This window comes from Pseudomonas sp. 22490 (genome assembly GCF_052044465.1).
GTDB classification, from domain to species: Bacteria; Pseudomonadota; Gammaproteobacteria; order Pseudomonadales; family Pseudomonadaceae; genus Pseudomonas; species Pseudomonas aeruginosa.
In genome coordinates, this window is sequence record NZ_JBQENS010000002.1 from 163223 (window position 1) to 217883 (window position 54661).

The window sequence follows — 54661 nt, forward strand, 5'->3', positions numbered from 1 at the left end:
AGAGCCACTTCTCGATCACCTCGCGGTCGACCCCGGTGATCTTCACCAGCACGAAGGCGAGGATCGCACCCATGATCAGTTCCCACACGCCTTCCACCCACAGGTGCACCACCCACCACCAGTAGAACTTGTCGCGGGTGAGGTTTTCCGGGTTGTAGAAGGAGAACAGGAACAGCAGGGCGAGGCCGATCAGGCCGGTCATCAGGACCATGCTGATGGCGGTCTTGCGCCCGCGCAGCACGGTCATGCCGACGTTGAACAGGAAGCCCAGGGCGACGATCACGATGCCCGCCTTGCTGATGGTCGGCTGTTCGAGGAACTCGCGGCCCATGGTCGGCCACAGTTCGTTGCCGGTGAGCCTGGCCAGGCCGGCGTAGGGCACCAGCAGGTAGCCGAGGATGGTCAGCACGCCGGCGGCGGCGAATACCCAGAACAGGATCCAGGCCAGCTTCGGGCTGTACAGCTCGCAGTCGCTCTCCTCCGGCACCAGGTAGTAGGCAGCGCCCATGAAGCCGAACAGCAGCCAGACGATCAGCAGGTTGGTGTGCACCATGCGCGCGACGTTGAAGGGGATCGCCGGGAACAGGAAGTCGCCGACCACGTACTGCAGGCCCATGATCAGGCCGAACAGGATCTGCCCGACGAAGAGGATCAGGGCGAACACGAAGTAGGGTTTGGCGACCGCCTGCGAGGCGAATTTCAGGGAGCCATTGGGCGACATCATCAACCCTCCTTGTTCGGCGGCCATTGGTTGGTATCGATCTTCGAGCTCCACTTGAGGAACTCGGCCAGGTCGTCGACCTGGCCCTCGCTGAGATGGAACTGCGGCATGGCGCGGCGGCCCGGCACGTTCAGCGGCTGGATCTTCATCCAGGCCTGGAGGAAGGTGTTGAAGCCCTCCTCGCCGCCACGGCGTCCGACCACGTTGCCCAGCTCCGGCGCGAAGTAGGCGCCCTCGCCGAGCAGGGTGTGGCAGCCGACGCAGTTGTTCTGTTCCCAGACCAGCTTGCCGCGCACCACCGCGGCGCTCATCGCGGCCTCGTTGGTGCGCTCGGGCAGGGTCTTCTCGGTGTGGTAGGTCAGGGCCAGGAACAGCAGGATGAAGAACACACTCCCGCCGAAATAGATGTTCCTGGCCATGCCTTTGGTAAAGGTCTCGGACATGCGGCCTCCTGGAATGGGTGGTGCGGCGATTCTAGGAAGCGGCGGCGGCGAACCCGCTTGATGGCAATCAAGATTCCCGAACGATTTACTCAGTTATTCATCCGCGCCAGGTACAGCGCAGCGCCCACCGCCAGGGCCATCAGCAGCGGCCAGGCCAGCAGCAGGCGGCGCCATAGCGCCGGGGCATGGGCCAGCTCCATGAAGCGCTCGCCGATCAGCCAACCCTTGGCCACCGCGCAGGCCAGCACCGCCGCCAGCAGCCAGGGAGAGTCGCCGGCGCCGCCCAGCAGCACACCGGTCACGGCCAGCGCCAGCAACGCCAGCCAGCAGAGGGTCAGGGTTCGCATCGGCACCTCATTGCAGGACGTAGACCAGCGGGAACAGCAGCACCCAGACCAGGTCGACCATGTGCCAGTAGAGCACTCCCGACTCCAGTCCCGAGCAAGCCTGCGGCGTATAACACCGGCGCCAGCAGGCCTGCGCCAGCCAGCCGAGGATCAGCAGGCCGAGCAGGACGTGGAGGAAATGGAAGCCGGTCAGGCACCAGTAGAGGGTGAAGAAAGTGTCGTGCTCGATGTCCAGGCCGAGATCGGCGAGCCGCCCGTACTCGTGCAGCTTCAGGCCGACGTAGACCAGCGCCAGCAGCAGCGCCGCCAGCAACCAGCCGCTCGCCTGGCGCGGCCGTCCGCGGCGCACCGCATGCACCGCCAGCGCGGCGAGCCAGCCGGAGCTGAGCAGGGCCACGGTCAGCAACAGGCCCCAGCGGCTATCCAGTTGCTCCCGGCCGGCACGGAACAGCTCCGGCTGCCAGGCCTGGGCGCCGGCGAACGCCAGCAGCAGCAGGCTGAACACGCTGAGTTCGGCGAGGATGAAGAACCACATCGCCAGGTCGCCGGGCAGGCGCCGCTCGACGGTATCAGGCGACATGGAGATCGACGATGTCCATCAGCGCCGCCACCGTCGCCGGGTCGTCCGAGAGCGGTTCGGCCAGCGCCACCCGGCACGCCTCGCGCGGGTCCATGCCGTCGCCGATGAGGCGCGCGGCGAAGATCAGCAGGCGGGTCGAGGCGACTTCCTCCAGGTCGTGCTGCTCCAGCCGCCGCAGCGCCTGGCCCAACTGCACCAGGCGCTGCGCCAGGGTCTCGGCACAACCGCTCTCGCCGACCAGGATGCGTGCCTCCTGCTGCGCCGCCGGGTAGTCGAAGCGCAACGCGACGAAACGCTGCCGGGTGCTGGGCTTCAGGCCCTTGAGCAGGTTCTGGTAGCCGGGGTTGTAGGACACCACCAGCATGAACGAAGGCGGCGCCTGCAACGTCTCGCCGGTGCGCTCCAGGTACAGCTCGCGGCGGTCGTCGGCCAGCGGGTGGATGGCGACCGTGGTGTCCTGGCGCGCCTCCACCACTTCGTCCAGGTAGCAGATACCGCCTTCGCGCACCGCGCGGGTCAGCGGGCCGTCCTGCCACCAGGTGCCGTCGGCGCCGATCAGATGGCGGCCGAGCAGGTCGGCGGCGCCCAGGTCGTCGTGGCAGGCGACGCTGTACAGCGGCAGTTCCAGGCGCCGCGCCATGTACTGGACGAAGCGGGTCTTGCCGCAACCGGTGGGGCCCTTGAGCAATACCGGCAGGCCGTGCCGCCAGGCGCGCTCGAAGACTTCGATCTCATGGCCGGTGGCCTCGTAGAAGGGTGTCGCGTCCCGCATGTCCTACTCCTGCGCTAGGGATTAGGACCGCACGCTATTCACAGTTGGAAGGTGCCACAAGCGCAAAGCAACGCAATCTTGATTCCGGTCAAGCAAGGGTAAAGACCCTGCTTTCTATGATCCTTTCGCGCCATGAATTCCCGGGAGTTCCCGACGCAGCCACCCCCAAAACACTGCTAAGGGAGCGCCTCGCAGAGCTCCTGAGGAGATAGACCATGCCATTTGGCAAGCCACTGGTGGGCACCTTGCTCGCCTCGCTGACGCTGCTGGGCCTGGCCACCGCTCACGCCAAGGACGACATGAAAGCCGCCGAGCAATACCAGGGTGCCGCTTCCGCCGTCGATCCCGCTCACGTGGTGCGCACCAACGGTGCCCCCGACATGAGTGAAAGCGAGTTCAACGAGGCCAAGCAGATCTACTTCCAACGCTGCGCCGGTTGCCACGGCGTCCTGCGCAAGGGCGCCACCGGCAAGCCGCTGACCCCGGACATCACCCAGCAACGCGGCCAGCAATACCTGGAAGCGCTGATCACCTACGGCACCCCGCTGGGCATGCCGAACTGGGGCAGCTCCGGCGAGCTGAGCAAGGAACAGATCAGCCTGATGGCCAAGTACATCCAGCACACCCCGCCGCAACCGCCGGAGTGGGGCATGCCGGAGATGCGCGAATCGTGGAAGGTGCTGGTGAAGCCGGAGGACCGGCCGAAGAAACAGCTCAACGACCTCGACCTGCCCAACCTGTTCTCGGTGACCCTGCGCGACGCCGGGCAGATCGCCCTGGTCGACGGCGACAGCAAGAAGATCGTCAAGGTCATCGATACCGGCTACGCCGTGCACATCTCGCGGATGTCCGCTTCCGGCCGCTACCTGCTGGTGATCGGCCGCGACGCGCGGATCGACATGATCGACCTGTGGGCCAAGGAGCCGACCAAGGTCGCCGAGATCAAGATCGGCATCGAGGCGCGCTCGGTGGAAAGCTCCAAGTTCAAGGGCTACGAGGACCGCTACACCATCGCCGGCGCCTACTGGCCGCCGCAGTTCGCGATCATGGACGGCGAGACCCTGGAGCCGAAGCAGATCGTCTCCACCCGCGGCATGACCGTAGACACCCAGACCTACCACCCGGAACCGCGCGTGGCGGCGATCATCGCCTCCCATGAGCACCCCGAGTTCATCGTCAACGTGAAGGAGACCGGCAAGGTCCTGCTGGTCAACTACAAGGATATCGACAACCTCACCGTCACCAGCATCGGTGCGGCGCCGTTCCTCCACGACGGCGGCTGGGACAGCAGCCACCGCTACTTCATGACCGCCGCCAACAACTCCAACAAGGTTGCCGTGATCGACTCCAAGGACCGTCGCCTGTCGGCCCTGGTCGACGTCGGCAAGACCCCGCACCCGGGGCGGGGCGCCAACTTCGTACATCCCAAGTACGGCCCGGTGTGGAGCACCAGCCACCTGGGCGACGGCAGCATCTCGCTGATCGGCACCGATCCGAAGAACCATCCGCAGTACGCCTGGAAGAAAGTCGCCGAACTACAGGGCCAGGGCGGCGGCTCGCTGTTCATCAAGACCCATCCGAAGTCCTCGCACCTCTACGTCGACACCACCTTCAACCCCGACGCCAGGATCAGCCAGAGCGTCGCGGTGTTCGACCTGAAGAACCTCGACGCCAAGTACCAGGTGCTGCCGATCGCCGAATGGGCCGATCTCGGCGAAGGCGCCAAGCGGGTGGTGCAGCCCGAGTACAACAAGCGCGGCGATGAAGTCTGGTTCTCGGTGTGGAACGGCAAGAACGACAGCTCCGCGCTGGTGGTGGTGGACGACAAGACCCTGAAGCTCAAGGCCGTGGTCAAGGACCCGCGGCTGATCACCCCGACCGGCAAGTTCAACGTCTACAACACCCAGCACGACGTGTACTGAGACCCGCGTGCGGGGCACGCCCCGCACGCTCCCCCCTACGAGGAACCGTGATGAAACCGTACGCACTGCTTTCGCTGCTCGCCACCGGCACCCTGCTCGCCCAGGGCGCCTGGGCCGAAGACCCCGAAGTGCTGTTCAAGAACAAGGGCTGCGTGGCCTGCCATGCCATCGACACCAAGATGGTCGGCCCGGCCTACAAGGACGTCGCCGCCAAGTTCGCCGGCCAGGCCGGCGCCGAAGCGGAACTCGCGCAGCGGATCAAGAACGGCAGCCAGGGCGTCTGGGGCCCGATCCCGATGCCGCCGAACGCGGTCAGCGACGACGAGGCGCAGACCCTGGCGAAGTGGGTCCTGTCGCAGAAATGAACGCCCCTCCGGACTTCCGGCGCGCCGCCAGCCACGCCTTGTGGCTGGCCCTCGCGCTGACGTTCGCCTGTCCTCTTCCGGGCCTGGCCGACGAGCATCCCGATGCCCGTCGCCAGGCCCAGTTGCGTCACCTGCTGTTGCAGGACTGCGGCTCCTGCCACGGCCTGCGCCTGACCGGCGGCCTCGGCCCGGCGCTGACCCCCGAGGCCCTGCGCGGCAAGCCGCGCGAATCGCTGGTCGCCGCCGTGCTCATGGGCCGTCCGCAAACCCCGATGCCCCCCTGGGCCGGCCTGCTCAGCGAAGACGACGCCGGCTGGCTGGTGGACCGCCTGATCGAAGGAGAGATCGCCCCATGAACCTGCGTCCCCTCGCGCCGCTTTTCCTCGCCCTGCTCGCCGGCTGTAGCCAGCAGCCGCCCTTGCGCGGCAGCGGCGACCTCGGCGTGCTGATCGAACGCGCCAACGGCAGCGTGCAGATCCTCGACGGCACGGCGAAGACCTCGCTGGCGCGGGTCGAAGGCCTCGGCGACCTGTCCCACGCCTCCCTGGTGTTCTCCCGCGACCAGCGCTACGCCTACGTATTCGGTCGCGACGGCGGCCTGACCAAGCTCGACCTGCTGGCCCAGCGCATCGACAAGCGCCTGATCCAGGGCGGCAACAGCATCGGCGGAGCGATCAGCCAGGACGGTCGGCTGGTCGCGGTATCCAACTACGAGCCGGGCGGGGTCAAGGTGTTCGACAGCCGCACCCTGGAGCTGGTCGCCGAGATTCCCGCCACCCGCCTCCCCGGCCAGGACAGGAACTCCCGGGTGGTCGGCCTGGTCGACGCGCCCGGGCAGCGCTTCGTGTTCAGCCTGTTCGACAGCGGCGAGATCTGGATCGCCGACTTCAGCCAGGGCGACACGCCGCACCTGACCCGCTTCCGCGATATCGGCAAGCAACCCTACGACGCCCTCATCAGCCCCGACGGGCGCTACTACATGGCCGGGCTGTTCGGCGAGGACGGCATGGCCCAGCTCGACCTCTGGCACCCGGAGCGCGGCGTCAGGCGCGTACTCGGCGACTACGGCCGCGGCCAACGCAAGCTGCCGGTGTACAAGATGCCGCACCTGGAGGGCTGGACCATCGCCAGCGACCAGGCCTTCGTCCCGGCGGTCGGCCATCACCAGGTGCTGGTGCTCGACGCGCGCGACTGGAAGCAGACCGACGCCATCGACGTCGCCGGCCAGCCGGTGTTCGTCATGACTCGACCGGACGACCGGCAGATCTGGGTCAACTTCGCCTACCCGGACAACGACAAGGTGCAGGTCATCGACAGCGAGACCCACGAAGTGATCGAAACCCTGCGCCCTGGCCCCGGCGTACTGCACATGGAATTCAGCGGGCGCGGCGACCAGGTCTGGATCTCGGTGCGCGACGCCGACCAGTTGCAGGTCTGGGACCCATACCGCCTGAAGCGCATCGGCAGCCTTCCGGCCCGCAGCCCGAGCGGCATCTTCTTCAGCCACCGCGCCCAGCACATCGGACTCTAGGAGGCACCATGGACGACCTCTCCCGCCGCCTCCTCGCCCGCTACCAGAAAGGCCTGCCGATCTGCGCGGAACCCTATCGGCGGATGGCCGAGACCCTGGGTTGCAGCGAAGCCGAGGTGCTCGAACGGCTGCGTCGCCTGGAAGCCGACGGCGCGTTGTCGCGGGTCGGCCCGGTGCTCCGCCACCAACGCGCCGGGGCCAGCACCCTGGCTGCCCTGGCGGTGCCCGAGGAGCGTCTGCAACGGGTCGCCGAGCGCATCAGCCAGTACGCCGAGGTCAACCACAACTACCAGCGCGAACACCGCTACAACCTGTGGTTCGTGCTCACCGCCGGCGACCGCGCGCAACTCGACCGGGTACTGGCGGAGATCGCCGCCGACACCGGCCTGCAACCCCTCGACCTGCCGATGCAGGAAGCCTACTGCATCGACCTCGCGTTTCCCCTGGAGGCCAGCCGATGAACCCCGTCGAACCCCTCGCCGCGCCGCAGCGGCAACACCTGCGCTACCTGCTGGAACAGGGCCTGCCGCTGGCCAGCCGGCCCTATCGGGTGCTCGCCGAACGCATCGGCGCCGGCGAAGACGAAGTGCTGGAACAAGTCCGCCGCTGGGACGAAGACGGCCTGTTCCGCCGCTTCGGGGTGATCCTCCACCACCGCGCCCTGGGCTATACCGCCAACGCCATGCTGGTGCTGGACGTCGCCGACGCGGAGGTCGACGCCGTCGGCCGCGCCCTCGCCCACGAAACGATCGTCTCGCTCTGTTACCGCCGCCCGCGTCGCCTGCCGATGTGGCCATACAACCTGTTCTGCATGATCCACGGCCGCGAGCGCGGCGAAGTGGAACGCCAGATCGAGGCCCTGCTGGAGCGCCACGCCCTGCGCCAGACACCGCACCGCTGGCTGTTCAGCCTGCGCGCCTACAAGCAGTGCGGCGGCCGCTACACCGCGCCGCCGGCCGACCTGGAGCGCCGCCGTGGATGAGTTCGACCGGCGCCTGCTGAACCGCCTGCAACACGGCCTGCCGCTGGAGCCGCATCCCTACGCGCTGCTCGCCGCCGAGCTGGATTGCCGCGAGGAAGACATCCTGCGCCGCCTGGACGACCTGCTCGACGACGGCACCCTGACCCGCTTCGGTCCGCTGTTCGATATCGAGCCCCTCGGCGGTGCCTTCACCCTGGCCGCCATGAGCGTGCCGGAGGCGCGTTTCGAAGAGATCGCCGCGCTGCTCGCCGGCTGGCCGCAGGTCGCCCACAACTACCGTCGCGAGCACGCCCTGAACATGTGGCTGGTGGTCGCCTGCGACAGCCCGGCGGAGGTCGCCGAGACCCTCGCACGGCTGGAGCGCGAGAGCGGGCTGGCGGTACTCGACCTGCCCAAGGAGGCGACCTACCATGTCGGCCTGCATTTCCCCCTCTGACGCCCTGCTCGCCCGCCGCCTGATCGAACTGACCCAGGCCGGCCTGCCGCTGGTCGCCGACCCTTGGGCGTGGATCGCCGCGCAACTGCGGCTGAGCGAGGCGGAGACCCTGGCGCTGCTGAAGCGCCTGCGCGACGCCGGGGTGATCCGGCGCATCGCCGCGGTGCCCAACCACTATCGCCTTGGCTACCGGCACAACGGCATGACCGTCTGGGACGTCGCCGACGAACGCATCGAACGCCTCGGCCGGCTGGTCGGCGGGCTGTCCTTCGTCAGCCATTGCTACCGGCGCCCGCGCCATCTGCCGCAGTGGCGCTACAACCTGTTCGCCATGGTCCACGGCCGCAGCGAAGCGGAGATCGAAGGCTATCGCCAGCAGATCCGCCTGCTGCTCGGCGAGGACTGTCGCGCCGACGAGATGCTGGTGAGCAGCCGCATCCTGAAGAAGACCGGCCTGCGCCTGGCGCAGAAGGAGGAACGTCCATGCTGAGGATCAGCCATTACCTGCGCAGCCTCGCCGAGGACGCGCCGACGCCGCGCCGCGCCGGCGGCAGGCGCGCCCCGGTGGTGATCTGGAACCTGCTGCGGCGCTGCAACCTGACCTGCAAGCACTGTTACTCCACCTCCGCCGACAGCGACTTCCGTGGCGAGCTGGAGACCGCGGAAATCCTTCGCGGCATCGACGACCTGCGCGCCGCCGGAGTGCGCGTGCTGATCCTCTCCGGCGGCGAGCCGCTGATGCACCCGGACCTCTTCGAGATCGCCGCCCATGCGCGCCAGGCCGGGATGTTCGTGGCGCTGTCGAGCAACGGTACGCTGATCGACGAAGGCAACATCCAGCGCGTCGCCGAGGCCCGCTTCGACTACGTCGGCATCAGCCTCGACGGCCTGCGCGAGACCCACGACCGCTTCCGCCAGAAGCAGGGCAGCTTCGACGCCGCGCTGGCGGCCATGCGCCTGTGCCGCGAGGCGGATATCCGCGTCGGCATGCGCACCACCCTGACCGAGGAGAACGCCGCGCAACTACCGGCACTGCTCGACCTGATGCGCGAACTCGACGTGCAGAAGTTCTACCTCTCGCACCTCAACTACAGTGGCCGCGGCCGCCGCAGCCGCGCCCTCGACGCCCACCACCGGCGCACCCGCGAGGCCCTCGCGCTGCTCTTCGAACGGGCCGACGAGGACATCCGGCAGGGGCGCGACAGCGACTTCGTCACCGGCAACAACGACGCCGACGCGATCCTTCTCCTCGACTGGCTCAAGCGCCGCCGCCCGCAGCAACTGGCGCGTCTCTGCGAGCTGCTGCTGGACTGGGGCGGCAACGCCTCGGGCGAGGGCATCGCCAACATCGACAACACCGGCGAGGTGCATCCGGACAGCTACTGGTGGCACCACAGCGTCGGCAACATCCGCCATCAGCGCTTCGCCGACTTCTGGTTCGAGCGCCCCGACCCGCTGCTCCTGCAACTGCGCCAGCGCCCGCGACCGGTGGTCGGGCGCTGCAGCCAATGCCGCTGGCTGGACATCTGCAACGGCAACACCCGCACCCGCGCCTGGGCCGGCGGAGAACTCTGGGGCGAAGACCCCGGCTGCTACCTCAGCGATCAGGAAATCGGCCTCGAGCGCATCGCGCTGCACGCCGTCTAAGGAAAGCCTCATGAACACTACCGTGATTCCGCCGTCCCTCCTCGATGTCGATTTCCCTGCCGGCAGCGTCGCCCTGGTCGGCGCCGGCCCCGGCGATCCGGGCCTGCTCACCCTGCGCGCCTGGGCCCTGCTGCAACAGGCCGAGGTGGTGGTCTACGACCGCCTGGTCGCCCGCGAGCTGATCGCCCTTCTGCCGGAAAGCTGCCAGCGCATCTACGTCGGCAAGCGCTGCGGCCACCACAGCCTGCCGCAGGAAGAAATCAACGAGCTGCTGGTGCGCCTGGCCCGGCAGCAACGCCGGGTGGTCCGCCTGAAAGGCGGCGACCCGTTCATCTTCGGTCGCGGCGCCGAGGAGCTGGAGCGCCTGCTCGAAGCCGGCGTCGACTGCCAGGTGGTCCCCGGCGTCACCGCCGCCTCCGGTTGCAGTACCTACGCCGGCATCCCGCTGACCCACCGCGACCTCGCCCAGTCCTGCACCTTCGTCACCGGCCACCTGCAGAACGACGGCCGCCTCGACCTCGACTGGGCCGGCCTGGCGCGTGGCAAGCAGACCCTGGTGTTCTACATGGGCCTGGGCAACCTCGCCGAGATCGCCGCGCGCCTGGTCGAGCACGGCCTCGCCAGCGACACCCCGGCGGCGCTGGTCAGCCAGGGCACCCAGGCGGGCCAGCAGGTGACCCGCGGCGCCCTTGCCGAGCTGCCGGCGCTGGCGCGACGCTACCAGTTGAAGCCGCCGACGCTGATCGTCGTCGGCCAGGTGGTCGCGCTCTTCGCCGAGCGCGCGATGGCGCATCCGTCATACCTGGGCGCCGGCTCGCCGGTCAGCCGCGAGGCCGTCGCATGCGCCTGATCGGCCTCGCCCTCGGCCTGCTCCTCGGCGCCCTCGCACAGGCCGGCGAAGCGCCGGGGGAAGCGCTCTACCGCCAGCACTGCCAGGCCTGCCACGGCGCCGGGCGGCTCGGCGGCAGCGGCCCGACCCTGCTCCCGGAAAGCCTTTCGCGGCTGAAGCCGGCGCAGGCCCGCGAGGTGATCCTGCACGGTCGCCCGGCAACCCAGATGGCCGGCTTTGCCGGTCAATTGGACGACGCCGCGGCGGACGCCCTGGTCGCCTATCTCTACCAGGCGCCGCCGCGCGAACCGCAGTGGAGCGCCGAGGACATCCGGGCCAGCCAGGTTCAGCCGCATCCCCTCGCCACCCTGCCGTCCAGGCCCCGCTTCGAGGCCGACCCGCTGAACCTGTTCGTGGTGGTGGAGTCCGGCGACCACCACGTGACCATTCTCGACGGCGATCGCTTCGAGCCCATCGCCCGCTTCCCCTCGCGCTACGCCCTGCACGGAGGTCCGAAGTTCTCCCCGGATGGGCGCCTGGTGTACTTCGCCTCGCGCGACGGCTGGGTGACCCTCTACGACCTGTACAACCTGAAGGTGGTCGCCGAGGTCCGCGCCGGCCTCAACACGCGCAACCTGGCGGTCAGCGACGACGGGCGCTGGGTCCTGGTGGGCAACTACCTGCCCGGCAACCTGGTGCTGCTGGATGCCCGCGACCTTTCCCTGGTGCAGGTCATCCCGGCGGCCGACGCCCAGGGCCAGGCCTCGCGGGTCAGCGCGGTATACACGGCACCGCCGCGGCACAGCTTCGTGGTCGCCCTGAAGGACGTCCACGAGCTGTGGGAGCTGCCCTATGCCGACGGCAAGCCGGTCGCGCCGAAACGGCTGGCGGTCGCCGACTACCTCGACGACTTCTCCTTCAGCCCCGACTACCGCTACCTGCTGGGCAGCTCGCGGCAGGCCAGGGGCGGCGAGGTGATCGAGCTGGACAGCGGCGCGCGGGTCGCCTCGATCCCGCTGTCGGGCATGCCGCACCTCGGCTCGGGCATCTACTGGAAGCGCGACGGGCGCTGGGTGTTCGCCACGCCGAACATCAGCCGCGGGGTGATCTCGGTGATCGACCTGCAAAACTGGAAGCCGTTGAAGGAAATCGCCACCGACGGCCCCGGCTTCTTCATGCGTAGCCATGCCGACTCACCCTACGCCTGGACCGATACCTTCCTCGGCAAGAAACACGACGAGATCCTGCTGATCGACAAGCAGACCCTGGAAATCGCCCATCGCCTGCGCCCCAGCCCGGGCAAGGTGGCCGGCCACGTCGAGTTCACCCGCGACGGCCGCTACGCCCTGCTCAGCGTCTGGGACCGCGACGGCGCGCTGGTGGTCTACGACGCGCACAGCCTGGAGGAAGTGAAGCGACTGCCGATGAACAAGCCGTCGGGCAAGTACAACGTCGGCAACAAGATCGGCTATGCGGAGGGAACCTCGCACTGAGGCGGTCGAGACGCCATCAACGGATATCCCCGTATCCTCCGCGACGGACCGCGACAACCCTGTCCCCTCACGGCACGAGAAAAACCACGGGAATGGCGGATAACCGCAAGCGGTTATTCGCCCTACCGCCCACCCTGCGCGAGGAGCCGTAGGGCGCATAACGCCAACGGCGTTATCCGCCGATCACCCTGTCCCATCACGGCCCCGAGAAAACCCTGGGAATGGCGGATAGCCGCAAGCGGATATCCCCCCCACCCGTCCCGCGCGCCGAGCCCCCGGCGCCCAGAAAAAAGCCCCGCATCGCGGGGCTTTCCGTCTCAGGCGCCAGGCCTCAGAACTGCTCGGCGTCCAGCAGGTACAGCGACTCGCTGCCGGCGCGCACGGAGGCGCTCAGGGAATGGATGCGCGGCAGCAGGCGGGCGAAGTAGAAGCGCGCGGTACCCAGCTTGCTGGCGTAGAAGTCGTCCTCGCCCTGCTTGGCCAGCGCGGTGCGCGCCATCAATGCCCACATGTAGGCATAGGCGGTGTAGCCGAACACATGCAGGTATTCGACCGACGCCGCGCCGATCTCGTTGGGATTGCCCTTGGCGCGGTCGAGCAGCCAGGCGGTCAGCTCTTCCAGGTTCTCCACGGCGGCCGCCAGCGGCTTGCTGAACTCGCCCAGGGCCTCGTCGGCGGAAGCGACGAAGGCCTTGATCTCGTCGGTGAAGTGACGGGAGAAGGCGCCGCCGCTGCCGATCACCTTGCGCCCCACCAGGTCGAGCGCCTGAATGCCATTGGTGCCTTCGTAGATCTGCGTGATGCGACAGTCGCGCACCAGTTGCTCCTGGCCCCATTCGCGGATGAAGCCGTGGCCACCGAAGATCTGCTGGCCATGGATGGTGGTTTCCAGCCCCATGTCGGTGAGGAATGCCTTGGCCACCGGGGTCAGCAGCGCCACCAGCTCTTCCGCGCGCTTGCGGGTGACCGCGTCTTCGCTGTACTTGGCGGTGTCCAGCTGCATCGCGACGTAGCTGGAGAAGGCGCGGCCGCCTTCGTTCAGCGCCTTCATGGTGAGCAGCATGCGACGCACGTCGGGGTGCACGATGATCGGGTCGGCGGCCTTGTCCTTGGCCACCGGGCCGGTCGGCGCGCGGCTCTGGATACGCTCGCGGGCATATTCGATGGCGCTCTGGTAGGAGCGCTCGCCAGTGGCCAGGCCCTGGATGCCGACGCCAAGGCGCTCGTAGTTCATCATGGTGAACATCGCCGCCAGGCCCTTGTTGACCTCGCCCACCAGCCAACCGGTAGCGCCGTCGAAGTTCATCACGCAGGTGGCCGAGGCCTTGATCCCCATCTTGTGCTCGATGGAGCCGCAACCCAGGCTGTTCTTCTCGCCCAGCGAGCCATCGGCGTTGACCAGCACCTTCGGTACCAGGAACAGCGAGATGCCCTTCGGCCCGGCCGGGGCGTCGGGCAGCTTGGCCAGCACCAGGTGGATGATGTTCTCGGTCAGGTCATGCTCGCCGCCGGTGATGAAGATCTTGGTCCCGCTGATCTTGTAGGAGCCGTCGGCCTGCGGCTCGGCCCTGGTGCGGATGATGCCCAGGTCGGTGCCGGCATGCGGCTCGGTCAGGCACATGGAACCGGCCCAGATACCGGCGTACATGTTCGGCAGGTACTTGTCCTTCAGTTCGTCGCTGGCATGGGCATTGAGCGCCAGGCAGGCGCCGGCGGTCAGCATCGGATACAGGCCGAACGACAGGTTGGCCGAGTTGACCAGTTCCTCGACCTGCGCCGAGATCACCTTGGGCATACCCATGCCGCCGTAGGTCGGATCACCGCCGACGCCGACCCAGCCGCCTTCGGCGTAGGTCCGGTAGGCCTCGGGGAAGCCGGCCGGGGTGCTCACCGCGCCAGCGTTCCACTGGCAGCCTTCCTCGTCGCCCGGACGGTTCAGCGGGGCGATGGTACCGGCGGTGACCTTGCCGGCCTCTTCGAGGATCGCCGCGGCGGTCTCGGCGTCGACCACTTCGGCCAGCGCCGGCAGTTGCGCCCAGAGCCGGGAGACCTCGAACACCTCATTGAGGACGAAGCGCATGTCGCGCAGCGGAGCTTTGTAATCAGCCATGTGGGGAATCCTCGATCGTACCGATCGCCGGCCGGGGGCCAGCGGCAACAAAATGGAGGCACGAAAGGCGTGCCGCGGCCGAGTCTACACCACCAACATTTCGGACTTGTAGCGTCACGTCGTGACCGGAAAGTCTATATCGGTCTTCTATGCGACAGGCATGAGAAAGCCCGCTTTTCGCGGGCTCGAGCGAGTTCGCCGGGAGTCCGACGGGCCCGGCGGGTGCGGGAGAAACCGGGGGAAGAAGCGCCGCGCCCCTGCCCCGGCAGCCGCTAGAGCGAAAACTGCTCCGCCGACAGGCTCATCAGGCCCGCCGCGCCGGCCTGGATCGCCGCGGCGTGCGCCGCGGTGCGCGGCAGCAGGCGACTGAAGTAGAAGTCGGCGGTGGCCAGCTTGGCTTCGTAGAACGCGGCCTCGCCGCTGCCGGCATCCAGCTTCTCGCGCGCCACCAGGGCGATGCGCAACCAGAAATAGGCCAGGGTCACGTAGCCGGAGAACATCAGGTAGTCCACCGAGGCGGCGCCCACTTCGTCGGCATTCTTCATCGCCGCCAGGCCCACCTGCTGGGTCAGTTCGCCCCACTGCGCGTTCAGCGCCGCCAGTTGCGCGACCTGTCCCTTCAGTTGCGGATGCTCGGCCTGGGCCTGGCACAACTGGTGGACCAGTTTGGTGAAACCGCGCAACAGCTTGCCCTGGCTGCCCAGTACCTTGCGGCCGAGCAGGTCGAGGGCCTGGATGCCGTTGGTGCCTTCGTAGATCTGTGCGATGCGGCAATCGCGGACCAACTGCTCCATGCCCCACTCGCGGATGTAGCCGTGGCCGCCGTAGACCTGCATGCCGAGGTTGGTCACCTCCTGCCCGGTCTCGGTCATGAAGGCCTTGCAGATCGGCGTCAGGAAGGCCAGCAGGTCGGCGGCCCGCTCGCGCTCGGCGGCGTCCTGCGACAGGTGCTCGGTGTCGAGCAACTGGGCGGTGAAGTAGGCCAGCGCGCGGTTGCCTTCGTTGAACGCCTTCATGGTCAGCAGCATGCGCCGCACGTCGGGGTGCACGATGATCGGGTCGGCCGGCTTGTCCGGCGCCTTCGGCCCGGTCAGCGAGCGCATCTGCAAGCGCTCCCGGGCGTAGCGCACGGCGCCCTGGTAACTGGTCTCGCCAAGGCACAGGCCCTGCATGCCGGTGCCCAGGCGGGCGTGGTTCATCATGGTGAACATGCAGTGCAGGCCCTTGTTCGGCTCGCCGATCAGGTAGCCGGTGGCGCCGTCGAAGTTCATCACACAGGTGGCCGAGGCCTTGATCCCCATCTTGTGCTCGATGGAGCCACAGGAGACCGCATTGCGCGCGCCCACGTTACCTTCGGCGTCGGGAAGGAACTTCGGCACGATGAACAGCGAGATACCCTTGGTCCCGGCCGGCGCATCGGGAAGCTTGGCCAGCACCAGGTGGACGATGTTCTCGCTCAGGTCGTGCTCGCCGGCGGAGATGAAGATCTTCGTCCCGCTGATCGCATGGCTGCCGTCGGCGTTCGGCACCGCGCGGGTCTTGATGATGCCCAGGTCGGTGCCGCAGTGCGGCTCGGTCAGGCACATGGTGCCGGTCCAGGTGCCGGCGGTCATCCGCGCCAGGTAGAGGTCCTTCTGCGCCTGGCTGCCGTGGGCGTGGATCGCCGACATGGCGCCGCGGGTCAGGCCCGGGTACATGCCCCAGGAGACATTGCTGGCGCCGATCATCTCGCTGAGCAGCAGACCCAGCGAGTGCGGCAGGCCCTGGCCGCCGTACGCGGGATCGCTGGCGACACCGTTCCAGCCACCCTCGACGTACTGTGCATAGGCTTCCTTGAAACCCTTGGGCGTGGTCACCACGCCGTTGTCGAAGTGGCAGCCCTCTTCGTCGCCGGAGCGGTTCAGCGGCGCCAGAACCTGTTCGCAGAATTTCGACCCTTCATCGAGGATCGCCGCCACCATGTCCGGGGTCGCGTCGCTGGCGCCGAGCGCCTGGTAGCGCCCATGGAAGTCGAATACCTCATCGATCAGGAAGCGCATGTCGCGCAGCGGAGCCTTGTATTCCGGCATCTCTGTTCTCCTCGGCAGGGGCGCCCCACAGGCGCGAATCCCTCGAAGCTACTGCGCCGGGCGGGCGCCTACAATCACGCTGCGGACGCTGAATGCAACGCCATAACCCCGAGGTCGGAAGGCCAGGATGCAGCGGATCGCAGGCATGAAAAAGCCCGCCGAAGGGCGGGCTCTTTCTCACCTGGGGAACGGGCCGCCAGCGGCCCGTGCCATCAGTAACCGAGGGCGAAATCTTCCTCGGCCATCTCCATCAGGTTGCTGGCGCCGGACAGCATGGCGGCGACGTGGGCGCGGGTACGCGGCAGGATGCGCTGGAAGTAGAAGCGCGCGGTCTGCAGCTTGGCCTTGTAGAAGGCTTCCTCGCCGGTGCCGGCGGCCAGCTTCTCGGCGGCCAGGCGCGCCATGTCGGCCCAGAAGTAGGCCAGGCAGGCGTAGCCGGAGTACATCAGGTAGTCCACCGAAGCGGCGCCGACTTCCTCGCGATCCTTCATGGCGGCCATGCCGACCTTCATGGTCAGGTCGCCCCACTCCTTGTTCAGCTGCGCCAGCGGAGCGACGAATTCCTTGACGGCTTCGTTGGCTTCGTTGGCCTGGCAGAACTTGTGCACGATCTTGGTGAAGCCCTTCAGCGCCTCGCCCTGGGTCATCAGCACCTTGCGACCCAGCAGGTCGAGGGCCTGAACGCCGGTGGTGCCTTCGTACAGCATCGAGATGCGGCTGTCGCGGACGTTCTGCTCCATGCCGTGTTCGGCGATGAAACCGTGGCCACCGAAGATCTGCACGCCGTGGTTGGCGGACTCGAAGCCGACTTCGGTCATGAACGCCTTGGCGATCGGCGTGAGGAAGGCCAGCATCGAGTCGGCGGCTTTCTTCTGCTCTTCGTCCTGGCTGCGCTGGACGATGTCGACCTGCTTGGCGGCGAAGTACAGCATCGCGCGGTTGCCTTCGGCGAAGGCCTTCATGGTCAGCAGCATGCGGCGCACGTCAGGATGCACGATGATCGGGTCGGCGGGCTTCTCGGGCGCCTTCGGACCGGTCAGCGAGCGCATCTGCAGACGCTCGCGAGCATAGGCGATGCCGCCCTGGAAACCGACTTCGGCATGGGCCAGGCCTTGCAGCGCGGTACCCAGGCGAGCGGTGTTCATGAAGGTGAACATGCAGTTCAGGCCCTTGTTCGGCGGGCCGATCAGGAAGCCGGTGGCGGCGTCGAAGTTCATCACGCAGGTGGCGTTGCCGTGGATGCCCATCTTGTGCTCGATGGAACCGCAGGAAACCGCGTTGCGCTCGCCGGCGTTGCCTTCGGCGTTGGGCAGGAACTTCGGCACGATGAACAGCGAGATGCCCTTGGTGCCCTGCGGGGCGTCGGGCAGGCGGGCCAGGACGATATGGACGATGTTGTCGGCCATGTCGTGCTCGCCGGCGGAGATGAAGATCTTGGTGCCGGTGACCTTGTAGCTACCGTCGGCCTGCGGCTCGGCCTTGGTGCGCAGCATGCCCAGGTCGGTGCCGCAGTGCGGCTCGGTCAGGCACATGGTGCCGGTCCACTCGCCGGAGACCAGCTTGGTCAGGTAGGTTGCCTGCTGCTCGGCGGTGCCGTGGGCATGCAGGGTGTTCATGGCGCCGTGGGACAGGCCCGGGTACATGCCCCAGGACCAGTTGGCCTGGCCGACCATCTCGCTGATGGCCAGGCCGAGGGATTCCGGCAGACCCTGGCCGCCGTGCTCGACGTCATGGGCCAGGCTCGGCCAGCCGCCTTCGACGAACTGCTGGTAGGCCTCCTTGAAGCCGGTCGGGGTCTTCACGCCGTCGGCGCTCCAGGTGCAGCCTTCCAGGTCGCCAACGCGGTTCAGCGGAGCGATCACCTGTTCGCAGAACTTCGCACCTTCCTCGAGGATGGCGTTGACCATGTCGGGAGTCGCGTCTTCGGCGCCCGGCAGGCTCTGGTAGTGCGCTTCGTAGCCCAGCAGCTCGTCGCGAACGAAACGGATATCACGCAAGGGGGCCTTGTAATCAGGCATAGCAGTCAACCTCTACGAAGGGTTCTGGTTAATCGGCGACCGGACGGATGTCCAGAGTCTGCGGTCGCAGTGCGGGATCGCTCCCGGTCGCCTTGCCGGACGCACTCATGCGTCCCGGCTCTCAAACAGGCGTTTGAAACATACGTTTACGCCAATCCCTTGTCAAGCATCCGAACCGACCGCTCGGTCATGCCCGAAATCACTGGCAGCCACGTCCTTCCAAAGCACTTTCGTCTCTCTCAGTAAAGCCCATGGCGAAGCGCCCGGCAGGCTTCAGGGGCCGCCGGGTGACAGTCGGAAAAGGAAGGGTCGGGGCGGCCGCTGCCGGCCGCCAGGAAGTCAGGCGTGGGTATCGATCAGGGTACCGAGGGTCTCGTCGGCTACCTCGATGACCCGGGCGCCGCTCTGCGCCTCGAGCTTGCCGCGGGTCAGTTCGACCATCTGCTCGGCCTGGGGCGAACGGGCCTCCACGGTATTGCGGGCGATCTCGCTGCCGGCCTGGGCGACGCGGGCGCTGCCCGACTGCACCGCGTTGAGGCCACTGACGAAAGCGTTGCCGGAAATTTCCACCCTCTACTCCTGGGGACGCGCACGCGCCACTGCGATAGCAAGTGGCTTCTATTCAAGCAGACTTGGCCGGCGCTGGGTACCGCCCGTTGGTTATGGACGGCCCGCTGTTTATAGCCCGATACCCAGGGGCCGCAGGTCGAGGTGTGCGGCCACAGCCGCGGGAGTGGCTTCCTCCAGGCGCGGTACCCGACCCAGGCAGGGCGCCGGCAGGCGTTCGGCGAGGGTCGCCAGGTTCTCTTCCAGGCGCGAGGTAGCCGGGTCGACGACGTTGGCCACCCAGCCGGCCAGCGCCAGGCCGTCGCCCAGGATCGCCTCGGCGCTGAGCAGCGCATGGTTGATACAGCCCAGGCGCACGCCGACCACCAGCACCACCGGCAGCGCCAGCAGGCGCGCCAGGTCGGACAGGTTCTCGCGGCCCAGCAACGGCACGCGCCATCCGCCGGCGCCCTCCACCAGGGTGAAATCGGCCTGTAGCGCCAGCACCTCGCGCACCGCCTCGTGCAAGCGTGCGGCGCTCAGTTCGACGCCAGCCTCGCGCGCCGCCAGGTGCGGGGCGATGGCCGGTGCGAAGGCCAGCGGGTTGACCTGCTCGTAGGCCAGCGCCAGCGAGCACTGGCCGAGCAACACCAACGCGTCGCCATTGCGCAGGCCTTGCGCCGTAGGCTCGCAGCCGGAGGCCACCGGCTTCGCCGCGGCGGTGCTCAGGCCGGCACTCCGGGCCGCGTGGAGCAGGCCGGCGGCGATGGTGGTCTTGCCGATCTCGGTGTCGGTACCGGTGACGAAGAACGCCGGCATGGTTCAGGAATCCTTGCGCAGCACGCCGAAGACGACGCGGTAGGTAGCGGGCAGCCCCTCGGGCTGGCGGAAACGCTCGTAGGCGGCGACCAGCGCGCGGATGCGCTGGCGCCCGGTCAGGCCGTCGGGCCGCCCGGGGTTGAGGTTGTGCGCGCCCAGCGCCTTGAGTTCGTGGGTCAGGCTGCGCAGGTCGGGGAAATGCAGGAGCCGGTCCTCGTGGCGCAGGGTCAGCGGCAGCAGGCCGCTGCCGGCCGCGTGTTGCAGGTAGTCGGCGAAGGCGCGGAAGCGATTGACGTGGACGAAGCCGTCCACCACCCGCCAACTGTCGCGCAACTCGCCCAGGGTACCGACGCACAGGCTGCTGAACGCCAGCACGCCGCCCGACCGCAGGACCCGCCGCGCCTCGGCCAGGACCGCCGGGAGGTCGGCGCACCACTGGATGGCCAGGCTGGAGAACAGCAGGTCGCAACTGCCGTCGCGCAACGGCAGCCTCTCGGCGTCGCCGCCGATGAAATGGCTGGCGCCGCCGCGCGCGCGGGCATGCCGCAGCATGCCTTCGGCGATATCCACGGCTAGGCCCTCGGCCGCACCGAAGCGTCGTTCCAGGGCCCGGCTGAAATAACCGGTGCCGCAGCCGAGATCGACCCAGCGGCGCGGCGAGAAGCCTTCCGGCAATGCCGACAGCAGGCTCTCACCGACGCCGCGCTGGAGTTCGGCCACCGCGTCGTAGCTGGCCGCCGCGCGGGAAAACGACGCGGCGACCTGGCGCTTGTCGGGCAGCGCGGCAACGCCATGGGGCGCCAGCAGCGGCGAGGAATCGTCAGGCATCGTCACCCTCGCGAAGGAATCTCAGGATTGCGCCGGCCACCTCGTCCGGGCATTCCAGCGGCAGGCCGTGACTGGCCGCCAGGGTCGAGACCTCGACGTCCGGCAGCCACTCGAGCAGGGCCTCGGCGGCGGCCAGCGGCACCAGCGCATCGGCTTCGGCGAACAGGTGCAATTGCGGCCCGCGGAAGTTTTCCAGGGCGGCCCGGGTATCCAGTTGGCCGAGCAACTGCAGGCCGGCGACCAGCGCCTCGCGCTCCAGCTGCGGCAGCGCCACCTGCAGTTGCCGCGCCAGGGTCCGAGGGTCGCGCGCACCCTGGCTGACCAGCAGGGTGAAACGCTTGCGGGTCAGGTGCGGTTCGAGCAGGAAAGCCTCGAAGAAGTCCTCGAAGGTTTCCGCCGGCATCGCGTTCGGCCAGTCCTCGCGCACGCGGAAGCACGGATTGCTGGCCAGGGTCAGCAGTCCCCGGCAATCGTCGCCGCGGCGCGCCGCCAGTTCGCCGGCGAGCATGCCTCCCAGCGACCAGCCGGCCAGCCAGCTATCGCGCGGCAGGTTATCGTCGAGTTCGTCGAGCCAGTCGGCGGCGTCGTCCAGCGACGGCAGCGGCTCGATCAACACGTTCAGGTGCGGCTCGCGCTCGTGCAGCGCGTCGCGCAGCGGTTCCAGCGGTGCGCTACCCAGGCCCCAGCCCGGCAACAGGATCAAGTGGTCACGCATCGTCTCCCTCCTCGGCTTCGATCTCTGCCAGAAGGCTAGACGACAGCTGTCGCCAGCTTTCGCCGAGGGCTTCGAGCAAGCGGTCGACCTGCGCTTCGCTGTGCGCGGCGGACAGCGTGACGCGCAGCCGCGCGCTGTTGGCCGGCACGGTTGGCGGGCGGATCGCGCCGACCATGATGCCACGGGCTCGAAGCATGCCGGCCAGGGCCACGGCCTGGCGGCTGCCGCCGACCAGGATCGGCTGGATCGGCGTGAAGCTGTCCATCAGGGTCAGGCCAAGCGCCTCGGCGCCATGGCGGAAACGGGCGATCAGCGCCGCCAGGTGTTGCCGCCGCCAGCTTTCGCGGCGCAGCAGCTCCAGGCTCTTCAGGGTGGCGCAGGCCACCGCTGGCGGCTGGCTGGTGGTGTAGATGTAGGGCCGGGCGTACTGGATCAGGGTCTCGATCAGTTCCTCGCTGCCGGCTACGAAGGCGCCGGCGGTACCGAAACCCTTGCCGAGTGTGCCGATCAGCACCGGCACCTGCTCCTGGCCGAGGCCGAAATGTTCGACGATCCCGCCGCCGCTGGCGCCCAGCGGGCCGAAGCCATGCGCGTCGTCGACCATCAGCCAGGCGCCGCGGGCCTGCGCGACGGCGGCCAGGGCCGGCAGGTCGGCGAGATTGCCGTCCATGCTGAAGACCCCGTCGGTGACCACCAGGGTATTGCCCTCGGCCTTGTCCAGGCGCGCGGCGAGGCTTGCCGGGTCGTTGTGCAGGTAGCGCGAGAAACGCGCGCCGGAGAGCAATCCGGCATCCAGCAGCGAAGCGTGGTTGAGGCGGTCTTCCAGCACCGTGTCGCCCTTGCCGACCAGCGCGGTCACCGCGCCGAGGTTGGCCATGTAGCCGGTGGAGAACAGCAGCGCACGCGGCCGCCCGGTGAATTCGGCGAGGGCCAGCTCCAGTTCGTGGTGCGGACCGCTGTGGCCGACCACCAGGTGCGAGGCGCCGCCGCCCACGCCCCAGCGCTCGGCGCCGGCGCGCAGCGCGGCGATCACCTCGGGATGGTTGGCCAGGCCGAGGTAGTCGTTGGAACAGAAGGCCAGCAGCGGCTGGCCGTCGACCACGACGTCCGGGCCCTGGGCCGACTCCAGCAGCGGCCGCTGGCGGTAGAGGTCTTTCGCGCGCCGGCTGGCGAGGCGGGAAGCGAGATCGAAGGACATGGCAGGTCGCTCGTGTTGCTGGACGGACGCAGGCGCGCCTGCCCACGCAGGGCCGATATCAGCGGCTGCGACGAAGGGACGGCGGCGCCCTCCCTTCCAGTATGGTCAGGCGGAAGCGGCGTTATAGAACAGCTGCGAATCGCGTTGTTCCACCAGCGCCTGCTCGATGGCGGCCTGGTGCACTTCGTCGGCGTGCTCTTCGCGCTCTTCCGGCTTGATGCCGAGACGGGCGAACAACTGCATGTCCTTCTCCGCCTGCGGGTTTTTCGTGGTCAGCAGCTTCTCGCCGTAGAAGATCGAGTTGGCCCCGGCCATGAAGGCCAGCGCCTGCATCTGCTCGTTCATCTGCTCGCGGCCGGCGGACAGGCGCACGTGGGACTTCGGCATCATGATCCGGGCCACCGCCAGGGTGCGGATGAAGTCGAACGGATCGACGTCCTTCTCCTCGGCCAGCGGCGTGCCCTTGACCTTCACCAGCATGTTGATCGGCACCGACTCCGGGTGCTCCGGCAGGTTGGCCAACTGGATCAGCAGGCCGGCGCGGTCGTCCACCGACTCGCCCATGCCGAGGATGCCGCCGGAGCAGATCTTCATCCCCGCCTCGCGCACGTAGGCCAGGGTCTGCAGGCGCTCGCTGTAGGTGCGGGTGGTGATGATGTTGCCGTAGAACTCCGGCGAAGTATCCAGGTTGTGGTTGTAGTAGTCGAGGCCGGCGTCCGCCAGCGCCTGGGTCTGTTCCTGGGTCAGGCGGCCGAGGGTCATGCAGGTCTCCAGGCCGAGCTTCTTCACGCCCTTGACCATCTCCAGGACGTAGGGCATGTCCTTGGCCGACGGGTGCTTCCAGGCAGCGCCCATGCAGAAGCGGGTCGAACCGATGGCCTTGGCCTCGGCCGCCGCCTCGAGGACCTTCTGCACCTCCATCAGCTTCTCCTTGTCCAGGCCGGTGTTGTAGTGGCCGGACTGCGGGCAGTACTTGCAGTCCTCGGGACAGGCGCCGGTCTTGATCGACAGCAGCGTCGAGACCTGCACGCGATTCGGGTCGAAGTGCGCGCGATGCACCGTCTGCGCCTGGAACAGCAGGTCGTTGAACGGCTGCTCGAACAGGGCACGGACTTCGGCGAGGGACCAGTCGTGACGGGTGGCGACGGAAGCGGTTGCACTCATGGGAAGATTCCTTCGACGCTTGTATGGCGCCTTTTGTCGGGGAGCCCCGGCACGCCGGGGGTCAGGCTCAAGGGCATCATAAGTGGCTGTATGACGCTGTCAACCCAACCCAGGACACAGGACTACATCTGATCAATATTTGATCATCCATGTAGAAGCCAGCAGTCATCGACTGCTCCAATCGGCCTCGTCCTCTATGTGGCATTCGGCTCCCTGGAAGAAACGGCGCAACTACCTCGGAAAACTACAAGTAATCCTTAGGATATTTCCTACAAGAAATAGGAAATATCTTATTTATATATTCCCTGGCAGGTTTCTAACATGGAGAAACATTGAGTCTCTTGCCACCCTAGCGGTGCGCAACCAAAACAAGTTATCCAGACTTGAACCATGAACGCAACCAACCACCCTAAATATAGCCATTCAAAGCGCAGCGGAAGTATAACGAAAAATATATTCGATCCTTCCGACCAACCACTTTCCAAAACACGATACGGGTTTCATTCGGGCACATTCAGGAATATGAATGGAAAGCGCCTCTTCCAGGTCCGAAGTTGGCTTCGGATGGTTCTTGCATCGATATTCGCCTGGCTGTGCATGTCCGCCCATGCCGATCTCTCGTTCGACGGCCAGAACCGTTTCGTGATGAAAGGCAAGCGCCTGCCGATCACGCTGGTCAACGAGGGCAAGGAGCCAGCCCTGGCGGAAATCTCCCTGGATTGGGGTACCGACGGCAAGGGGCAGGCGCTGCCCTTCGCCGTGTCCAGGCCGCTGCTCCGCCTGGGCGCCGGCCAGCGGGCCAAGGTAGAGGTGCTCTACCAGGGCCAGGGCCTGCCCACCGACCGCGAGACCTACCTGCTGTTGAGCGTGCTGGACGTGCCGCACGCGCCCAGTACTCCCGAGACCCTGCAGATCGCCCTACGCCATCGCTTCAAGCTGTTCTATCGGCCGCCCCTGGAAGCCACCGTCGAGCAGGCGAACGAGGGCGTGACGTGGACGCTCGGCACCAGCGGCAATCCGAAGGCACACAATCCTTCGCCCTACCACATCACCTTCAGCCAGTTGGAGTTCCTCGACGCATCGGAGCGGAGCTGCGGCGAAGCCATCGAACACCTGATGCTGGCGCCCTTCTCCAATCACCAGTTCGACATCGCCGCCTGCCATCCCGACAAAGTGCGTTACGCGATCGTCAGCGACGGAGGGAACCTCCACCCTTATCACGGCGCATTGAAATCAGGCGTAGAGACCAACGCCAAACACCCATGAGGCCCGGAATACACCATGAATGCAATTACCCGAACACTACTTGTGGGAATGCTGGTTGCGTTGGCGCAGAAAGGTTATGCGCTGACCTGCGAAAGAGCGGACAACAAGGCAACGATCGACTATGTCAACATCGACACGAGCATCGCCGTGCCTTCGGCTCTGCCCAAGGACACCGTGCTCTGGCGCTCTCCAACCTACGATTTCTCCGTCAGGTGTTACCAGGAGCGCGAAAACACCGGACCTGAGGACGTCTATTTCTATCTCAGTCCGGACGGCCAGGGCGCATTGGGCTCGGACCTGGAGGTGGGCATCAACCTGAACGGCGAGGACCTCCGTTGTTCCTCGCTCCCCGGCTGCCGGCAGAAGATAGGCATGCATTTCGATGGTTGCTGGACAGGAGGACGGGGGGGATGCGAAGGCATGGCTCAGACCAAGCAGGTCCGTTTCCAGATCTTCCTCTCCAAACTCGCCGCCCCCACTCCCGGCAAGGAAGGTCCCATCACGGGCGTAAACTCCTACGCACTGTTCCAGTTCGATGGAGTGGGAGGCATCAACAACCTGGGGGGCCGGAACCTACGTATGAATGCCCTTGGCATGAACAACCTCCGCTACGTCGCCTGCACCTCCACGCTAAGCATTTCTCCAAAGACCCTCAACTTCCAGATACTGCAATCGCAATTTGCCGCACAGAATCTGGTCATCAAAGAACTTCCCTTCAGCATCACCGCCAATAAGAGCTGCAACAGCGCCTATGGCCTGAACGCTATGTTCATTCCCGCCAGCAATACCACCCTGTCGAGCACGGATACGTTGCTGGCCAAGGACAATCCAACAGTGGGCATCAGGCTCCTCAATGAGGATCGCAGCGTCATCAGTATCGGTAAGGAGTTCGAGTTCATTCCCTACACCCCAACCCAGACGACGGTGACGAAGAACTTTCTCGCCCAACTGAGGTGGATGACGAGCAGACCCATTCTAGGCCCGTTCAACGCCACCGCCGCGATAGAGGTCTATTACAAGTGACCGCTAGGCCGCACCTGCAACAGGCGCGGCATGCTCTGCAAAAACAAGAATCGATTAACAACCTGCAGAAGAACCCCATGAATGCCTTCATCCGTTACATGCTTGTCGCAATGCTGCTCGTACTGTCGCAGAAAAGCTTCGCCTTGATGTGCTGGAAATCGGACAACAAGCAAACCGAAGATCATGTCTACATCGATACGAGCATCGCTGTTCCATCGGTCCTCCCCAAGGACACTGTACTCTGGCGGTCTCCGAACTACTCCATATCGATCACTTGCTTCCAGGATCGCGACTGGGGGCCAGAGCAGGTCTATTTCTACCTGAGTCCAACCGGTCAGGGCGCGCTGGGTTCGGACCTGGAGGTGGGCATCAACCTGAACGGCGAAGACCTGCGCTGCTCGACACTCGACAAGTGCCGAAAGGAGATCGGCATGCACTTCGATGGTTGCTGGACGGGACGAGGTTGCGAAGGCAGGGCGAAGAAGATGATCGTCAACTTCAACTTCTTTCTCTCCAAGCGGGCAGGTCCCAGTACCGGTAAGGAAGGTCCTATCACAGGGGTAAACGCCTACCCGATTTTCCAGTTCGATGGCGAGAGCGCTATCAATAACATAGGGGGGTACAACTTCCGCATGACCCTCCACGGCTTGAATAACCTTCGCTACGTCGCCTGCGCGTCCACAATCAGCCTTTCTCCGAAAACCGTCGACTTCCAAAGCCTGCAGGCCTATTTCGCCAGCCGGGACCAGATCCTCAAGGAACTTCCGTTCAGCGTCACCGCCAATAAGAACTGCAGCAGCGCCTATGGCCTGAACGCGATGTTCCTCCCCTCCGGCAGCACCTCCCTGTGGGGTTCGGACACTCTTTTGGATAACAACAACAAGTCCGTGGGAATCCGACTTCTCAAGCAGGAAGACCGCAGCATCATCGATATCGGCAAGGAGTTCGTACTGGTGCCCAATAGCCAGAACCAATTGGTGGTCATAAGAAACTTCCTCGCCCAGGTGAGGTGGATGACGGGCACTCCAACGCCAGGCCCCTTCAACGCCACCGCCGCGATAGAGGTCTACTACAAGTGACCGCCCGGGGCCGCTTCGCAGACCGAAGCGGCCCGGTATCGACTCAGCGCAGGAAGAAGTGCTGGAGTCGTTGCACTTGCCAGTTGTAACGGCGACGCGCCTCGAGACCTTCCTCCAGGCTGACGGCGACGAAACGCGCCTTCTGGTTCGGTTGCATCTGCGCCAGCCGGTTCAGGTCGGGGCTGATCACCGTGCCCAGCGTGGCATATCCCCCACCGGACACCGCATCACGATGCAGGACGATGGGTTCGAGCCCGCCCGGTACCTGGATCGAGCCGATGGGATAGCAAGCGTCGACGATGTTGGACGGGTCCGAGCCTGCGCCGAATGGCTGTTCGCGCGGCTCGAACCGGAGCGCCGTGCCGCCCTTGAAGCGGTAGCCGGTGCGGTCCGCCTCCGAACCGACGGTCCAGGTCTCGGCGAAGAAACGCTCGACCGCGTCGGGGGTCAGGCGATGGACGTAGAGCCCGGGAACCACCCGCAAGCTCACCTCGCCGCCGACCTCCACCTGCAGCGAACGCGGCAGCGCCAAGCCCTCCACGGCAGAGGGCGAGGCAGGCCCCAGGGGCAGCAGGTCGCCCTCCGCCAGCCGTCGTCCCTGCAAGCCACCGATCGCCCCCAGACCGTAGGTCGAACGGCTGCCCAGCACCTCGGGTACCGCGATGCCGCCGTCGATGGCGAGATAGCCACGGGCGCCGGCACGGATGAAGTCGAACCCCAGGACCTGCCCGGCGCGAACCCGGAAGGAAGTATCCAGCGGCATCTCCGCGCCCTCCAGGCGAGGCGTCATGCGCGCCCCGCACACGGCCACCAGGGCGTCGCGCTGGAACTCCAGCTGCGGACCCAGCAGCGCGCACTCCAGCACGGCGGCGGTCGGTGCGTTGCCCACCAGCAGGTTGGCCGCGCGCAGGGCATACTGGTCGAGCGCGCCGGACGGCGGGATGCCCAGGTGATAGTGGCCTTCGCGGCCGGCGTCCTGCACCGAGGTGGCGAGGCCGGGCTTGAGCACCTTAATCGACATACAGCACCTCCTGCAGACGTTGCGTGCAGCCTCGCGGATCGGCGAGGAACGCGTCGAGATCGAAACTCACCGGGCGGATGCGCAGGTCGAATGTGCCCGCTTCGACTTCGGCCGCCATGCGCTCGTACTCGGTCCGCTCGATGGGGCGGAACTGGACGATGTCGCCAGCGCGGAAGAACACCATCGATTCCTCGAGATAGGGCAGGCCCTGGCGGGGATCGAAGATCGGCGCCGGAGTCACGCCGAACATCTGATAGCCGCCGGCACCGCGCACCGAATAGATGCAGCCGAAGCAACCGCCGTGGCCGAGGGTCAGCTTCGGCGTGTCGATGCGCGGACGCAGGTACTTGGGCACCTGCAACTGCCGCTCGCGCTCGACCATCTGGTACATGAACGGCAGGCCGGCGACGAAACCGACCATCGAGACGAACCACGGCGTGCCGCTGTGCGCCTGGATGAACGCCTGCACGTCGGCGTAGCCGTTGATCCGCGCGGCGTACTCGAGGTCGGTGGAGTCCGGGTCCTGGTGACGGTCGCGGAAGCGCATCAGGGTCTCGTGGGTCCAGGGATCGTTGTACAACACCGGCACTTCGACGATACGCGTCTCGATGCTGCGCGCGGCGACCGCCTCGGCTTCCAGGCCGCGCACGGTCTCCAGCAGCGCCTGCGGGGCCAGCCGGTCGGGGTCGAAGCGAACCTGGAACGAGGCGTTGGCCAGGCATACGTCGAGCACCCCGGGCAATTGCAGTGTCTCGATGGCGCGGGTGATCGCCATGCCGCGGAAGAAGGCTTCCAGCGACATGGACTCGGCGACCTCGGCGAACAGGTGCTCGTCGCCGCCGAAGCTGTAGCGGATGTTGGCATGCATCTCAAACCTCCTGCGCGGCGGCGCTCCGCTCGGCGAGCCAGGTTTCCAGGGTAGCGGTATCGAACTGCGCGGCCTGTACCCGCGCATCGGCGAGCAGCCAGCGGTGCAGCGGCAGGGTAGTGGCCATGCCGGCCAGCACGGTGCGCTCCAGCGCCTGGCGCGCGCGGGCGAACGCTTCGTCGCGGTCGCGACCATGGACGATCAGCTTGGCCAGCAACGAATCGTAGTACGGCGGCACCCGGTAGCCGGGATACAGGTGGCTGTCCACTCGCACGCCCTCGCCCTGCGGCCATTCCAGGCGCTCCACGGTGCCGGGGCTGGGGAAGAAATTGCGCGCCGGGTCTTCGGCGTTGATCCGCATCTCCAGCGCCGCGCCGTTCAGGCGAATGTCCTCCTGGCGCCAGGGCAGCGCCTCGCCGGCGGCGATGCGCAGCATGGCCTGGACCAGGTCGATGCCGGTGACCATCTCGCTGACCGGATGCTCGACCTGGATACGGGTGTTCATCTCGATGAAGAAGAACTCGCCGCTGTGCGCGTCGAACAGGTATTCCAGGGTGCCCGCGCCACGATAGCCGAGACTCTGCGCCAGGCGCACCGCGCTCTCGCAGAGGGCCTGGCGCTGCGCGCCGTCCAGCGCCGCCGAAGGTGCCTCCTCGAAGACCTTCTGGCGCCGCCGCTGCAGCGAGCATTCGCGTTCGAACAGATGCACCGCGCGCTCGCCATCGCCGAGGATCTGCACTTCGATGTGCCGCGCCTGGCGGATGAAGCGCTCCAGGTACACCGCCGGCGAACCGAAGGCGGCCTGCGCCTCGCGCTGGGCGATGGGGAATTCCCGACGCAGTTCGTCGGCGTCGTGGGCGATACGGATGCCACGCCCGCCGCCGCCGGCGGAGGCCTTGACCAGCAGCGGATAGCCGACCTCTTCGGCGCAAGCCAGCGCCGCGTCGAGGTCGCCCAGCTCGCCGGGCGAGCCCGGCACCACCGGCACCCCGGCGGCCATCGCGGTACGCCGCGCCTCGGCCTTGTCGCCCATGCGGCGGATGGTCTGCGCCTCCGGACCGACGAAGACCAGGCCGGCCGCCTGCACCGCTTCGGCGAAGGCGGGGTTCTCGGAGAGGAAACCGTAGCCGGGATGGATCGAGTCGGCACCGGTTTCCCGCGCCGCCATGAGAATCGCCTCGATATCCAGGTAGCTCCGGTCGGCCCGCGCAGGGCCGATCAGGCGTACCTCATCGGCCAGCCGCGCGGCCAGCGAATCGCGATCCGCCTCGCTGCACACCGCTACCGTGGGAATGCCCAGTGCCTGCGCGGCGCGGATGATGCGCACGGCGATCTCGCCGCGATTGGCCACCAGCAGCTTGTTCAGTCGCTTGTGCATGGCATCCTCCTCAGGTAGCGCTGGCGATCACCGCCAGCACCTGGCCCGGCTCGATGGCCTCGCCATCTTCCACGTGGAACGCCTGGAGTATGCCGGCCTGCCCGGCCTGCACTTCGGAAAACTGCTTCATCACCTCGATCAGCCCGATCACGCTGCCGGCCTCGACCGCCTGCCCGACCTCCGCGTAGGGCGGCGCGTCGGGGCTGGCCTTGCGATAGAAGGTGCCGGGCAAGGGGGACTGCACGTTATGTTCGGCCATGACGAATCCTCATTATTCGAACGTTGTAGGAAATGGCAGAAAAGCTTGTCGCGAGGCTCGCCGAGGCGAGCGGCGCTCAACGCGGCGCCTTGATGCGGATGCCGGCGCCCTCCAGGCGCGCACGGGTGCTGGCGACCAGCTCCAGGGCACCGGGGGTATCGCTGTGGATGCACACCGAGTCGAAGGCGATGTCGAGGTCCTCGCCCTCGACGGTGCGCACCTTGCCCTCGCGGCAGGCGCGCAGGACCTTGTCGGCGACCTGCTGCGGATCGAGGGCGGCGACCCGCCGGGTGAAGACGATGGAGCCGCTGCGGTCGTAGTCGCGGTCGGCGTAGAACTCGCGCACCAGCGGCTGGCCCAGTTCCCGGCCGATGCGCCAGGTGGCCGAACCGGGCATGCAATAGAGCAGCAGTTCCGGTTCCAGGCGTTGCAGGGTCTCGACGAACAGGCGCGCGGCGACCTCGTCCCGCGCCAGGTGCATGTAGAGCGCGCCGTGGGGCTTGACGTGTTGCAGCGACAGGCCCTGCAGCCGGGCGAATTCGCGCAGTGCGCCAAGCTGGTAGAGCATGTCGTTGACCAGCTCGATGGCCGGCGCGGCGATGTGCCGACGCCCGAAGCCGACCAGGTCGCGGAAGCCCGGATGGGCGCCGATGGCCACGCCATGCTCGGCGGCCATCTCCACGGTGCGGCGCATGCTGCTCGGGTCGCCGGCATGGAAACCGGTGGCGATGTTGGCGCTGCTGATCAGCGGCATGATCGCCGCGTCCACGCCATCGCCGATGGTCCATGGGCCGAAGCCTTCGCCCATGTCGGAATTGAGGTCGACTTCAGTCATTGCCCGCAGGCCTCATCTGTCTTGTTGTTGGATGGAGCCACGGTAAAAGCCGGGAAAGGTATTGGGTAGATTTATTATTCGATAGACTGGTTTCTGAAAAACAGATATCTCCTCCGGATGCTCCCCATGGCCCTGACCCTCCGCCAGGTTCGCTACTTCATCGCCACCGCCGAGTTCGGCCAGATATCCCAGGCCGCCATCCACCTGAACATCTCGCAGTCGGCGGTGACCAGCGCGATCCAGGAACTGGAGGGCATGCTCGGCGTCGCCCTGTTCACCCGCACGGCCCAGGGCATGAACCTGACCGACAGCGGCCGGCACTTCCTCAACCACGCCTATTCGATCCAGCGCAGCGTCGACGACGCGCTCAACAGCCCGCAACCGGACACCCGGGTCGAAGGCACCCTGAAGGTCGCCGCCAGCTATACCGTGATGGGCTATTTCCTCCCCCACCACCTGCAACGCCTGGCGCAGTGGTACCCGGAACTGGAGCTGCAACTGTTCGAGGACGAGCGCGCCAGCATCGAGCGCGGCCTCCTCGACGGTCGCTACGACATCGCCGTGCTGCTCACCGGCAATCTCACCGAGCCCGGGATCGCCGCCGAAACCCTGTTCAACTCCGAGCGCCGGTTGTGGCTGCCCAGCCGCCATCCGCTGGGCGAGAAGGCCGACCTGGGCCTTGCCGACGTGGCCGGCGAGCCCTACATCATGCTCACCGTCGACGAGGCCGGGCAGAGCGCGCTGCGCTACTGGCAACAGAGCGGCCACCGGCCGCAGGTGATCCTCCATACCAGTTCGGTGGAAGCGGTGCGCAGCATGGTCGCCAACGGCTCCGGCGTGGCCATCCTCTCCGACCTGGTGTACCGGCCCTGGTCGCTGGAAGGCAAACGCATCGAGACGCTATCGCTGGTCGACCCGGTGCCGTCGATGAGCGTCGGCCTGGCCTGGCGCCGCGACACCGAAGCGAGCGCCGGGATGCGCGCGTTCCGCGAATACTTCCGCCAGTCGTTCCTCGCTCCGCAGCAAAGCAGCAGCCGGCGCTGAACCCGGCGGCTAATCTCTGATCCAACGCTGGGAACACTCAGGACAGGACACTCATGGGTACAGAAGGCTTTTTCGACGGACTGGGCGAGATGCTGGGCAGGGCGATCCGCTTCGTGGTGGACCTGCTCTCCGGCCTGCTGGGCGGCATCTGGGGCGCCATGGACGACTTCCTCCACGGCCTGGCCAGGGCCATCGGCATGGACGCATCGCTGTTCAGCTTCGTCTTCCTGGTGCTCGGCCTGTTGCTGCTCTACAGCGGTATACGCGCCTTCATGCGCCGCTCGATAGTCGGCGGGGTGATCTGGACGGTGCTCGGCCTGATCGTCATGAGCTGGCTCATCCACTGATCCTCGAGTCGGCCGTTTCCGCAAGGAGCGAAGGAAGGTTTCGGTTATCCACAGGCGAGTTCCGAACCCGCTGGCAACGGCTGGTCGGCGGCGCGCGCCTGCGGTTGCATGGTGCGACATCCGCCAGGAAGTCCCGCCATGTCGTTCCCGCTTCGTCCTCTCACGCGCTGGCTTTTGCCGCCGCCGGCCTGCCTGCTCTGCGCCGCCCGCAGCGACCAGCCGCCCCGCCCGCTGTGCCGCGCCTGTGCCGCCGACCTGCCCTGGTCGCGCCAGCAGTGCCGGCGCTGCGCCCTGCCCCTGCCGCTGGACGGCCAGGTGTGCGGCGAGTGCCTGCGCCGCCCGCCGGCCTATGAACAGGCGATCGCGCCCTGGCGCTACGCCTTTCCGCTCGACAGCCTGATCAACCGCTTCAAGCACCAGGCGGCCTGGCCGCTGGGGCGGCTGCTCGGCGAGTTGCTGGCGGAACACCTGCGGCAACGCTACGCCGAAGGCCTGCCGCGCCCGGCACGCCTGCTGCCGGTCCCGCTGGCGCCTCGGCGCGAACGTCGTCGCGGCTTCAACCAGGCGCAACAGCTCGCCGAGCGACTGGCTGGCGAGCTGGACCTGCGCTGCGATCCGCACCGCCTGCGGCGAGTGCTGGATACTCCGGCCCAGCAGGGGCTGGACGCGACGGTGCGGCGGCGCAACCTGCGCCACGCCTTCGCCCTGGCGCCCGCCAGCGATGTTCGCGGGCTGCACCTGGCACTGGTGGACGACGTGCTCACCACCGGGGCCACCGCCGAGCGCCTTTCCCGCCTGTTGCGCCGGGCGGGCGCCGCGCGGGTCGACGTCTACTGCCTGGCGCGCACGCCGAAGCCCGGCTGAGCTGGGCTAAACTGCCGCGCAACCGATACGGGAGAGGATCCATGCGCGCATTGCTGGTCGCGGCCTGCCTGTTGCTCGGCGGTTGCAGCCATTTCGCCGAAGACGACTGGCTGGGCGAAGACAAGGCCCTGCATTTCGCCAGTTCCGCGGCCCTTGCCGCGGCGGGCATGCAGATGGCCCACGACCGCGGCCTGCGCGGCGCTCGCCAGGCACGCTTCGGCCTGAGCTTCTCGCTCGCCTTCGGCGTCGGCAAGGAGTTCTACGACAGCCGTTCCGCCGGCAGCGGCTGGAGCTGGAAGGACCTCGCCTGGGACCTGGCCGGCGCCGCCGCCGGCTACAGTCTCTACCAGGCTGCCGAGTGACGCCCTTGCGTTTTGCCCATGGCTGTTGGAGCCTTCGCCGTATACGTCCGCTCATAGCGAAGCCTCCATGTCCGCACTCTCCACTCTCGCCCAGCACGTCACCCGTCGCCCGCAACGCATCTCCCTGCTCGCGCAGATCGCCGAACTGGGCTCCATCACCCGTGCGGCGAAGGCCGTGGGCATCAGCTACAAGGGCGCCTGGGACGCCATCGACGAACTGAACAACCTGGCCGAGCGTCCGCTGGTCGAGCGTAGCGTCGGCGGCAAGGGCGGCGGCGGCGCCCGGCTGACCGCCGAGGGCGAGCGCCTGCTGGCTCTCTACCGGCGCCTGGAAGCCTTGCAAGCGCAGGTGTTGCAGGCCGCGGAAGACGCCGAGGACCTCAACCTGATCGGCCGCCTGATGCTCCGCACCAGCGCACGCAACCAATTGCACGGGCGGGTCCTGTCGATCCATGGCGAAGGCTTCCACGACCGCATCGCCATCGAGCTGCCAGGCCAGCAACGCATCGAGGCGCTGATCACCCGCGCCAGCACCGAGCAACTCGAACTCGGTCGCGGCCGCCCGGTACTGGCGCTGATCAAGGCCGGCTGGCTGGACGTCGGGCTGGAACCGCGCGAGGACCAGCCGAACCAGTTGCACGGCACCCTGGAGGAAATCCTCGCGGCCAAGGCCGGTCCCAGCGAGGTGCGCATCGCCCTGGGCAGCGGTCTTACCCTCTGCGCGCTGCTGTCCGGCGAACGCCTGGCCAGCCTGGGGCTGAAGAAGGGCCAGAAGGTGATCGCCTCCTTCGATCCAGCCCAGGTCCTGCTCGGCACGCCGCTGTGAACCTGCCGGCCCGCGCCGGCTTGCGTACACTAGGGGTCTTTCGAGCCTTGGATGCCCCGTCATGTCCCATCCCTTCGACCAACTGACCCCCGACCTCGTCCTGGATGCCGTGGAAAGCCTCGGCTATCTCAGCGACGCACGGGTGCTGGCGCTCAACAGCTACGAAAACCGCGTGTACCAGGTCGGCATCGAGGACGGCGAGCCGCTGATCGCCAAGTTCTACCGACCGGACCGCTGGAGCGACGCGGCGATCCGCGAGGAGCACGCCTTCTCCGCCGAGCTGGCGGAATGCGAGGTGCCGGTGGTGGCGCCGCTGTCGCGCGACGGCGAAAGCCTGTTCGCATTCTCCGGCTTCCGCTTCGCCCTGTTCCCGCGGCGCGGCGGGCGCGCGCCCGAGCCGGGCAATCTCGACCAGCTCTACCGCCTCGGCCAGTTGCTCGGCCGCCTGCACGCGGTCGGCGCCACGCGGCCGTTCGAGCACCGCGAGGCGCTCGCTGTGGATAACTTCGGCCACGCCTCGCTGGCCACCCTGCTGGAAGGCAATTTCATCCCCAGGAGCCTGCTGCCGGCCTACGAGTCGGTCGCCCGCGACCTGCTGAAACGCCTCGACGCCCTGTTCGCCGAGGTGCCCTACCAGCCGATCCGCCTGCACGGCGACTGCCATCCGGGCAACCTGCTGTGCCGCGACGAGGTCTACCACATGGTCGATCTCGACGACTGCCGCATGGGCCCGGCTCTCCAGGACCTGTGGATGATGCTCGCCGGCGAGCGCCACGAACGCCTGGCGCAGATTGCCGAACTGGTCGACGGCTACAACGAGTTCCACGACTTCGACCCGCGCCAGCTACCGCTGCTCGAAGGCCTGCGCAGCCTCCGCCTGATGCACTACAGCGCCTGGCTCGCGCGGCGCTGGGACGACCCGGCGTTCCCGCCGAGCTTCCCCTGGTTCGGCAGCGAACGTTACTGGGGCGAGCAGGTGCTGGTGCTGCGCGAACAACTGGCGGCGCTGGACGAGGAACCGCTGCGACTGTTCTGAGCCTCCTGCGGACGGGGCGAATGGCGCGCGGCGCTATCCGTCCCGCCGCGGGGCAGGCGAGGGAACGGCAAGTGTGCCGGTGCTTTTCCGCGGGAACTGTGCGCAGACAAGCTCGCCACCCCCCTACTAGAATTCACAGGTCATCCGCGCGTGCATACCGTGCACGGCCATTCTTACCTGCCTGACGTTTCAAGGATTCTCCATGGCGACCGCCAACCTCCGTCGGGGCTATGTCCTCGGCCTGACGGCTTATGTGATCTGGGGACTGTTCCCGCTCTACTTCAAACTGCTCGAACGCATTCCCGCGGTGGAAATCATCGTCCAGCGCGCGGTCTGGTCGGCCCTGTTCGGCGCCGTCCTGCTGCTGTTCTGGAAGCACCCGGGCTGGTGGCGCGAGCTGCGCCAGAATCCGCAGCGCTTCGTCGTGCTGGCCGCCAGCGGACTGCTGATCGCCAGCAACTGGATGACCTATGTCTGGGCGGTGAACAACGGCCACATGCTGGAAGCCAGCCTGGGCTACTACATCAATCCGCTGATCAACGTGATGCTCGGCATGTTGCTGCTCAAGGAACGCCTGCGTCCCCTGCAATGGCTGGCGGTGGCCCTGGCTTCGCTGGGCGTGGCGCAGCAGGTCTGGCAACTCGGCAGCCTGCCCTGGGTGTCGCTGGTGCTGGCCCTGACCTTCGGCTTCTACGGCCTGATCCGCAAAAAGGCGCCGGTCGCCGCGCTGCCCGGACTGGTGGTGGAAACCTGGCTGCTGCTGCCGCTGGCGCTGGTCTGGTTGCTGTTTTTCGCCGACGGGCCGACCAGCGAAACGGCTTTCTGGAGCACCCCGGAAGCCCTGTGGGTGGTCGCCGCGGGCCCGGTGACGCTGGTTCCGCTGGTCTGCTTCAACGCTGCGGCAAGGCACCTGCCCTACGCCACCCTGGGCTTCCTGCAATACCTGGCGCCGACGCTGGTCCTGCTACAGGCGATCCTGCTGTTCGGCGAGCATCTGGACTCCAGCCGCCTGACCGCCTTCGCTTTCATCTGGCTCGCCCTGGCCGTCTACAGCTTCGACGCCTGGCGCAGCCTGCGCCGCCTTCCCCAGCCGGGCTGACGTTATCCCCAGGCTTGCGGAACTCCGCAAGCCTGGCGAAAAAACACGCACTCCTTCCTATCCCCCGCCAATACTGACGCTCAGCGATCCACCCCAGGCTTTTCCACAGGATCATGCACGCACTTTGTGCATATACCTGCCTTCTCCTCTCCGCAGGCACGTGGATAACTCTTCGGAAGAGGCCCTGCAAAGCGCCTGATCAGTCTTTGAGCATACCGCTGCATGCAAGGCTTACCAAGGGTTACAACGATATACACAAGGCTTATCCACAAATCTGCCCAAGGCTTTTGTGAGCAACTGTGGATGAACCGGAAAAGCCATCGATCAAAAAACGTACGGATACCTGTAATACCGATGAATAAAGGCCTGCATGGATTTTTCCCCGGCTTACCCACAGACTGCTCCACGTTATTTGTGCACAGGGGCAACGATAGCGGCGAAGGTTAATCCACAAGCAAAAGCGCAAGAGAGGCTGCTCAGAAAACGATCAAACCCTTGTATCGCCCATGGATAAAGGCCTGCAAGGTTATCCACACAGAATACCCACAGGCTGGTCCACCTGGTTTGGGAATAACCGCAACGCAGCTGGTCAAAAAACGCGCTACGACCTCCAAGCCTCGCGGCGCCTGGGCTTCAGGGTTTCACCCAAGGCTTTTCCACAGGCCCGTCCCCGGCTTTCCTGAACAACTTCAGGACGCGTCCAGCACCAACTCCACCATCAGGTCGTCGGCCAGGTCTTCCAGTCGCTCGCGCAGGGTGTCCAGCGACAGGGTCAGCGGCACCGCCAGCAGCGCATCGGCATGGAACAGCGGTTCGCTGCTCATCGGCGCCGGGCGCACTTCGGTGGACAGGCTCTCCAGGTTCACCCCGTGCTCGGCCAGTAGCCGGGTGATGTCGCGCACGATACCGGGGCGGTCGTTGCCCACCAGGTCGAGGTGGATAGGCTTCCAGTTGCATACCGGCTCGATCCCGCTTTCCGCCAGGAGCACGCGGATACCGTGGCTGGACAGGCCCTGTAGCCCTTCCACCAGTTCGTCGTAGCCTTCCGCCGGCACGGCCACCCGCAGTATCCCGGCGAACTGCCCGGCCATCCGCGACATGCGGCTTTCCAGCCAGTTGCCGCCGTGGGAGGCGATGCATTGGGCGATGCGCTCGACCAGGCCGGGATGGTCGGTGGCGATCACGGTCAGGACCAGGTGATCCATGAGCTTGCCTCCTGCTGGGACGAATGGGAGTTCAGAGCTGCAGCCAGTAAGTGTAGAACTGTTCGTCACGGACATAGCCGAGGCGCTCGTAGAGCGACTGCCCGGCGTGGTTGGTCTTCGCCGTCTCCAGTTGCAGGCCGCAGGCGCCCATGCTTTCGGCGAAACCCCGGGCCTGGTTCATCAGGGCCTCGCCGACACCCCGGCGACGCGCCTCCGGGCGGACGTAGAGATCGCTGAGCAGCCACGAAGGTCGTAGCGCCAGGGAGGCGAACAGCGGATAGAGTTGGACGAAGCCCAGCGCCCGCGCCTCGGCATCCCTGGCCAGGAACAGGGTCGAATCGCCCTGGCGCAGGCGCTCGGCGAGGAATGCGCGGACCTGCTCTTCCGGCGCCGGCACTTCGTAGAAGTCGAGGTAGGCGGAAAACAGCGGAACCAGGTCGGCGAGATCGGCGAGGGATGCGGCATGGACGGGCATGGCGAGGCTCCTGGGGCGATTCCGGGAGTATAGGCAAGGCGCTCGCAGCGCAGTGAAACATCCTGCGACGCCGCGCCGCAGTTGGGCTCGCGATAAATCGTGTACTGTTTTTAGATTTATCTGGAACAAAGTACAGTTTTTTTGCGAACATTGAGCCTGGCCAACGTGACCGTGAAGCGTCATCCAGTCGTAACGCGACGCGTAACCACTGATTTTTCCCGCGGCATCATGTAGTATGCCGCGGCTCGGACTACAAGGCCGTGCGGCCCGGGTCCAGAGCTGGTCTAGAGCAGAGTGAGGCAAACAATGACTGAACGCGTTCAAGTCGGTGGCCTGCAGGTCGCCAAAGTCCTGTTCGACTTCGTGAACAACGAAGCCATCCCCGGAACCGGCGTCTCTGCCGACACGTTCTGGACCGGTGCGGAGGCCGTGATCAACGACCTGGCGCCGAAGAATAAAGCCCTGCTCGCCAAGCGCGACGAACTCCAGGCCAAGATCGACGGCTGGCACCAGGCTCGCGCCGGCCAGGCCCACGACGCCGCTGCCTACAAGGCCTTCCTCGAGGAAATCGGCTACCTGCTGCCCGAGGCGGAAGACTTCCAGGCCGGCACCCAGAACGTCGACGACGAGATCGCCCGCATGGCCGGCCCGCAGCTGGTGGTGCCGGTGATGAATGCGCGCTTCGCCCTGAACGCCTCCAACGCCCGCTGGGGCTCGCTGTACGACGCACTCTACGGCACCGACGTGATCAGCGAAGAAGGCGGCGCCGAGAAAGGCAAGGGCTACAACAAGGTTCGCGGCGACAAGGTCATCGCCTTCGCTCGCGCCTTCCTCGACGAGGCCGCGCCGCTGGAGTCCGGCTCCCATGTCGACGCCACTTCCTACAGCGTGAAGAACGGCGCGCTGGTCGTCGCGCTGAAGAACGGTAGCGAAACCGGCCTGAAGAACGCTGGCCAGTTCCTTGCCTTCCAGGGCGACGCCGCCAAGCCGCAAGCGGTACTGCTCAAGCACAACGGCCTGCACTTCGAAATCCAGATCGACCCGAGCAGCCCGGTCGGCCAGACCGATGCCGCAGGCGTGAAGGACGTGCTGATGGAAGCCGCCCTCACCACCATCATGGACTGCGAGGACTCGGTCGCCGCGGTCGACGCCGACGACAAGGTAGTGATCTACCGCAACTGGCTGGGCCTGATGAAAGGCGACCTGGCCGAGGAAGTCAGCAAGGGCGGCAGCACCTTCACCCGCACCATGAACCCGGACCGCGTCTACACCAGGGCCGACGGTTCCGAACTGACCCTGCACGGCCGCTCGCTGCTGTTCGTGCGCAACGTCGGCCACCTGATGACCAACGATGCAATCCTCGACAAGGACGGCAACGAAGTGCCGGAAGGCATCCAGGACGGTCTGTTCACCAGCCTGATCGCCATTCATGACCTGAACGGCAACACCAGCCGCAAGAACAGCCGCACCGGCAGCGTGTATATCGTCAAGCCGAAGATGCACGGTCCGGAAGAAGCCGCCTTCACCAACGAGCTGTTCGGCCGCGTCGAGGACGTCCTCGGCCTGCCGCGCAACACCCTGAAGGTCGGCATCATGGACGAGGAGCGCCGCACCACCGTGAACCTGAAGGCCTGCATCAAGGCGGCCAAGGATCGCGTGGTGTTCATCAACACCGGCTTCCTCGACCGCACCGGCGACGAGATCCACACCTCCATGGAAGCCGGCGCCGTGGTGCGCAAGGGCGCCATGAAGTCGGAGAAGTGGATCGGCGCCTACGAGAACAACAACGTCGACGTCGGCCTGGCCACCGGCCTGCAAGGCAAGGCGCAGATCGGCAAGGGCATGTGGGCCATGCCCGACCTGATGGCCGCCATGCTCGAGCAGAAGATCGGCCATCCGCTGGCCGGCGCCAACACCGCCTGGGTCCCGTCGCCGACCGCCGCGACCCTGCACGCCCTGCATTACCACAAGGTCGACGTGTTCGCCCGCCAGGCCGAGCTGGCCAAGCGCACCCCGGCCTCGGTGGACGACATCCTGACCATTCCGCTGGCGCCGAACACCAACTGGACCGCGGAAGAGATCAAGAACGAGGTGGACAACAACGCCCAGGGCATCCTCGGCTATGTCGTCCGCTGGATCGACCAGGGCGTCGGCTGCTCCAAGGTGCCGGACATCAACGACGTCGGTCTGATGGAAGACCGCGCCACCCTGCGCATCTCCAGCCAACTGCTGGCCAACTGGCTGCGTCACGGCGTGATCAGCCAGGAGCAGGTGGTCGAGAGCCTCAAGCGCATGGCCGTGGTGGTCGACCGGCAGAACGCCAGCGACCCGTCCTACCGGCCGATGGCGCCGAACTTCGACGACAACGTCGCGTTCCAGGCCGCCCTGGAGCTGGTGGTGGAAGGCACCCGGCAGCCGAACGGCTATACCGAGCCGGTCCTGCATCGCCGCCGCCGTGAGTTCAAGGCGAAGAACGGGCTGTAGGCCGTTCGCCGCAGCGCAACGAAAAGCCGCCCCGAGGGGCGGCTTTTTCATTTCTTCGGGTAGCCATGCACACGCTCCCAACAGTCGTCGCGCAGCTCCTCGGCGTGGCTACGGATGCTGTCCCAACCGTTCTGCCGCAGCGCCTCCCGGGCCTCTCGACGTACCGCCTGCCATCCGGGGTGGGCATAGATGTCGAAGTCGAAGCAGCCCAGCGCTTCCTCGGGCAGCTCGTTGCACAGCGCCCAGACACGCCTCAAGGCATCGCGAAAACTCCCGGCCTGGTGACCCGGACAGCCTTCGAGCCACTCGTGCAACGGCACGACCTTCTCCGACCAGGTAGAGCAGCCCGGGCAACTGCCGATGGTCTCTCTCTGCATGGCACCGTCAAGGGCCAGGAAATCGAGCGCCAGGAACGCCTCTGCGCTGAGCAGGACCCATCGATGCTCATCCTGCCCGTACCACGTCCAGATGAAACTGCCCGGCTCGTTCATGTCGGCTCCTGCGCCGAGGGAAAAGGCGCGACGATAGCGTAATCAGTCTGCGCCGAGAAAGCTCAGCACCGCGCCTTCGAACGCCTGCGGGAACTCGACGTTCGACAGGTGCACCGCCGGCAGCGTAACCAGCCTGGCCCCGGCAATCGACGCGGCGATCAGCTCGCCGTGGCTGGCGGCGGTGACCGTGTCGTACGCCCCTGCGATCACCAGGGTCGGCCGCTCGATCCGCGCCAGTTGCGCGCGCAGGTCGGTATCGCGCACCGCCGCGAAGGAGCCGGCCAGGCCGTGCCGGTTGGTGGCCATGAGCATCGCCCGGAAGCGCTCGACGACGGGCTCGGCGCGCTCCAGCAGCGCCGGCGGAAACCAGTTGCCGAGGAAACCCGCGGCGGTCTCGCTCATGTCCTCGGCCTGCAGCACCGCGGCGATGCGCTCGTCCCACTGCGCCGCCGGGCCGAGCCAGGCCGAGGTGTTGGCCAGCACCAGCCGCTCGATCCGCTGCGGCGCATGCAGCGCCAGCCACTGGCCGACGATCCCGCCCAGGGACAGGCCGAGGAAATGCGCGCGCCTTACCTCCAGCGCGTCGAGCAGCTCCAGTACGTCCTCGCCCAGCCGGGCCAGGGTGTAGGGCCCCGGCGGCACGCTGGAGGCGCCATGGCCGCGGGCGTCGTAGCGCAGGACGCGGAAGTGCCGGGTCAGTGCCGGGAGTTGCGCATCCCACATGTGCAGGGTGGTGCCGATGGAGTTGGAGAGCGCCAGCAGCGGTTTCTCTGCCGCACCATCCAGGCGATAGGCGAGGCTGGCGCCGTCGCTGGTAGCGAGAAAAGACAGGTTGCCCATGGGAGCCTCCGGGGTCAGGGTGATTGCCATGCACGCCAGGCTAGTTGCGACGGTCCCTGGGAAAAACTACAAAGAATGGAACGACTCTGTCAGGGAAGCTGACATGCACGACTTCACCCTCCACGACCTCCAATGCTTCGACGCGGTGGTCGACGCCGGCGGCTTCCAGGCCGCCGCACAGCGCCTGCACCGCTCCCATCCGGCGGTGTTCGCCGCCGTTGCCCGGCTGGAGCGCCAGCTCGGCCTGGTGCTGCTGGAACGGGGCGGCTACCGGGTCGGCCTGACCGCCGCCGGTCGCTCCTTCCACCAGCGTGCCCAGGCCCTGCTCTACGAACTGGAAGGGCTGCGTGGCCACGCCGCGCACCTGGCCCAGGGCGAGGAAAGCGAGCTGCGCGTGGTACTGGGCGACCTCTGCCCGCCGCGCCCGGCCCTGGCGCTGCTCGCAGGGTTCTTCGGCAGCCAGCCGCAGACCCGCCTGCAATTGCTGTTCGAAACCGTCAGCGGCCCGCTGGAGCGCCTGCTGGACGGCGAGGCCGACCTGATCCTGCATCGCGTGGACAAGTCCGACCCACGTCTGGAATGGCTCGACCTGTGCAGGGTCGGGCTGGTCCCGGTCATCGCGCCGGGCCTGCTCGGCGATCCTCCGCCGCGACCGGTGCGCCCGGAACAACTGCGCTCCTTCGCCCAGTGCGTGATGCGCGACAGCGCCCGCCATTCTCCGCCGACGGACTATTTCATGCTCGCCGGCGCGCGACAGTGCAGCGTGCCGGACCAGCGAACGAAGAAAGAGGTGATCCTCCAGGGCCTCGGCTGGGGGCACCTGCCGGACTTCCTGATAGACGAGGAACTGGCCGACGGCCGCCTGCTCGCACTGGCCGGGCCGCATCTGCCAGGACGCAGCGAAGAGGTGGTGGCGGCGCGCCGGCGCGATCGCGCGCAGGGCCCGGTAGCGGAACGCCTGTGGGCGTTCCTGCGGGACAACGCTACAGCGCTACGGGAGAGCGGCATGGATACCGGTGGCGATGACTCGGCAGGCGCCAGGCGTCCTCGGTGAGAAACTGGCAGATATCGCCAGGCGCTATTCGCCCTACCCCCCACACTCCCCCGGCATCAACGTCGGCTTGCCGCCAGCTATTCCGCCATCTTGCGCAACGCCTCGCCATCCAGGCGATAGCGCACCCACTCGTCCTGCGGCAGCGCGCCGATGGAGCAGTAGAAGTCGATGGCCGGCTGGTTCCAGTCCAGCACGCTCCACTCCAGGCGTCCGCAGTCGTTGGCCACGGCCTCGCGGGCCAACTCGCGGAGCAGCCGGCGACCGGCGCCGACGCCACGGTATTCCGGGGTGACGTAGAGGTCTTCGAGGTAGATGCCGTTGCGCCCCAGCCAGGTCGAGTAGCTGTAGAAATACACCGCATAGCCGATCGGCCGGCCCTCGCTCAGGCACATCAGCGCGCGGGTCGGCGAGCCTTCGGCGAACAGGCTGCGGCGGATGCCTTCGACATCGGTGACCACCTCGTGGCGGGCGCGCTCGTAGTCGGCCAGTTCGATGATGAAGGCAAGGATCTGTTCGGCGTCGGCCGGTACGGCGGGACGGATTTCGAGAGTCATGGGCAACCTTCCGGTGGGGGATCCGGCCATCCTAGTGCGACTGCTAAGATGCATGAAGTGCATTCTTCTCATCGGCAACTGAATAACATGCATCCCCTGCTGCGCCGCCTCGATCTCAACCTCCTGCTTGTCTTCGACGCCCTGTATCGCCACCGCAACGTCGGCACCGCAGCCAGCGAACTGGCGATCAGCGCCTCGGCCTTCAGCCATGCGCTGGGGCGCCTGCGCCAGGGGCTGGACGACGAGCTGTTCCTGCGCCAGGGCAACCGCATGCAGCCGACCCAGCGTGCCGAGCACCTGGCCGCTGCGGTGGCCGCCGCCCTGCGCGCCCTCGGCGAGGGGCTGGAAGAGTGGCGGCCGTTCGTACCGGGACAGAGCCAGCGCACCTTCGTCTTCGCCGCCACCGACTACACCGCCTTCGCCCTGCTTCCGCCGCTGATGAACCGCCTGCAGCACAGCGCGCCCGGAGTGCGCCTGCGCCTGGTCAATGCGGAACGCAAGCTGTCGGTGGAGGCCCTGGCCAGCGGGCGGATCGATTTCGCCCTCGGCTACGACGAGGAACACGAGCGCCTGCCCGAAGGCATCCAGGCCCATGACTGGTTCGCCGACCGCTACGTGGTGGTAGCGCGGCGCGACCACCCACGCCTCGCCGGGGCGCCGACGCTGGAGGGCTACCTGGCCGAACGGCATGCGGTGGTGACGCCGTGGAACGAGGACAGCGGGGTGATCGACCGGCTGCTGGCCCGCTCCGGCCTGCGTCGCGAAGTGGCGGTGCAACTGCCGACGGTGCTGGCGGCGCTGTTCCTGGCAGGCTCCACCGATTTCCTGCTCACCGCTCCGCGACATGCCGCACGGGCCCTGGCGGAAGCCGCCGGCCTCGCCCTGTATCCCGCGCCGTTCGACATTCCGCCCTACGTGCTGCGGCTCTACAGCCACGTCCAGCATGTCGGGCGTGACGCCCATACGTGGATGATCGGGCAGTTGAAGGGCCTGGATATTTCCCGGACGGGCTGAGCTTCGCGCCGCGCACCGTCGACGGGCGCGGCGGTAACACTGGGCACAATTATTGTGCACAATTTTCCCAATGCGGCCTCCTGGCGTCCCGCTTTTTTCCCTCTCCCTCGTCCGTCCGCATAAGCCTATGAATCGGTTCGAAATTCTTACCTGATCGAAGCGACAGCTTTTTCCCAAGCGGTTTCAGGGGCTTGCCGCCGAAAGGCCAGTTTGCGCAGAGCGCGGAAAATTCGGTCGAGGATCGGTTGGCACATAACTGGCTTAAATCTTCGAAATTCTTGTATACAAAAACAACAGACGAACCCGACCTCGCGCCGAGTTCTTCCGACTGCCGGAGGAGACCGCCATGTCCAGCACCCCGAAGCCGCCCGCCTCGCCCCGCGAGTTTTCTCCCTCGCTGCTCGACCTCGGCACCCTGGAAAGCCTCGACAGCCTGCCGCGCGCCGGTCAGCGGAGCGCGGAGTTCTCCGCCTCACTGCTCGACCTGGGCACTCCGGCCAGTCTCGACTGCCTGCCACGCGCCGGGCTGCGCGCAGCGGAGTTCTCGGCGGCGCGCCTGGACCTGGGCACTCCCGCCAGTCTCGATTGCCTGCCCCGCGCCAGCCATCACGCCGGCCCCGAACTGCCGCCGCTGAGCCCGCGCCTGTACAGCGCCGATCTCGCCCCGACCAAGGCCGAAGGGCGCCGCTGGGGACGCTACAGCCTGTTCGCGCTGTGGACCAACGACGTGCACAACATCGCCAACTACTCCTTCGCCATCGGCCTCTTCGCCCTCGGCATGAGCGGTGCGCAGATCCTCGCCGCGCTGGCCCTGGGCGCGCTAATGGTCTACGGACTGATGAACCTGTCCGGCTACATGGGCCAGAAGACCGGGCTGCCCTACCCGGTGATGTGCCGCATCGCCTTCGGCATCCACGGCGCGCAACTCCCCGCGCTGATCCGCGCGGTGATCGCCATCGCCTGGTTCGGCATCCAGACCTATCTCGCCTCCATCGTCCTGCGCGTGCTGCTGACGGCGATCTGGCCGGGGCTCGCAGCCTACGACCAGGACGCCATCCTCGGCCTGTCGAGCCTGGGCTGGGCGACCTTCGTCGCCATCTGGTGCGTGCAACTGCTGATCTTCGCCTACGGCATGGAGATGGTGCGTCGCTACGAATCCTTCGCCGGACCGGTGATCCTGCTCACCGTCGCCGCCCTCGCCGCCTGGATGTACCTGCGCGCCGGCGCCTCCATCGCCTGGTCCAGCGGCGAACCCATGAGCGGTTCGCAGATGTGGTTGAAGATCTTCGGCGGCGCGGCGTTCTGGGTGACCCTGTACGGCACCATGATCCTGAACTTCTGCGACTTCGCCCGCGGCTGCCCGGACCGCCGCACCATCAGCGTCGGCAACTTCTGGGGGCTGCCGGTGAACATCCTGCTGTTCGGCCTGTTCGCGGTGGTCCTCTCCGGCGCCCAGTTCAGGATCGACGGCCAGCTCATCCAGAGCCCCACCGACATCGTCGCCGCGATCCCCGACACCCTCTTCCTGGTGCTGGCCAGCCTGGCGCTGCTGATCGTCACCGTGGCGGTGAACATCATGGCCAACTTCGTCGCCCCGGCCTACGTACTCACCAACCTGGCGCCGAACCTGCTGAACTTCCGCCGCGCCGGGCTGATCAGCGCGACCATCGCAGTGCTGATCCTGCCCTGGCACCTGTACAACAGCCCCGGGGTGATCCTCTACTTCCTCGGCGGCCTCGGCGCGCTGCTCGGCCCGCTGTACGGGATCATCATGGTCGACTACTACCTGGTGCGGAAAGGCCGGGTGAACCTGCCGGAGCTGTACACCGAAAGCCGCGCCGGCGCCTATCACTACGCGCGAGGGGTGAACCCGCGGGCCATCGCCGCGTTCGTCCCGGCGGCGATCATCTCCACCCTGCTGGCATTGTTGCCGGCATTCGCCGAGCTATCGCCGTTCTCCTGGTTCTTCGGCGCCGGCCTGGCCGGCCTGATCCACTACGCCCTGGCCAAGCGCCGCACGGCCTACCGCGAAGTTTCCGGCGAAGCGATCGCGGTGGACAGCGTGCAGCACTGACGGATACCTGGCCGGCCTGGGCGCGACACCCGCCTAGGCCGGCAGTAGCGCCTGCAATTCTTCCTCGATCGCATCCAGCGCCTGGAACGACCGCTCGACGCGGGCCACCGCGACCGCCCCCTCCAGCGCCGCGAGGATCAGCCAGGCACGCGAGGCGGCGAGCTTTTCCGCCAGTCCGTCGGCGCGCAACGCACGCTCGATGCTGGCGTGCCAGGCGCGGAGCGCCCGGCGGCATTCAGCGTGCACCGGGGCCAGCTCGGCGTCGATGCTCAGGCTGGTGGAAAGCACCGGGCAGGCCTCTTCGAAACGCGAATGCTCCAGCCAGCCACGCAGGGTCGCGGTGAACTGGCGGAGGACGTTGCGCGCATGGGGGGCCTGGGTCCCGGCGCGGTCGAGGAAGGACGCCACCTCGTCGGCGACGAAGCCGATCGCGGCGCTGGCGATCTGCGGCTTGCCCTCGGGGAAATAGTGATAGAGCGAGCCTTTCGGCGCCTCGGCGCGAGCGATGATGTCGCTCAGCCCGGTGCCGAAATACCCGCGGCTGGCCAGCAGCGAGGCGGTGGCATGGACGATCCGTTCGGCGGCATTGGACTTCTTCGGCAAACCTGACTCCCCAACTCACGGCAGACGACCGGGCAAGCATGCCCGAGCCTCAGGGCAGATGAAACACGCCGCTGGCGCTGGCCACCAGGCGCTCGCCGCTGTGCAGCCGGGCCGAGGCGAAGGCCATGCGCTGGCCGAGCTTGTCGACCCGGGTATGCACCTCCAGCCAGTCGCCGACCCGCGCGACCCCGCAGAAGTCCAGGCGCAGGCCGACGGTGACCATCGGCTGCGGCGGTTCGCGGGAGAACGCCATGGCGTAGCCGAGGCCAACGTCGGCCAGGGTCGAGAGCAGGCCGCCGTGGGCGGTGCCACCGTGGTTGCAGTGCTTTTCGTCGATGCGCAGCGCCACCACCAACTGGCGCTGGGCGTCCTGCCGGCAGAAGAAAGGACCGAGCAGGTCGAGCAACGGACTGCTGCGGAACAGCGGCTGGAACCCTTCGGGGACGTTCATCACGGTGCGGCCTCCGTTTTATATAGACTGGTCTATATAAAATATGCCCGGACGCTGAATCCACCAGCGCCGCGAAGGTCTTATCGAGGCGCTGAATGGCGCTTCATCAGGACGGCGCCCTGGGCGCCGCCCGCACTCCCTCTCAGCGGCTCATCGGACCGCGCACCGGCCGCTCGCGGGCGTGGCTGGTCGCGCTGAGCGGCGCGCCGGCCTCGCGCAGCGCCTGGCGCTGTTCGGCGACCGGGGTCTGCGCGGTGGCCTTCTCGAAACGCGCCAGATGCTGGAAGGCCGGCAGGGCGAAAGCGTCAGCCAACAGGCGCGCCAGGCGCGGCCAGCGCTCGCCGTCGACCTGGTAGCGCGCCAACTGGGCATTGCGGAACAGGCAGGCGACGGCGACATCGGCGATGGACAGCTCGCCGCACAGCCAGCCGCTCGGCGGGACCCGCCCTTCCAGGTAGTTGCAGATCGACGGCAGGTCTTCGTCGTAGGTGCGTTGCAGGATCGCCTGGTCGGGTTCGCGCTGCCAGATGCCGCGGTTGATCACCAACTGGTGGAACAACTGCCAGATGATCACCTGGCCCAGCCGCGAATCGGCGTACTCCTCCAGCCAGCGGGCCTGGGCGCGCTGGCCGATGTCGGCGGGATACAGGCTCGGCTGCGGGTAGCGCTCCTCCAGGTACTGGCAGATCACGCTGGAATCGTTGAGGACGAAGTCACCGTCCACCAGCACCGGAATCTGGCGCAACGGACTGAGGCGCTCGAAGGCCTCGTCGCCGAAGAACGGCACGATGGGGTCGATGCGGTAGGCGATGCCTTTCAGTTCCAGCAGCACCAGCACCTTGCGCACATAGGGGGACAGATAGGAACCGATGATCAGCAAAGGTTCGGCCACGGCGAGACTCCTGTTCTTGTTATGGGAACACCGATCCTCCGGCAAACCAGCGGGACGACTCAAGTGGCTTCCCGACGGACGCCAATTGCAGGGATAGTCGCACTTTGCGATCATTTGCGAATAATTCTCGTTTTTCCATTCAATCCCGTTTCGGGATGGGGAGCGGTCGTGTCGGCGGGTGACGTCAGCAACAGCGAATTCGTGGGTAGCCTGTACCGGGACCACCGCGGCTGGCTGCTTGCCTGGCTGAACCGCAACCTCGGCTGCCGCCAGCGCGCCGAAGACCTCAGCCAGGACACCTTCGTTCGCCTCCTCGGCCGCCCGGAGCTGCCCGGCCTGCGCGAACCGCGCGCGTTCCTGGCGAAGGTGGCGCGCGGTCTGATGATCGACCACTTCCGCCGCGCCGCCCTTGAGCAGGCCTATCTCGCCGAACTGGCGCTGGTTCCGGAAGCGGAGCAGCCTTCGGCCGAAGAGCAGTACCTGATTCTCGAGGACCTCCGCGAGATCGATCGCCTGCTTGGCACGCTGTCGCTGAAGGCGCGTAGCGCGTTTCTCTATAGCCGCCTGGACGGCATGCCCCACGCGGAGATCGCCGAGCGTCTCGGAGTCTCGGTGCCGCGCGTGCGCCAATACCTGGCCCAGGGTCTGCGCCAGTGCTACATCGCCCTCTACGGAGAGCCCCGGTGAGCGCCGACGATCGTCATTCGCCGGTACGCGCGCGGGTGCTCGACGAAGCCATCGCCTGGCAATTGCTGCTCGACTCCGGCGAAGCCCATCCCGACGATCACCGCGCCTTCCACCGCTGGTACGCGGCGCATCCCGAACACGAACGCGCCTGGGAACAGCTCGGCGGCCTCGACCGGCACCTGGCGAGAGCCGCCAACGGGCCGGCGCGCAACGCCCTGCTGTCCGGCAACGCACGCTTCAAGCGCCGCCTGCGCCGGCTCGGCGGCAGCGCCCTGGGGCTAGTGCTGGCGCTAGGCGTCGGGCTCGGCGTGGCCAACCGCTACGTCCCGGTCCGCTACCTGCTGGCCGATGCCTACAGCGCCACCGGCGAGCAGCGCGAGCTGACCCTCCCGGATGCCACTCATGTGCGCCTGAACAGCCGCAGCGCCATCGACGTCCGCTTCGACGGCGAACGCCGCCAGGTCGTGCTACTGGCCGGCGAGATCCTGGTGGAAACCGCCCATGGCGACCCGCGCCCCTTCGTGGTCAGCAGCGCCGATGGCGACATGCGCGCCCTCGGCACGCGCTTCCTGGTGCGCCGCGAGGAACCCGGCACGCGCCTCACCGTGTTGCAGTCGGCGGTGGCCGCGCGCGCGGAAACGCTCAGCGAAGAGCGTGTGATCAAGGAAGGCCAGCAGGTGCTGATCCTGCCGCAAGGCCTGCAGGCCAGCGAAGCGGCCCCGGCCCTGGCCGGCGCCTGGGCACAAGGCATGCTGGTGGTAGAGAACGCCCGGCTGGCCGACCTGGTGGCGGAACTGGGGCGCTATTCGCCGGCGCTGCTGCGGGTCGACCCGAGCATCGCCGACCTGCGCGTCACCGGCAGTTTCCCGCTGAACGACACCCGCCTCGCCCTTCAGGCTTTGGAGCCGAGCCTGCCGGTGCGCAGCGTGAGGCACAACGCCTGGTGGTTCGAAGTGGTGCCACGCTGAACCGAACGGGCCGGCGAAAAATTTTTCCCGCCGGCCCTATCACTTTTTCCGACTCGTCCGGCAAGGAGGCATTGAGACTCGTTTCCATCCAGGAGCCCCGCACATGCCCCGCCCGACGTTCCGTCCCGGCCTGCTCGCCCTAGCCATCGCCCTCGCCGTTCCCGCACCGTTCCTCCACGCCGCCCCGGCCGAACAGGCCAGCGTGCGCGACTACCGCATCGCCGCCGGGCCGCTGGCAGGCACCCTGAACCGCATCGCGGCCCAGGCCGGCCTGGTCCTCACCCTGGACCCGGCGCTCGCCGAAGGACGCAGCGCCCACGCCGTACAAGGTCGCTTCGACGCGCCCGGCGCATTGCGCGAAGCGCTCAAGGGCAGCGGCCTGGAGCTGGTGGAAAATGCCGGCGGCACCTACAGCCTGCGCAAGGTGCCGGAAGACACCCTGTCGTTGCAGGCGATGACGGTCAGCGGCGCCGAGGAAGACCCACTGGGGCCGACCAGCGGCTACGTGGCCAAGCGCAGCATGACCGGGACCAAGACCGATACGCCGATCCTCGAGACCCCGCGCTCGATCTCGGTGGCGACCCGCCAGCAGATGACCGACCGCGCCGTGCACAACCTCGACGACGCGGTGCGCTACATGCCCGGCGTCGTCGCCAGCAGTTTCGGCAGCGACTCCCGTTCCGACTGGTTGAAGGTGCGCGGCTTCAAGCCGACCCAGTTCCTCGATGGATTGCCGATGGCGACAGGCTCATACAACAACCCGAAGCTGGAGACCTGGAATCTGGAGCGCCTCGCCCTGCTCCGCGGCCCGGCCTCCTCGGTCTACGGCCAGACCCCGCCCGGCGGCATGCTCGACATGGTCAGCCTGCGCCCGCAGGGCATCGCCAGCCATGAACTGAAGGCCGAGATCGGCAACTACAACCACAAGCAGGTCAGCTTCGACAGCACCGGCCCGATCGACGACGAGGGGCGCTTTCTCTATCACCTCTCCGGCGTGGTGCGCGACAGCAACACTCAGGTCGACCATATCGACGACAAGCGCTACAACATCGCCCCGAGCCTGACCTGGAACATCGACGACGATACCCGGCTGACCTTCCTCAGCCAATTCAACCGCGACGATACAGCCGCCACCAGCCAATTCTTGCCGTTACGCGGGACCAAATACGACGCTCCGTTCGGAAAGATCTCCCATCACAAAAACCTCGGCGATCCGGACTGGGACTTCTACGACCGCACCTACTATTGGTTGGGCTACTCCTTCGAACGGCGCATCAACGATGTCTGGCAGTTCCGCCAGAACCTGCGCTACCTGCGCAACGACCTGTCGTTCCAGACGCTTACGCCAACCAGCAGTATCGATGCGGCCAGCGCCGACGGCACCTTACAGCGCATGACGACCTCGGTGGACGAGGACATCAGTCAGTTCGTGGTAGATAACAATTTCCAGGCTGACTTCGAGACCGGTGCGCTGCGCCATACTCTCCTGCTGGGTATCGATCACAACCGCACCCGCACCGACTACACCTCGATCTACAACTTCACCGGTGTGCCGCCGACCAACGTCAACAACCCGATCTATGGTCAGCCAATTCCCAAGCCATCGCGCTCTAGTGCGTTCTATGACTACCGACAGAAGACTTATCAGACCGGGCTCTACGTCCAGGATCAGATCGCCCTCGACAACTGGCGCCTGACCCTCGGCGGCCGCGAGGACTGGGTACATGCCGGCGCCACGTTCTACAATCAGAACGATGCCACCAACACCAGCCGCGACAAGAAATTCAGCGGTAACGCAGCTCTGAGCTACATCTTCGACAACGGCCTGGCGCCCTACCTTTCCTATGCGGAGTCATTCCAGCCAAGCACAGGCGCCGACGATATAGGCTCCAACAAGATGTTCAAACCCACCGAAGGCAAACAATGGGAACTGGGCGTCAAGTATCAACCCGTAGGCTCCGATTCGCTGTTCACCGCAGCCGTCTACGACCTACGCCAGGAGAACGTGAGGGTCACCGACAACGTCAATGGGACACCCACTACCTCGCAGGCTGGCGAGGTTAAGGTCACCGGCTTGGAACTGGAAGCCACCAGCAACGTCACAGACAATCTGAAAGTGATCGGCTCCTATAGCTACACCGACACCGAAGTGAAAAAAGGCCAGTACGCAGGCAACCGCCTGCAACAGGCGCCGCGCAACCAGGCCTCGCTATGGGCCGACTACACCTGGCACGAGGGTACGCTGAACGGTTTCAGCGTGGGTGCCGGCGCCCGCTACGTAGGCTCGACCTATGGCGACCAGGCCAACACCTACGACGGCTACGCCGGCTCGTACACCCTGTACGACGCCGCCGTGCGCTACGACCTGGGCCAATTGAACGGCAGCCTGAAAGGCGTCAGCGTGGCGGTCAATGCCAACAATCTGTTCAACAAGGACTACCTGGCGTCCTGCGACGGCTACTACTGCTACTACGGCGACCAGCGCAGCGTGGTGGGCAGCGTCAGCTACAAGTGGTGAGCGACGCGTCACAGGTGCGCAACGGCGGATAACCGCTTCGCGGTTATCCGCCCTACCGCAGAACGTACCTTCCGGGCACCGGATGCCCTCCTCCCGCCTGTGGGAGAGGGCCGGGATATCGGTAGCCGGCGCATCGGGGAGGAGCTGCATTCCGGGCGCCGGAGATCGTCGTTCACCCCGCGATCCGACCCCACAGCGCGCTGGCGTCGTCGTGGATCTTGAAACGCGGGAAAGCCAGGGCCTGGTCGTCGCCCTGTTCGATCTCGCGCAACTCGTCGAGCATGGCGCTCACTCCGACGTCCTCGAGGCGCCGCAGCAACTGTTCGTCGGTATAGCGGCGGAAAGGCTCGACCAGCCGGTCGAAGCCGTCGGTCATCAGCACGAAGGAACGCAACGCGGCGAGCGGCAAGGTCTCGCGCTGCACCTGGCCGAGCCAGCGGTCGCTGATGTCCAGCGCCCAGTAGCCCTCGGGCTTGTTCATCAGCAGGCGGTTCTGCCGCACGCGCGGGCGGCTGGCCTTGAACAGTTCGGCGTGATCCCACTGCGGATGTTCCTCGCGCATCCGGCAGAAATGCGCCAGGGATTGCCGGTCCAGTTCGTACAGGGCCGAATCGCCGAAGCTGCGTACCTGGCCGTCGGCGCCTTCGACGAGAATCCGGCTGTCGCCGATGTTGAGCAGTTCGATTTCTCCGCCGCGAATCCGCAGCAGGCTCAGGCAGGCCGCCGGCATGTCTTCGAGGTCGTGCCAGTCGCGGCCGCTCTGGGCGCGGAAGTCGCCCTGGATATCGTTGAGCAGGCGCCGCAGCAGGGTCTCGCTGGATTGCTCGGGCTCGACTTCCAGCAGCAACCGCAGGTGCCGGTCCACCGCCTGGGCCAGCCAGCGCGCGTCGCTTTCCACGCCCAGCACGCTGCGACCGATGCTGGTGGCACCGTCGATCACCCAGGCGGCCTGCGCCGTGCAGCCCAGCGCATCGTCGTTCACCGCGCCCCCCGCGCGGCATTCCGCCCCGAGTATTTCCACTGTGGCCATTCGCAGTTCCTCCTATGCTCAATGCGCTGCCAGAATAGCAAGACAGAGCCTTTCCACGTTCCGCTCGTCGTTCCGGGAGAACCGTATGCGTCACCTGCCCTACCCGCTGCTGGGCCTGTTCCTGGCCCTGTCGTCGACCGGCGCCGCCCTGGCCGGCGAACAGTACTACCCGCTGGACAAGGGCTCCGCGCCCTACGCGGTCGCGCCCAGTGCACAGGGTGCGGTCTGGTACGGCGCGGACGGCGGGCATTCGCTGGGGCGCCTCGACCCGACCAGTGGCGAGAGCGTGCAGGTGCCGCTCGGCGAAGGCGCGCGGCCGCGAGCCATCGTCAGCGACGAGAGCGGCAACGCCTGGGTGCTCGACAGCGGCCTCAACGCCATCCTTCGCATCGGCGGCGAGCGCCTGGGCAGCGAACGTTTCCCGCTACCGGCCAAGGCCGCGCCGGCCGGGCTCGAGTCCGCGGTATTCGACGACGACG

General features: G+C 66.8%; 57 protein-coding genes (2 of these 57 cut by a window edge). 29 read left to right on the plus strand and 28 right to left on the minus strand.

The features are described from left to right. The 5 genes from norB to nirQ all read right to left on the minus strand — a co-directional run. On the minus strand, positions 1-724 hold the 5' portion of the coding sequence (gene norB, locus ACTJJX_RS02915; protein WP_003084883.1) for a nitric-oxide reductase subunit NorB. Its footprint begins 674 nt before the window's first position; 724 of the gene's 1398 nt are visible here — the first part of the coding sequence; its start codon is at positions 722-724; its stop codon lies beyond the left edge, outside the window. Then, a complete protein-coding gene (gene norC / locus ACTJJX_RS02920) occupies positions 724-1164 on the minus strand; it encodes a nitric oxide reductase subunit NorC (protein WP_003084881.1) in 441 nt (146 codons plus the stop codon). The genes norB and norC overlap by 1 nt, the downstream gene beginning before the upstream one ends. A gap of 89 nt (positions 1165-1253) precedes the next feature. Continuing rightward, a complete protein-coding gene (locus tag ACTJJX_RS02925) occupies positions 1254-1511 on the minus strand; it encodes a cytochrome C oxidase subunit IV family protein (RefSeq protein ID WP_003113239.1) in 258 nt (85 codons plus the stop codon). Between the two features lie 7 nt (positions 1512-1518). Further along, positions 1519-2046, minus strand: a complete 528-nt coding sequence (locus tag ACTJJX_RS02930; protein ID WP_003118864.1) for a cytochrome c oxidase subunit 3 — start codon at positions 2044-2046, stop codon at positions 1519-1521. Positions 2047-2080: 34 nt separating this feature from the next. Further along, positions 2081-2863, minus strand: a complete 783-nt coding sequence (gene nirQ, locus ACTJJX_RS02935; protein WP_003113240.1) for a transcriptional regulator NirQ — start codon at positions 2861-2863, stop codon at positions 2081-2083. A gap of 215 nt (positions 2864-3078) precedes the next feature. Here nirQ and nirS point away from each other — a divergent pair, with 215 nt between their 5' ends. Genes nirS through nirN form a run of 11 tightly spaced genes read left to right on the plus strand, consistent with a single transcriptional unit; the run spans position 3079 to position 12068 of the window. Further along, on the plus strand, positions 3079-4785 hold the full coding sequence (gene nirS / locus ACTJJX_RS02940) for a nitrite reductase (RefSeq protein WP_016852396.1): 1707 nt from the start codon (positions 3079-3081) through the stop codon (positions 4783-4785). A gap of 50 nt (positions 4786-4835) precedes the next feature. Continuing rightward, positions 4836-5150, plus strand: a complete 315-nt coding sequence (gene nirM / locus ACTJJX_RS02945) for a cytochrome C-551 (RefSeq protein ID WP_003084872.1) — start codon at positions 4836-4838, stop codon at positions 5148-5150. After that, complete coding sequence (nirC, locus tag ACTJJX_RS02950; protein WP_016852395.1) at positions 5147-5506, plus strand: cytochrome c55X; 360 nt, start codon at positions 5147-5149, stop codon at positions 5504-5506. Before nirM ends, nirC begins: the two co-directional genes overlap by 4 nt. Next, the gene (gene nirF, locus ACTJJX_RS02955; protein ID WP_016852394.1) at positions 5503-6681 is read left to right on the plus strand and encodes a heme d1 biosynthesis protein NirF; all 1179 of its coding nucleotides are present in this window, start codon (positions 5503-5505) and stop codon (positions 6679-6681) included. The genes nirC and nirF overlap by 4 nt, the downstream gene beginning before the upstream one ends. Positions 6682-6689: 8 nt before the next feature. Beyond that, the gene (locus tag ACTJJX_RS02960) at positions 6690-7142 is read left to right on the plus strand and encodes an AsnC family transcriptional regulator (RefSeq protein WP_003084864.1); all 453 of its coding nucleotides are present in this window, start codon (positions 6690-6692) and stop codon (positions 7140-7142) included. Then, entirely contained in the window at positions 7139-7663 is a 525-nt protein-coding gene (gene ahbB / locus ACTJJX_RS02965) for a siroheme decarboxylase subunit beta (RefSeq protein WP_003106107.1), read from the plus strand. The genes ACTJJX_RS02960 and ahbB (ACTJJX_RS02965) overlap by 4 nt, the downstream gene beginning before the upstream one ends. Then, complete coding sequence (locus ACTJJX_RS02970; RefSeq protein WP_003084860.1) at positions 7656-8099, plus strand: Lrp/AsnC family transcriptional regulator; 444 nt, start codon at positions 7656-7658, stop codon at positions 8097-8099. Before ahbB (ACTJJX_RS02965) ends, ACTJJX_RS02970 begins: the two co-directional genes overlap by 8 nt. Beyond that, on the plus strand, positions 8074-8589 hold the full coding sequence (gene ahbB / locus ACTJJX_RS02975) for a siroheme decarboxylase subunit beta (RefSeq protein WP_003084858.1): 516 nt from the start codon (positions 8074-8076) through the stop codon (positions 8587-8589). Before ACTJJX_RS02970 ends, ahbB (ACTJJX_RS02975) begins: the two co-directional genes overlap by 26 nt. Next, a complete protein-coding gene (nirJ, locus tag ACTJJX_RS02980; protein WP_003106109.1) occupies positions 8583-9746 on the plus strand; it encodes a heme d1 biosynthesis radical SAM protein NirJ in 1164 nt (387 codons plus the stop codon). Before ahbB (ACTJJX_RS02975) ends, nirJ begins: the two co-directional genes overlap by 7 nt. Before the next feature lie 10 nt (positions 9747-9756). Continuing rightward, positions 9757-10596 carry a uroporphyrinogen-III C-methyltransferase gene (gene cobA, locus ACTJJX_RS02985; protein ID WP_003113243.1) on the plus strand — a complete coding sequence of 280 codons (840 nt, stop codon included), beginning with the start codon at positions 9757-9759 and terminating at the stop codon, positions 10594-10596. Next, positions 10587-12068 carry a dihydro-heme d1 dehydrogenase gene (gene nirN, locus ACTJJX_RS02990; protein WP_003158459.1) on the plus strand — a complete coding sequence of 494 codons (1482 nt, stop codon included), beginning with the start codon at positions 10587-10589 and terminating at the stop codon, positions 12066-12068. Before cobA ends, nirN begins: the two co-directional genes overlap by 10 nt. A gap of 331 nt (positions 12069-12399) precedes the next feature. Here nirN and ACTJJX_RS02995 read toward each other — a convergent pair whose 3' ends face one another. From ACTJJX_RS02995 to bioB, 9 genes are all read right to left on the minus strand, one after another. Then, positions 12400-14178 carry an acyl-CoA dehydrogenase C-terminal domain-containing protein gene (locus ACTJJX_RS02995; protein WP_003103344.1) on the minus strand — a complete coding sequence of 593 codons (1779 nt, stop codon included), beginning with the start codon at positions 14176-14178 and terminating at the stop codon, positions 12400-12402. Positions 14179-14450: 272 nt separating this feature from the next. Next, entirely contained in the window at positions 14451-16247 is a 1797-nt protein-coding gene (locus tag ACTJJX_RS03000) for an acyl-CoA dehydrogenase C-terminal domain-containing protein (protein ID WP_003103343.1), read from the minus strand. 212 nt (positions 16248-16459) lie between these two features. Then, positions 16460-18265 (minus strand): phenylacyl-CoA dehydrogenase, encoded by a 1806-nt coding sequence (locus tag ACTJJX_RS03005; protein ID WP_003103341.1) that lies wholly within the window; start codon positions 18263-18265, stop codon positions 16460-16462. 339 nt (positions 18266-18604) lie between these two features. Then, the gene (locus ACTJJX_RS03010; RefSeq protein WP_003103338.1) at positions 18605-18835 is read right to left on the minus strand and encodes a hypothetical protein; all 231 of its coding nucleotides are present in this window, start codon (positions 18833-18835) and stop codon (positions 18605-18607) included. Between the two features lie 108 nt (positions 18836-18943). Continuing rightward, positions 18944-19630, minus strand: a complete 687-nt coding sequence (gene bioD, locus ACTJJX_RS03015) for a dethiobiotin synthase (protein ID WP_003103336.1) — start codon at positions 19628-19630, stop codon at positions 18944-18946. Positions 19631-19633: 3 nt separating this feature from the next. Next, positions 19634-20458 (minus strand): malonyl-ACP O-methyltransferase BioC, encoded by an 825-nt coding sequence (gene bioC, locus ACTJJX_RS03020; protein ID WP_003103333.1) that lies wholly within the window; start codon positions 20456-20458, stop codon positions 19634-19636. Continuing rightward, positions 20451-21173: an alpha/beta fold hydrolase gene (locus tag ACTJJX_RS03025; protein WP_003103332.1), complete on the minus strand. Its 723-nt coding sequence runs from the start codon at positions 21171-21173 to the stop codon at positions 20451-20453. The genes bioC and ACTJJX_RS03025 overlap by 8 nt, the downstream gene beginning before the upstream one ends. Continuing rightward, on the minus strand, positions 21166-22371 hold the full coding sequence (gene bioF, locus ACTJJX_RS03030; RefSeq protein ID WP_016852393.1) for an 8-amino-7-oxononanoate synthase: 1206 nt from the start codon (positions 22369-22371) through the stop codon (positions 21166-21168). The genes ACTJJX_RS03025 and bioF overlap by 8 nt, the downstream gene beginning before the upstream one ends. 105 nt (positions 22372-22476) lie before the next feature. Further along, a complete protein-coding gene (gene bioB, locus ACTJJX_RS03035) occupies positions 22477-23535 on the minus strand; it encodes a biotin synthase BioB (protein ID WP_009315099.1) in 1059 nt (352 codons plus the stop codon). A 564-nt stretch (positions 23536-24099) separates the two neighbouring features. Between bioB and ACTJJX_RS03040 the strand changes: the two genes are divergently transcribed. From ACTJJX_RS03040 to ACTJJX_RS03050, 3 genes are all read left to right on the plus strand, one after another. After that, positions 24100-24801 carry a fimbrial biogenesis chaperone gene (locus tag ACTJJX_RS03040; RefSeq protein WP_003118852.1) on the plus strand — a complete coding sequence of 234 codons (702 nt, stop codon included), beginning with the start codon at positions 24100-24102 and terminating at the stop codon, positions 24799-24801. 15 nt (positions 24802-24816) lie between these two features. Continuing rightward, positions 24817-25824, plus strand: coding sequence for a fimbrial protein (locus tag ACTJJX_RS03045; protein WP_023082632.1), 1008 nt, complete (start codon positions 24817-24819; stop codon positions 25822-25824). A 77-nt stretch (positions 25825-25901) separates the two neighbouring features. Further along, positions 25902-26903, plus strand: coding sequence for a fimbrial protein (locus ACTJJX_RS03050; protein ID WP_016852391.1), 1002 nt, complete (start codon positions 25902-25904; stop codon positions 26901-26903). 43 nt (positions 26904-26946) lie between these two features. Here ACTJJX_RS03050 and ACTJJX_RS03055 read toward each other — a convergent pair whose 3' ends face one another. The 5 genes from ACTJJX_RS03055 to ACTJJX_RS03075 form a co-directional block, all read right to left on the minus strand. Beyond that, positions 26947-27924 carry a biotin-dependent carboxyltransferase family protein gene (locus ACTJJX_RS03055; protein WP_003084819.1) on the minus strand — a complete coding sequence of 326 codons (978 nt, stop codon included), beginning with the start codon at positions 27922-27924 and terminating at the stop codon, positions 26947-26949. Further along, a complete protein-coding gene (locus ACTJJX_RS03060) occupies positions 27914-28792 on the minus strand; it encodes a 5-oxoprolinase subunit B family protein (RefSeq protein WP_016852390.1) in 879 nt (292 codons plus the stop codon). Before ACTJJX_RS03060 ends, ACTJJX_RS03055 begins: the two co-directional genes overlap by 11 nt. A 1-nt stretch (position 28793) precedes the next feature. After that, a complete protein-coding gene (locus ACTJJX_RS03065) occupies positions 28794-30170 on the minus strand; it encodes an acetyl-CoA carboxylase biotin carboxylase subunit (protein ID WP_016852389.1) in 1377 nt (458 codons plus the stop codon). Positions 30171-30180: 10 nt separating this feature from the next. Continuing rightward, positions 30181-30429, minus strand: a complete 249-nt coding sequence (locus ACTJJX_RS03070; protein WP_003084813.1) for an acetyl-CoA carboxylase — start codon at positions 30427-30429, stop codon at positions 30181-30183. Positions 30430-30505: 76 nt separating this feature from the next. After that, positions 30506-31264, minus strand: a complete 759-nt coding sequence (locus ACTJJX_RS03075; protein WP_003103315.1) for a 5-oxoprolinase subunit PxpA — start codon at positions 31262-31264, stop codon at positions 30506-30508. A 117-nt stretch (positions 31265-31381) separates the two neighbouring features. Here ACTJJX_RS03075 and ACTJJX_RS03080 point away from each other — a divergent pair, with 117 nt between their 5' ends. The 7 genes from ACTJJX_RS03080 (at position 31382) to rarD (ending at position 36842) form a co-directional block, all read left to right on the plus strand. Then, positions 31382-32308: a LysR family transcriptional regulator gene (locus ACTJJX_RS03080; RefSeq protein ID WP_003118849.1), complete on the plus strand. Its 927-nt coding sequence runs from the start codon at positions 31382-31384 to the stop codon at positions 32306-32308. A gap of 53 nt (positions 32309-32361) precedes the next feature. After that, positions 32362-32655 (plus strand): hypothetical protein, encoded by a 294-nt coding sequence (locus ACTJJX_RS03085; protein WP_003084806.1) that lies wholly within the window; start codon positions 32362-32364, stop codon positions 32653-32655. Positions 32656-32793: 138 nt separating this feature from the next. After that, positions 32794-33519, plus strand: a complete 726-nt coding sequence (locus tag ACTJJX_RS03090) for a ComF family protein (protein WP_016852388.1) — start codon at positions 32794-32796, stop codon at positions 33517-33519. A 41-nt stretch (positions 33520-33560) separates the two neighbouring features. Next, positions 33561-33881 (plus strand): YfiM family lipoprotein, encoded by a 321-nt coding sequence (locus ACTJJX_RS03095; protein WP_016263902.1) that lies wholly within the window; start codon positions 33561-33563, stop codon positions 33879-33881. A gap of 67 nt (positions 33882-33948) precedes the next feature. Continuing rightward, entirely contained in the window at positions 33949-34707 is a 759-nt protein-coding gene (locus tag ACTJJX_RS03100) for a TOBE domain-containing protein (RefSeq protein WP_016852387.1), read from the plus strand. A gap of 61 nt (positions 34708-34768) precedes the next feature. Beyond that, positions 34769-35743, plus strand: a complete 975-nt coding sequence (locus ACTJJX_RS03105) for a serine/threonine protein kinase (RefSeq protein ID WP_003084794.1) — start codon at positions 34769-34771, stop codon at positions 35741-35743. A 202-nt stretch (positions 35744-35945) separates the two neighbouring features. Next, the gene (gene rarD, locus ACTJJX_RS03110; protein WP_003103301.1) at positions 35946-36842 is read left to right on the plus strand and encodes an EamA family transporter RarD; all 897 of its coding nucleotides are present in this window, start codon (positions 35946-35948) and stop codon (positions 36840-36842) included. Between the two features lie 689 nt (positions 36843-37531). On the opposite strand, the gene ACTJJX_RS03115 is transcribed toward rarD, so the two are convergent. Both ACTJJX_RS03115 and ACTJJX_RS03120 read right to left on the minus strand, forming a co-directional pair. After that, positions 37532-38047 (minus strand): glycine cleavage system protein R, encoded by a 516-nt coding sequence (locus ACTJJX_RS03115; protein WP_003084789.1) that lies wholly within the window; start codon positions 38045-38047, stop codon positions 37532-37534. Between the two features lie 31 nt (positions 38048-38078). Next, entirely contained in the window at positions 38079-38522 is a 444-nt protein-coding gene (locus ACTJJX_RS03120) for a GNAT family N-acetyltransferase (RefSeq protein ID WP_003105215.1), read from the minus strand. A gap of 306 nt (positions 38523-38828) precedes the next feature. Here ACTJJX_RS03120 and ACTJJX_RS03125 point away from each other — a divergent pair, with 306 nt between their 5' ends. After that, on the plus strand, positions 38829-41006 hold the full coding sequence (locus tag ACTJJX_RS03125; protein WP_003105217.1) for a malate synthase G: 2178 nt from the start codon (positions 38829-38831) through the stop codon (positions 41004-41006). Positions 41007-41053: 47 nt separating this feature from the next. Here ACTJJX_RS03125 and ACTJJX_RS03130 read toward each other — a convergent pair whose 3' ends face one another. Both ACTJJX_RS03130 and pcaD read right to left on the minus strand, forming a co-directional pair. After that, positions 41054-41497 carry a hypothetical protein gene (locus ACTJJX_RS03130; protein ID WP_003105223.1) on the minus strand — a complete coding sequence of 148 codons (444 nt, stop codon included), beginning with the start codon at positions 41495-41497 and terminating at the stop codon, positions 41054-41056. Between the two features lie 42 nt (positions 41498-41539). Then, positions 41540-42337: a 3-oxoadipate enol-lactonase gene (gene pcaD / locus ACTJJX_RS03135; RefSeq protein ID WP_003105224.1), complete on the minus strand. Its 798-nt coding sequence runs from the start codon at positions 42335-42337 to the stop codon at positions 41540-41542. Positions 42338-42440: 103 nt separating this feature from the next. On the opposite strand from pcaD, the gene ACTJJX_RS03140 reads away from it, so the two are divergent. Next, positions 42441-43391, plus strand: a complete 951-nt coding sequence (locus ACTJJX_RS03140) for a LysR family transcriptional regulator (RefSeq protein WP_016852386.1) — start codon at positions 42441-42443, stop codon at positions 43389-43391. 77 nt (positions 43392-43468) lie between these two features. Here ACTJJX_RS03140 and ACTJJX_RS03145 read toward each other — a convergent pair whose 3' ends face one another. Beyond that, positions 43469-43945: a GNAT family N-acetyltransferase gene (locus ACTJJX_RS03145; protein WP_016852385.1), complete on the minus strand. Its 477-nt coding sequence runs from the start codon at positions 43943-43945 to the stop codon at positions 43469-43471. 87 nt (positions 43946-44032) lie between these two features. On the opposite strand from ACTJJX_RS03145, the gene ACTJJX_RS03150 reads away from it, so the two are divergent. Together ACTJJX_RS03150 and ACTJJX_RS03155 are read left to right on the plus strand one after the other, a co-directional pair. Continuing rightward, positions 44033-44959, plus strand: coding sequence for a LysR substrate-binding domain-containing protein (locus tag ACTJJX_RS03150; RefSeq protein ID WP_016252899.1), 927 nt, complete (start codon positions 44033-44035; stop codon positions 44957-44959). A gap of 346 nt (positions 44960-45305) precedes the next feature. Beyond that, complete coding sequence (locus ACTJJX_RS03155) at positions 45306-47033, plus strand: NCS1 family nucleobase:cation symporter-1 (RefSeq protein ID WP_016852384.1); 1728 nt, start codon at positions 45306-45308, stop codon at positions 47031-47033. Between the two features lie 33 nt (positions 47034-47066). On the opposite strand, the gene ACTJJX_RS03160 is transcribed toward ACTJJX_RS03155, so the two are convergent. The 3 genes from ACTJJX_RS03160 to ACTJJX_RS03170 all read right to left on the minus strand — a co-directional run bounded on the left by ACTJJX_RS03160 (position 47067) and on the right by ACTJJX_RS03170 (position 48979). Continuing rightward, on the minus strand, positions 47067-47636 hold the full coding sequence (locus tag ACTJJX_RS03160) for a TetR/AcrR family transcriptional regulator (protein WP_003084771.1): 570 nt from the start codon (positions 47634-47636) through the stop codon (positions 47067-47069). Between the two features lie 49 nt (positions 47637-47685). Further along, positions 47686-48090: a PaaI family thioesterase gene (locus tag ACTJJX_RS03165; RefSeq protein WP_003118845.1), complete on the minus strand. Its 405-nt coding sequence runs from the start codon at positions 48088-48090 to the stop codon at positions 47686-47688. A gap of 139 nt (positions 48091-48229) precedes the next feature. Next, positions 48230-48979, minus strand: a complete 750-nt coding sequence (locus ACTJJX_RS03170) for a glutathione S-transferase family protein (protein WP_003084765.1) — start codon at positions 48977-48979, stop codon at positions 48230-48232. A gap of 168 nt (positions 48980-49147) precedes the next feature. Between ACTJJX_RS03170 and ACTJJX_RS03175 the strand changes: the two genes are divergently transcribed. The 3 genes from ACTJJX_RS03175 to ACTJJX_RS03185 all read left to right on the plus strand — a co-directional run bounded on the left by ACTJJX_RS03175 (position 49148) and on the right by ACTJJX_RS03185 (position 53152). Next, a complete protein-coding gene (locus ACTJJX_RS03175) occupies positions 49148-49666 on the plus strand; it encodes an RNA polymerase sigma factor (RefSeq protein WP_003084762.1) in 519 nt (172 codons plus the stop codon). Continuing rightward, a complete protein-coding gene (locus tag ACTJJX_RS03180; protein ID WP_016852383.1) occupies positions 49663-50634 on the plus strand; it encodes a FecR domain-containing protein in 972 nt (323 codons plus the stop codon). Before ACTJJX_RS03175 ends, ACTJJX_RS03180 begins: the two co-directional genes overlap by 4 nt. 103 nt (positions 50635-50737) lie before the next feature. Next, positions 50738-53152: a TonB-dependent siderophore receptor gene (locus ACTJJX_RS03185; RefSeq protein WP_016852382.1), complete on the plus strand. Its 2415-nt coding sequence runs from the start codon at positions 50738-50740 to the stop codon at positions 53150-53152. A gap of 172 nt (positions 53153-53324) precedes the next feature. Here the strand turns inward: ACTJJX_RS03185 and ACTJJX_RS03190 are convergent, their stop codons facing one another. Beyond that, positions 53325-54182, minus strand: a complete 858-nt coding sequence (locus ACTJJX_RS03190; protein ID WP_003084748.1) for a PP2C family serine/threonine-protein phosphatase — start codon at positions 54180-54182, stop codon at positions 53325-53327. 85 nt (positions 54183-54267) lie between these two features. Here ACTJJX_RS03190 and ACTJJX_RS03195 point away from each other — a divergent pair, with 85 nt between their 5' ends. Continuing rightward, a protein-coding gene (locus ACTJJX_RS03195; protein WP_003099948.1) for a Vgb family protein crosses the window boundary here: on the plus strand, positions 54268-54661 show its 5' end (the start). It continues 557 nt past the right edge of the window; the window shows 394 of its 951 coding nt (coding positions 1-394); the start codon lies at positions 54268-54270; the stop codon falls past the right edge of the window.

Excerpts from the sequence above, each read along its gene's own strand:
- norC (WP_003084881.1), bottom strand. The coding sequence starts at position 1,164 with ATGTCCGAGACCTTTACCAAAGGCATGGCCAGGAACATCTATTTCGGC.
- ACTJJX_RS02925 (WP_003113239.1), bottom strand. The coding sequence starts at position 1,511 with ATGCGAACCCTGACCCTCTGCTGGCTGGCGTTGCTGGCGCTGGCCGTG.
- ACTJJX_RS02930 (WP_003118864.1), bottom strand. The coding sequence starts at position 2,046 with ATGTGGTTCTTCATCCTCGCCGAACTCAGCGTGTTCAGCCTGCTGCTG.
- nirQ (WP_003113240.1), bottom strand. The coding sequence starts at position 2,863 with ATGCGGGACGCGACACCCTTCTACGAGGCCACCGGCCATGAGATCGAA.
- nirS (WP_016852396.1), top strand. The coding sequence starts at position 3,079 with ATGCCATTTGGCAAGCCACTGGTGGGCACCTTGCTCGCCTCGCTGACG.
- nirM (WP_003084872.1), top strand. The coding sequence starts at position 4,836 with ATGAAACCGTACGCACTGCTTTCGCTGCTCGCCACCGGCACCCTGCTC.
- nirC (WP_016852395.1), top strand. The coding sequence starts at position 5,147 with ATGAACGCCCCTCCGGACTTCCGGCGCGCCGCCAGCCACGCCTTGTGG.
- nirF (WP_016852394.1), top strand. The coding sequence starts at position 5,503 with ATGAACCTGCGTCCCCTCGCGCCGCTTTTCCTCGCCCTGCTCGCCGGC.
- ACTJJX_RS02960 (WP_003084864.1), top strand. The coding sequence starts at position 6,690 with ATGGACGACCTCTCCCGCCGCCTCCTCGCCCGCTACCAGAAAGGCCTG.
- ahbB (WP_003106107.1), top strand. The coding sequence starts at position 7,139 with ATGAACCCCGTCGAACCCCTCGCCGCGCCGCAGCGGCAACACCTGCGC.
- ahbB (WP_003084858.1), top strand. The coding sequence starts at position 8,074 with ATGTCGGCCTGCATTTCCCCCTCTGACGCCCTGCTCGCCCGCCGCCTG.
- nirJ (WP_003106109.1), top strand. The coding sequence starts at position 8,583 with ATGCTGAGGATCAGCCATTACCTGCGCAGCCTCGCCGAGGACGCGCCG.
- cobA (WP_003113243.1), top strand. The coding sequence starts at position 9,757 with ATGAACACTACCGTGATTCCGCCGTCCCTCCTCGATGTCGATTTCCCT.
- nirN (WP_003158459.1), top strand. The coding sequence starts at position 10,587 with ATGCGCCTGATCGGCCTCGCCCTCGGCCTGCTCCTCGGCGCCCTCGCA.
- ACTJJX_RS02995 (WP_003103344.1), bottom strand. The coding sequence starts at position 14,178 with ATGGCTGATTACAAAGCTCCGCTGCGCGACATGCGCTTCGTCCTCAAT.
- ACTJJX_RS03000 (WP_003103343.1), bottom strand. The coding sequence starts at position 16,247 with ATGCCGGAATACAAGGCTCCGCTGCGCGACATGCGCTTCCTGATCGAT.
- ACTJJX_RS03005 (WP_003103341.1), bottom strand. The coding sequence starts at position 18,265 with ATGCCTGATTACAAGGCCCCCTTGCGTGATATCCGTTTCGTTCGCGAC.
- bioD (WP_003103336.1), bottom strand. The coding sequence starts at position 19,630 with ATGCCGGCGTTCTTCGTCACCGGTACCGACACCGAGATCGGCAAGACC.
- bioC (WP_003103333.1), bottom strand. The coding sequence starts at position 20,458 with ATGCCTGACGATTCCTCGCCGCTGCTGGCGCCCCATGGCGTTGCCGCG.
- ACTJJX_RS03025 (WP_003103332.1), bottom strand. The coding sequence starts at position 21,173 with ATGCGTGACCACTTGATCCTGTTGCCGGGCTGGGGCCTGGGTAGCGCA.
- bioF (WP_016852393.1), bottom strand. The coding sequence starts at position 22,371 with ATGTCCTTCGATCTCGCTTCCCGCCTCGCCAGCCGGCGCGCGAAAGAC.
- bioB (WP_009315099.1), bottom strand. The coding sequence starts at position 23,535 with ATGAGTGCAACCGCTTCCGTCGCCACCCGTCACGACTGGTCCCTCGCC.
- ACTJJX_RS03040 (WP_003118852.1), top strand. The coding sequence starts at position 24,100 with ATGGTTCTTGCATCGATATTCGCCTGGCTGTGCATGTCCGCCCATGCC.
- ACTJJX_RS03045 (WP_023082632.1), top strand. The coding sequence starts at position 24,817 with ATGAATGCAATTACCCGAACACTACTTGTGGGAATGCTGGTTGCGTTG.
- ACTJJX_RS03050 (WP_016852391.1), top strand. The coding sequence starts at position 25,902 with ATGAATGCCTTCATCCGTTACATGCTTGTCGCAATGCTGCTCGTACTG.
- ACTJJX_RS03055 (WP_003084819.1), bottom strand. The coding sequence starts at position 27,924 with ATGTCGATTAAGGTGCTCAAGCCCGGCCTCGCCACCTCGGTGCAGGAC.
- ACTJJX_RS03060 (WP_016852390.1), bottom strand. The coding sequence starts at position 28,792 with ATGCATGCCAACATCCGCTACAGCTTCGGCGGCGACGAGCACCTGTTC.
- ACTJJX_RS03065 (WP_016852389.1), bottom strand. The coding sequence starts at position 30,170 with ATGCACAAGCGACTGAACAAGCTGCTGGTGGCCAATCGCGGCGAGATC.
- ACTJJX_RS03070 (WP_003084813.1), bottom strand. The coding sequence starts at position 30,429 with ATGGCCGAACATAACGTGCAGTCCCCCTTGCCCGGCACCTTCTATCGC.
- ACTJJX_RS03075 (WP_003103315.1), bottom strand. The coding sequence starts at position 31,264 with ATGACTGAAGTCGACCTCAATTCCGACATGGGCGAAGGCTTCGGCCCA.
- ACTJJX_RS03080 (WP_003118849.1), top strand. The coding sequence starts at position 31,382 with ATGCTCCCCATGGCCCTGACCCTCCGCCAGGTTCGCTACTTCATCGCC.
- ACTJJX_RS03085 (WP_003084806.1), top strand. The coding sequence starts at position 32,362 with ATGGGTACAGAAGGCTTTTTCGACGGACTGGGCGAGATGCTGGGCAGG.
- ACTJJX_RS03090 (WP_016852388.1), top strand. The coding sequence starts at position 32,794 with ATGTCGTTCCCGCTTCGTCCTCTCACGCGCTGGCTTTTGCCGCCGCCG.
- ACTJJX_RS03095 (WP_016263902.1), top strand. The coding sequence starts at position 33,561 with ATGCGCGCATTGCTGGTCGCGGCCTGCCTGTTGCTCGGCGGTTGCAGC.
- ACTJJX_RS03100 (WP_016852387.1), top strand. The coding sequence starts at position 33,949 with ATGTCCGCACTCTCCACTCTCGCCCAGCACGTCACCCGTCGCCCGCAA.
- ACTJJX_RS03105 (WP_003084794.1), top strand. The coding sequence starts at position 34,769 with ATGTCCCATCCCTTCGACCAACTGACCCCCGACCTCGTCCTGGATGCC.
- rarD (WP_003103301.1), top strand. The coding sequence starts at position 35,946 with ATGGCGACCGCCAACCTCCGTCGGGGCTATGTCCTCGGCCTGACGGCT.
- ACTJJX_RS03115 (WP_003084789.1), bottom strand. The coding sequence starts at position 38,047 with ATGGATCACCTGGTCCTGACCGTGATCGCCACCGACCATCCCGGCCTG.
- ACTJJX_RS03120 (WP_003105215.1), bottom strand. The coding sequence starts at position 38,522 with ATGCCCGTCCATGCCGCATCCCTCGCCGATCTCGCCGACCTGGTTCCG.
- ACTJJX_RS03125 (WP_003105217.1), top strand. The coding sequence starts at position 38,829 with ATGACTGAACGCGTTCAAGTCGGTGGCCTGCAGGTCGCCAAAGTCCTG.
- ACTJJX_RS03130 (WP_003105223.1), bottom strand. The coding sequence starts at position 41,497 with ATGAACGAGCCGGGCAGTTTCATCTGGACGTGGTACGGGCAGGATGAG.
- pcaD (WP_003105224.1), bottom strand. The coding sequence starts at position 42,337 with ATGGGCAACCTGTCTTTTCTCGCTACCAGCGACGGCGCCAGCCTCGCC.
- ACTJJX_RS03140 (WP_016852386.1), top strand. The coding sequence starts at position 42,441 with ATGCACGACTTCACCCTCCACGACCTCCAATGCTTCGACGCGGTGGTC.
- ACTJJX_RS03145 (WP_016852385.1), bottom strand. The coding sequence starts at position 43,945 with ATGACTCTCGAAATCCGTCCCGCCGTACCGGCCGACGCCGAACAGATC.
- ACTJJX_RS03150 (WP_016252899.1), top strand. The coding sequence starts at position 44,033 with ATGCATCCCCTGCTGCGCCGCCTCGATCTCAACCTCCTGCTTGTCTTC.
- ACTJJX_RS03155 (WP_016852384.1), top strand. The coding sequence starts at position 45,306 with ATGTCCAGCACCCCGAAGCCGCCCGCCTCGCCCCGCGAGTTTTCTCCC.
- ACTJJX_RS03185 (WP_016852382.1), top strand. The coding sequence starts at position 50,738 with ATGCCCCGCCCGACGTTCCGTCCCGGCCTGCTCGCCCTAGCCATCGCC.
- ACTJJX_RS03190 (WP_003084748.1), bottom strand. The coding sequence starts at position 54,182 with ATGGCCACAGTGGAAATACTCGGGGCGGAATGCCGCGCGGGGGGCGCG.